This window comes from Tenacibaculum aquimarinum (assembly GCF_022478115.1).
Taxonomy (GTDB): Bacteria; Bacteroidota; Bacteroidia; order Flavobacteriales; family Flavobacteriaceae; genus Polaribacter; species Polaribacter aquimarinum_A.
This window is the reverse complement of record NZ_JAKGSC010000003.1, coordinates 230,686-288,356: the sequence shown is the minus strand read 5'-3', so window position 1 is coordinate 288,356 and position 57,671 is coordinate 230,686. Positions and strand designations below refer to the sequence as shown.

At 30.9% G+C, this 57,671-nt stretch carries 57 protein-coding genes (2 of these 57 only partly in view); 28 read left to right on the top strand and 29 right to left on the bottom strand.

Translation table 11 applies throughout. The features are described 5' to 3' along the window. Positions 1 to 264, bottom strand: the 5' portion of a protein-coding gene (locus L1S33_RS09470) for a rhomboid family intramembrane serine protease (protein WP_240562141.1). 378 nt of this gene lie to the left of the window's left edge; only the first 264 of its 642 coding nucleotides appear in the window; its start codon is at positions 262 to 264; its stop codon lies off the left edge, out of view. Positions 265 to 363: 99 nt separating this feature from the next. Here L1S33_RS09470 and L1S33_RS09465 point away from each other — a divergent pair, with 99 nt between their 5' ends. Continuing rightward, a complete protein-coding gene (locus tag L1S33_RS09465) occupies positions 364 to 1,269 on the top strand; it encodes a lysophospholipid acyltransferase family protein (RefSeq protein ID WP_240562140.1) in 906 nt (301 codons plus the stop codon). Here L1S33_RS09465 and L1S33_RS09460 read toward each other — a convergent pair. From L1S33_RS09460 to L1S33_RS09415, 10 genes are all read right to left on the bottom strand, one after another. After that, entirely contained in the window at positions 1,266 to 2,735 is a 1,470-nt protein-coding gene (locus tag L1S33_RS09460) for an aminotransferase class V-fold PLP-dependent enzyme (protein WP_240562139.1), read from the bottom strand. The two genes, L1S33_RS09465 and L1S33_RS09460, sit on opposite strands and share 4 nt — an antisense overlap. A gap of 39 nt (positions 2,736 to 2,774) precedes the next feature. Then, entirely contained in the window at positions 2,775 to 4,166 is a 1,392-nt protein-coding gene (glmM, locus tag L1S33_RS09455) for a phosphoglucosamine mutase (protein ID WP_240562138.1), read from the bottom strand. A 289-nt stretch (positions 4,167 to 4,455) separates the two neighbouring features. Beyond that, entirely contained in the window at positions 4,456 to 6,261 is a 1,806-nt protein-coding gene (rpsA, locus tag L1S33_RS09450; RefSeq protein WP_240562137.1) for a 30S ribosomal protein S1, read from the bottom strand. A gap of 319 nt (positions 6,262 to 6,580) precedes the next feature. After that, on the bottom strand, positions 6,581 to 7,159 hold the full coding sequence (locus tag L1S33_RS09445; protein WP_240562136.1) for a hypothetical protein: 579 nt from the start codon (positions 7,157 to 7,159) through the stop codon (positions 6,581 to 6,583). Between the two features lie 160 nt (positions 7,160 to 7,319). Continuing rightward, on the bottom strand, positions 7,320 to 7,829 hold the full coding sequence (locus tag L1S33_RS09440) for a DUF3124 domain-containing protein (RefSeq protein ID WP_240562135.1): 510 nt from the start codon (positions 7,827 to 7,829) through the stop codon (positions 7,320 to 7,322). Positions 7,830 to 7,910: 81 nt separating this feature from the next. Continuing rightward, entirely contained in the window at positions 7,911 to 8,522 is a 612-nt protein-coding gene (locus L1S33_RS09435) for an IMPACT family protein (RefSeq protein ID WP_240562134.1), read from the bottom strand. 3 nt (positions 8,523 to 8,525) lie between these two features. Beyond that, positions 8,526 to 9,323: an EamA/RhaT family transporter gene (locus tag L1S33_RS09430; RefSeq protein ID WP_394801768.1), complete on the bottom strand. Its 798-nt coding sequence runs from the start codon at positions 9,321 to 9,323 to the stop codon at positions 8,526 to 8,528. Positions 9,324 to 9,391: 68 nt separating this feature from the next. Further along, positions 9,392 to 9,997 carry an HAD family hydrolase gene (locus tag L1S33_RS09425; RefSeq protein ID WP_240562132.1) on the bottom strand — a complete coding sequence of 202 codons (606 nt, stop codon included), beginning with the start codon at positions 9,995 to 9,997 and terminating at the stop codon, positions 9,392 to 9,394. Further along, positions 9,990 to 11,015: a bifunctional diaminohydroxyphosphoribosylaminopyrimidine deaminase/5-amino-6-(5-phosphoribosylamino)uracil reductase RibD gene (gene ribD, locus L1S33_RS09420; RefSeq protein WP_240562172.1), complete on the bottom strand. Its 1,026-nt coding sequence runs from the start codon at positions 11,013 to 11,015 to the stop codon at positions 9,990 to 9,992. The genes L1S33_RS09425 and ribD overlap by 8 nt, the downstream gene beginning before the upstream one ends. Before the next feature lie 21 nt (positions 11,016 to 11,036). After that, positions 11,037 to 11,501 (bottom strand): NDR1/HIN1-like protein, encoded by a 465-nt coding sequence (locus L1S33_RS09415; protein WP_240562131.1) that lies wholly within the window; start codon positions 11,499 to 11,501, stop codon positions 11,037 to 11,039. A gap of 55 nt (positions 11,502 to 11,556) precedes the next feature. Between L1S33_RS09415 and L1S33_RS09410 the strand changes: the two genes are divergently transcribed. Together L1S33_RS09410 and prmC are read left to right on the top strand one after the other, a co-directional pair. After that, positions 11,557 to 12,048 (top strand): GNAT family N-acetyltransferase, encoded by a 492-nt coding sequence (locus tag L1S33_RS09410; RefSeq protein ID WP_240562130.1) that lies wholly within the window; start codon positions 11,557 to 11,559, stop codon positions 12,046 to 12,048. A gap of 46 nt (positions 12,049 to 12,094) precedes the next feature. Continuing rightward, the gene (gene prmC / locus L1S33_RS09405; RefSeq protein ID WP_240562129.1) at positions 12,095 to 12,970 is read left to right on the top strand and encodes a peptide chain release factor N(5)-glutamine methyltransferase; all 876 of its coding nucleotides are present in this window, start codon (positions 12,095 to 12,097) and stop codon (positions 12,968 to 12,970) included. Here prmC and pdxR read toward each other — a convergent pair. After that, on the bottom strand, positions 12,960 to 14,438 hold the full coding sequence (gene pdxR, locus L1S33_RS09400; protein WP_240562128.1) for a MocR-like pyridoxine biosynthesis transcription factor PdxR: 1,479 nt from the start codon (positions 14,436 to 14,438) through the stop codon (positions 12,960 to 12,962). The two genes, prmC and pdxR, sit on opposite strands and share 11 nt — an antisense overlap. A gap of 84 nt (positions 14,439 to 14,522) precedes the next feature. Between pdxR and L1S33_RS09395 the strand changes: the two genes are divergently transcribed. Genes L1S33_RS09395 through L1S33_RS09355 form a run of 9 tightly spaced genes read left to right on the top strand, consistent with a single transcriptional unit; the run spans position 14,523 to position 23,688 of the window. Next, on the top strand, positions 14,523 to 15,041 hold the full coding sequence (locus L1S33_RS09395; protein WP_240562127.1) for a DinB family protein: 519 nt from the start codon (positions 14,523 to 14,525) through the stop codon (positions 15,039 to 15,041). After that, on the top strand, positions 15,041 to 15,331 hold the full coding sequence (locus L1S33_RS09390) for a DUF1272 domain-containing protein (protein ID WP_240562126.1): 291 nt from the start codon (positions 15,041 to 15,043) through the stop codon (positions 15,329 to 15,331). The genes L1S33_RS09395 and L1S33_RS09390 overlap by 1 nt, the downstream gene beginning before the upstream one ends. A gap of 3 nt (positions 15,332 to 15,334) precedes the next feature. After that, positions 15,335 to 15,850 carry a GNAT family N-acetyltransferase gene (locus L1S33_RS09385; protein ID WP_240562125.1) on the top strand — a complete coding sequence of 172 codons (516 nt, stop codon included), beginning with the start codon at positions 15,335 to 15,337 and terminating at the stop codon, positions 15,848 to 15,850. 2 nt (positions 15,851 to 15,852) lie between these two features. Then, positions 15,853 to 16,512, top strand: a complete 660-nt coding sequence (locus L1S33_RS09380) for a pyridoxamine 5'-phosphate oxidase family protein (protein WP_240562124.1) — start codon at positions 15,853 to 15,855, stop codon at positions 16,510 to 16,512. Between the two features lie 46 nt (positions 16,513 to 16,558). Next, complete coding sequence (locus tag L1S33_RS09375; RefSeq protein WP_240562123.1) at positions 16,559 to 17,848, top strand: hypothetical protein; 1,290 nt, start codon at positions 16,559 to 16,561, stop codon at positions 17,846 to 17,848. Position 17,849: 1 nt separating this feature from the next. Next, the gene (locus L1S33_RS09370) at positions 17,850 to 19,019 is read left to right on the top strand and encodes a THUMP-like domain-containing protein (protein ID WP_240562122.1); all 1,170 of its coding nucleotides are present in this window, start codon (positions 17,850 to 17,852) and stop codon (positions 19,017 to 19,019) included. 53 nt (positions 19,020 to 19,072) lie between these two features. Beyond that, complete coding sequence (gene fdhD / locus L1S33_RS09365) at positions 19,073 to 19,873, top strand: formate dehydrogenase accessory sulfurtransferase FdhD (protein WP_240562121.1); 801 nt, start codon at positions 19,073 to 19,075, stop codon at positions 19,871 to 19,873. After that, positions 19,863 to 22,154 (top strand): FdhF/YdeP family oxidoreductase, encoded by a 2,292-nt coding sequence (locus L1S33_RS09360; protein ID WP_240562120.1) that lies wholly within the window; start codon positions 19,863 to 19,865, stop codon positions 22,152 to 22,154. The genes fdhD and L1S33_RS09360 overlap by 11 nt, the downstream gene beginning before the upstream one ends. Positions 22,155 to 22,161: 7 nt before the next feature. Continuing rightward, the gene (locus L1S33_RS09355; RefSeq protein WP_240562119.1) at positions 22,162 to 23,688 is read left to right on the top strand and encodes a hypothetical protein; all 1,527 of its coding nucleotides are present in this window, start codon (positions 22,162 to 22,164) and stop codon (positions 23,686 to 23,688) included. Positions 23,689 to 23,719: 31 nt separating this feature from the next. Here the strand turns inward: L1S33_RS09355 and L1S33_RS09350 are convergent, their stop codons facing one another. After that, positions 23,720 to 24,892 (bottom strand): GlmU family protein, encoded by a 1,173-nt coding sequence (locus tag L1S33_RS09350; protein WP_240552707.1) that lies wholly within the window; start codon positions 24,890 to 24,892, stop codon positions 23,720 to 23,722. A 114-nt stretch (positions 24,893 to 25,006) separates the two neighbouring features. On the opposite strand from L1S33_RS09350, the gene L1S33_RS09345 reads away from it, so the two are divergent. Together L1S33_RS09345 and L1S33_RS09340 are read left to right on the top strand one after the other, a co-directional pair. Further along, complete coding sequence (locus L1S33_RS09345; RefSeq protein WP_240562118.1) at positions 25,007 to 25,387, top strand: 6-phosphogluconate dehydrogenase; 381 nt, start codon at positions 25,007 to 25,009, stop codon at positions 25,385 to 25,387. Next, positions 25,380 to 25,928 (top strand): acyl-CoA thioesterase, encoded by a 549-nt coding sequence (locus L1S33_RS09340; protein ID WP_240552709.1) that lies wholly within the window; start codon positions 25,380 to 25,382, stop codon positions 25,926 to 25,928. The genes L1S33_RS09345 and L1S33_RS09340 overlap by 8 nt, the downstream gene beginning before the upstream one ends. Positions 25,929 to 26,133: 205 nt before the next feature. On the opposite strand, the gene L1S33_RS09335 is transcribed toward L1S33_RS09340, so the two are convergent. The 3 genes from L1S33_RS09335 to rpmH form a co-directional block, all read right to left on the bottom strand. Beyond that, positions 26,134 to 27,138, bottom strand: a complete 1,005-nt coding sequence (locus L1S33_RS09335) for a sugar kinase (RefSeq protein WP_240562117.1) — start codon at positions 27,136 to 27,138, stop codon at positions 26,134 to 26,136. A gap of 144 nt (positions 27,139 to 27,282) precedes the next feature. Next, positions 27,283 to 30,138, bottom strand: a complete 2,856-nt coding sequence (gene carB / locus L1S33_RS09330) for a carbamoyl-phosphate synthase large subunit (RefSeq protein WP_240552712.1) — start codon at positions 30,136 to 30,138, stop codon at positions 27,283 to 27,285. Between the two features lie 116 nt (positions 30,139 to 30,254). Then, on the bottom strand, positions 30,255 to 30,416 hold the full coding sequence (gene rpmH / locus L1S33_RS09325; protein ID WP_072554477.1) for a 50S ribosomal protein L34: 162 nt from the start codon (positions 30,414 to 30,416) through the stop codon (positions 30,255 to 30,257). Positions 30,417 to 30,625: 209 nt separating this feature from the next. On the opposite strand from rpmH, the gene L1S33_RS09320 reads away from it, so the two are divergent. From L1S33_RS09320 to L1S33_RS09310, 3 genes are all read left to right on the top strand, one after another. Beyond that, on the top strand, positions 30,626 to 32,239 hold the full coding sequence (locus L1S33_RS09320) for a CTP synthase (RefSeq protein ID WP_240562116.1): 1,614 nt from the start codon (positions 30,626 to 30,628) through the stop codon (positions 32,237 to 32,239). A 274-nt stretch (positions 32,240 to 32,513) separates the two neighbouring features. Then, positions 32,514 to 34,397 (top strand): membrane protein insertase YidC, encoded by a 1,884-nt coding sequence (yidC, locus tag L1S33_RS09315; RefSeq protein ID WP_240562115.1) that lies wholly within the window; start codon positions 32,514 to 32,516, stop codon positions 34,395 to 34,397. Between the two features lie 150 nt (positions 34,398 to 34,547). Then, positions 34,548 to 36,986, top strand: a complete 2,439-nt coding sequence (locus L1S33_RS09310) for a TonB-dependent receptor domain-containing protein (RefSeq protein ID WP_240562114.1) — start codon at positions 34,548 to 34,550, stop codon at positions 36,984 to 36,986. 407 nt (positions 36,987 to 37,393) lie between these two features. Here L1S33_RS09310 and L1S33_RS09305 read toward each other — a convergent pair whose 3' ends face one another. Continuing rightward, the gene (locus tag L1S33_RS09305; protein WP_198938429.1) at positions 37,394 to 37,567 is read right to left on the bottom strand and encodes a hypothetical protein; all 174 of its coding nucleotides are present in this window, start codon (positions 37,565 to 37,567) and stop codon (positions 37,394 to 37,396) included. A gap of 146 nt (positions 37,568 to 37,713) precedes the next feature. On the opposite strand from L1S33_RS09305, the gene fumC reads away from it, so the two are divergent. The 6 genes from fumC to L1S33_RS09275 all read left to right on the top strand — a co-directional run bounded on the left by fumC (position 37,714) and on the right by L1S33_RS09275 (position 43,239). Next, on the top strand, positions 37,714 to 39,114 hold the full coding sequence (gene fumC / locus L1S33_RS09300; protein ID WP_240562113.1) for a class II fumarate hydratase: 1,401 nt from the start codon (positions 37,714 to 37,716) through the stop codon (positions 39,112 to 39,114). Positions 39,115 to 39,199: 85 nt separating this feature from the next. Then, positions 39,200 to 39,673, top strand: a complete 474-nt coding sequence (locus tag L1S33_RS09295) for a nucleoside deaminase (RefSeq protein WP_240553080.1) — start codon at positions 39,200 to 39,202, stop codon at positions 39,671 to 39,673. Between the two features lie 144 nt (positions 39,674 to 39,817). After that, entirely contained in the window at positions 39,818 to 40,402 is a 585-nt protein-coding gene (locus L1S33_RS09290) for a leucine-rich repeat domain-containing protein (protein WP_240562112.1), read from the top strand. 189 nt (positions 40,403 to 40,591) lie between these two features. Next, entirely contained in the window at positions 40,592 to 40,981 is a 390-nt protein-coding gene (locus tag L1S33_RS09285) for a hypothetical protein (protein WP_240562111.1), read from the top strand. 30 nt (positions 40,982 to 41,011) lie between these two features. Beyond that, positions 41,012 to 42,244, top strand: coding sequence for an imidazolonepropionase (gene hutI, locus L1S33_RS09280; RefSeq protein ID WP_240562110.1), 1,233 nt, complete (start codon positions 41,012 to 41,014; stop codon positions 42,242 to 42,244). Positions 42,245 to 42,246: 2 nt separating this feature from the next. After that, a complete protein-coding gene (locus L1S33_RS09275) occupies positions 42,247 to 43,239 on the top strand; it encodes a formimidoylglutamase (RefSeq protein ID WP_240562109.1) in 993 nt (330 codons plus the stop codon). Here L1S33_RS09275 and L1S33_RS09270 read toward each other — a convergent pair. The 6 genes from L1S33_RS09270 to L1S33_RS09245 are packed head-to-tail and all read right to left on the bottom strand — an operon-like array spanning position 43,236 to position 46,785. Further along, on the bottom strand, positions 43,236 to 43,991 hold the full coding sequence (locus L1S33_RS09270) for a LytR/AlgR family response regulator transcription factor (RefSeq protein WP_240562108.1): 756 nt from the start codon (positions 43,989 to 43,991) through the stop codon (positions 43,236 to 43,238). The genes L1S33_RS09275 and L1S33_RS09270 overlap by 4 nt on opposite strands. Positions 43,992 to 44,025: 34 nt before the next feature. Beyond that, positions 44,026 to 44,346: a 2TM domain-containing protein gene (locus tag L1S33_RS09265; RefSeq protein ID WP_240562107.1), complete on the bottom strand. Its 321-nt coding sequence runs from the start codon at positions 44,344 to 44,346 to the stop codon at positions 44,026 to 44,028. Position 44,347: 1 nt separating this feature from the next. Further along, positions 44,348 to 44,692 carry a 2TM domain-containing protein gene (locus L1S33_RS09260; RefSeq protein ID WP_240552724.1) on the bottom strand — a complete coding sequence of 115 codons (345 nt, stop codon included), beginning with the start codon at positions 44,690 to 44,692 and terminating at the stop codon, positions 44,348 to 44,350. 4 nt (positions 44,693 to 44,696) lie between these two features. Next, a complete protein-coding gene (locus L1S33_RS09255) occupies positions 44,697 to 44,990 on the bottom strand; it encodes a 2TM domain-containing protein (RefSeq protein ID WP_240552725.1) in 294 nt (97 codons plus the stop codon). Position 44,991: 1 nt separating this feature from the next. Next, on the bottom strand, positions 44,992 to 46,347 hold the full coding sequence (locus L1S33_RS09250; protein WP_240562106.1) for a histidine kinase: 1,356 nt from the start codon (positions 46,345 to 46,347) through the stop codon (positions 44,992 to 44,994). 24 nt (positions 46,348 to 46,371) lie between these two features. After that, entirely contained in the window at positions 46,372 to 46,785 is a 414-nt protein-coding gene (locus tag L1S33_RS09245) for a DUF2141 domain-containing protein (protein WP_240552727.1), read from the bottom strand. A 182-nt stretch (positions 46,786 to 46,967) separates the two neighbouring features. Between L1S33_RS09245 and L1S33_RS09240 the strand changes: the two genes are divergently transcribed. From L1S33_RS09240 to L1S33_RS09230, 3 genes are read left to right on the top strand one after another with little or no spacing between them, the layout of a single operon-like run. Then, positions 46,968 to 47,462, top strand: coding sequence for an RNA polymerase sigma factor (locus tag L1S33_RS09240; RefSeq protein ID WP_240552728.1), 495 nt, complete (start codon positions 46,968 to 46,970; stop codon positions 47,460 to 47,462). 2 nt (positions 47,463 to 47,464) lie between these two features. Beyond that, entirely contained in the window at positions 47,465 to 48,079 is a 615-nt protein-coding gene (locus tag L1S33_RS09235; protein WP_240562105.1) for a hypothetical protein, read from the top strand. Between the two features lie 9 nt (positions 48,080 to 48,088). Further along, positions 48,089 to 48,577, top strand: coding sequence for a hypothetical protein (locus L1S33_RS09230; RefSeq protein WP_240562104.1), 489 nt, complete (start codon positions 48,089 to 48,091; stop codon positions 48,575 to 48,577). Here the strand turns inward: L1S33_RS09230 and L1S33_RS09225 are convergent. Beyond that, positions 48,574 to 49,593 (bottom strand): threonine aldolase family protein, encoded by a 1,020-nt coding sequence (locus L1S33_RS09225; RefSeq protein WP_240562103.1) that lies wholly within the window; start codon positions 49,591 to 49,593, stop codon positions 48,574 to 48,576. The genes L1S33_RS09230 and L1S33_RS09225 overlap by 4 nt on opposite strands. A gap of 14 nt (positions 49,594 to 49,607) precedes the next feature. Continuing rightward, positions 49,608 to 51,995: a zinc-dependent metalloprotease gene (locus tag L1S33_RS09220; protein WP_240562102.1), complete on the bottom strand. Its 2,388-nt coding sequence runs from the start codon at positions 51,993 to 51,995 to the stop codon at positions 49,608 to 49,610. A gap of 86 nt (positions 51,996 to 52,081) precedes the next feature. On the opposite strand from L1S33_RS09220, the gene prfB reads away from it, so the two are divergent. Beyond that, positions 52,082 to 53,176 (top strand): peptide chain release factor 2, encoded by a 1,095-nt coding sequence (gene prfB, locus L1S33_RS09215; RefSeq protein WP_240552733.1) that lies wholly within the window; start codon positions 52,082 to 52,084, stop codon positions 53,174 to 53,176. A gap of 102 nt (positions 53,177 to 53,278) precedes the next feature. Further along, positions 53,279 to 53,620 (top strand): arsenate reductase (glutaredoxin), encoded by a 342-nt coding sequence (gene arsC / locus L1S33_RS09210; protein WP_240562101.1) that lies wholly within the window; start codon positions 53,279 to 53,281, stop codon positions 53,618 to 53,620. A gap of 26 nt (positions 53,621 to 53,646) precedes the next feature. Here the strand turns inward: arsC and L1S33_RS09205 are convergent, their stop codons facing one another. The 4 genes from L1S33_RS09205 to porD form a co-directional block, all read right to left on the bottom strand. After that, entirely contained in the window at positions 53,647 to 54,609 is a 963-nt protein-coding gene (locus L1S33_RS09205; protein WP_240562100.1) for a glycosyltransferase, read from the bottom strand. A 132-nt stretch (positions 54,610 to 54,741) separates the two neighbouring features. Then, positions 54,742 to 55,257, bottom strand: a complete 516-nt coding sequence (locus L1S33_RS09200; protein WP_240552736.1) for a hypothetical protein — start codon at positions 55,255 to 55,257, stop codon at positions 54,742 to 54,744. Between the two features lie 4 nt (positions 55,258 to 55,261). After that, positions 55,262 to 56,914, bottom strand: a complete 1,653-nt coding sequence (gene recN / locus L1S33_RS09195; protein WP_240562099.1) for a DNA repair protein RecN — start codon at positions 56,912 to 56,914, stop codon at positions 55,262 to 55,264. A 58-nt stretch (positions 56,915 to 56,972) separates the two neighbouring features. After that, positions 56,973 to 57,671, bottom strand: partial view of a type IX secretion system protein PorD gene (gene porD, locus L1S33_RS09190; protein WP_240552738.1) — the 3' portion only. It continues 192 nt past the right edge of the window; 699 of the gene's 891 nt are visible here — the last part of the coding sequence; its start codon lies off the right edge, out of view; the stop codon is at positions 56,973 to 56,975.

Genomic DNA, 57,671 nt, shown 5'->3' with positions numbered 1-57,671 from the left:
TAAACTACCAAAATAGATAATTAAGAAACTTGTATTTCCTAAATTATTAATTACAATACCTCCAAATAAATATAAAGCATACATATTGAAACCTAAATGCATCCAATCTGCATGTAAAAATCCAGATGTTAACATTCTTATTTTATCTCCTCCTAGTATTTTACCTACTTGAAATTTATATTTATCAAAAAAAGAAAAATCGTTAAATCCTTTGTAGGAGAATAAAACTGTTGCAATAATTATTAATAAAACTACTTGATTCATTCGTTAAAAATTCGGGTAAATTTACGCAAAATTATTAATTTGTATTAGAATATGTTAATTTATAGAAATGTTAGATATTTGTAGTAAGCAAACAACTCTATGAAACTTTTAATTTTCGCAATTGTATATCCTATAATATGGATTACCTCAAGGTTACCAATGCCAATTTTGTATCTAAAATCTAACATCTCTTTCTTTATTCTATATTACATAGTAGGCTATAGAAAAAAAGTAGTTTATAGCAACATACAAGCTGCCTTTCCTGATAAAAGTGAAAAAGAACTTAAAAGCATTTCTAAAAAATTCTTCCAACATTTTACAGATTTAATATTTGAAAGCATAAAATCCTTTTCAATTTCTGAAAAAGAAATAAAGAAAAGATATCAGTATACCAATATCGAAATTATTGATAAATTAACTAAAGAAGGTAAAAATATTGCTTTAGTAGGTTCACACCAAGCAAATTGGGAATGGGCTTTTGGTCTGCCTTTATTTGTGGACATTAGCTGCTTAGGAGCTTACACAAAAATTCAGAATAAATATTTTGAGAAAGTAATTTATAATTCTAGAATTAGGTTTGGTTATAATGGTTGCCCTACAGGATTATTCAATAGCAAGCTTCAGGAGCGATTTAAAACCAAACAACAAAGTTTATATATGTTGCTTAGCGACCAATCTCCTATGCCAATTAAAACAAGACATTGGGCTACATTTTTAAATAATTTTGTTCCTGTACATACTGGCGCAGAAACTATAGCCAAAAAATTTAATCTTGCTGTTGTAAATATTAATACAACTAAAATTAAAAGAGGGCATTACACTTCTGATTTACAATTAATAACAGCATCTCCAAACGATTTTAAAGATTATGATTTAACTGAAAAATACCTTAAAATAACGGAAGATCATATTGTAAAACAGCCCGAGTTTTATCTTTGGTCTCATAAGAGATTCAAGCATAAAGGCAAATATGATGAATGGTTAAAACTTAGAAAGAAAGCTTAAACTGAAAACCAGTTTTCTACTAATTTCTTTTCTATTGGTTTTGCTGAAATGTGAACATAGTCATTTTTCTGCATGTCGTATTTATAATCCTTAGACCAATCTGCTATATTTTCATTAAGAATTCTTAAGGAATCACAGATAAAGTTAATTTCTTCATTTGTAATTGTTGGATGAATTGAAAGGCGAATCCAACCTGGTTTTTCAGTATTACAACCTTCTAAAATTTCTCCTTTAATTCTATTAGATGTTTCTTGATTTACATTTAATAAGAAATGCCCATAAGTTCCTGCACAAGAACAACCACCACGTGTTTGTATTCCAAACCTATCATTTAACAATTTAACAACTAAATTGAAATGATATTTTTCGAAATAAAAAGAAAAAATACTCAATCTATCTTTATTATTGGGCGCTAAAATATGTACACCTTCCAAACTTTCTAAAACAGCAAATAATTGCTCGTTTATTTCATCTTCTCGCTTTTTAATGTTTTCAGTTCCCATTTTATCTTTCAACTGAATACTTAATGCAATTTTTATGGTTTGTAAAAAAGCAGGAGTTCCACCATCTTCTCTAGTTTCTACATCATCAAAATAATCATGTTGTCCCCAAGGATTTGTATAACTAACAGTTCCTCCTCCTGGGTTATCAGGAATCATGTTTTTGTATAGTTTCTTATTAAAAATTAAAACCCCCGAACTTCCAGGTCCTCCTAAAAATTTATGAGGAGAAAATAGAACTGCATCTAAATATTCATCTTCATTTTCTGGATGCATATCTATATCGATATATGGTGCTGAACACGCAAAATCTACAAAACACAATCCGCCATATTTATGAATTAAGGCTGCAACTTTATGGTGATTTGTTTTAATTCCTGTTACATTAGAACCTCCACTTATTGAAGCAATTTTTATTGGTCTATCTTTATATTTAATTATTGTTTCTTCAAACATTTGCAAACAAACTAAACCTGCTTTATTACAAGGAACAACTACAACATCTGCTATAGTTTCTAACCATGAAGTCTGATTAGAATGGTGTTCCATGTGGCTAACAAAAACTACTGGTTTTTTCTTTTCAGGAACAATAGTATTTTCTTTTAAATTTTCAGAAATTTTTAATCCTAAAATTCGTTGAAACTTATTTACAACACCTGTCATTCCACTTCCTTCAGTAATAAGAATATCATTTTTAGAAGCATTTACATGACGTTTAATAATATTTCTAGCTTCATGGTACGCCAATGTCATTGCTGCACCTGTAGTAGAAGTTTCTGTATGAGTATTTGCTACAAAAGGACCTAAATCATTTATTAACTTTTCTTCTATTGGTCTGTACAATCTTCCACTTGCAGTCCAATCACAATATATAATTTTTTGTTCACCATAAGGAGACATAAATGTTTGGTCTTTACCAATAATATGCTTTCTAAATTGCTGAAAATACTGTTCTAAATTACTCATAATAAACAACGAATTATACTACTTTACTAAGAAGTACTTTTACTTAATAATTTCTTCTATTTCTTTGATAAAACGCACCGCTAAATCGTCTGCTTTTTGCTGACTTTTAGCTTCTGTATAAATTCTAATAATTGGCTCTGTATTCGATTTTCTTAAATGAATCCATTCTTCTGCAAAATCAATTTTTACACCATCTATAGTGTTTACATCTTCATTTTTATATGTTGAAGCCATTGTTTCTAAGATTTCATCAACATTTATTTGTGGTGTTAATTGAATCTTATTTTTACTCATAAAGTAACTTGGATACGAATCTCTTAATTCTTTACAAGACATTTTCTTGTGTGCTAAATGCGATAAAAACAACGCTACACCAACTAAAGAATCTCTTCCGTAGTGAGAAGCTGGATAAATAATTCCTCCATTTCCTTCTCCACCAATTACGGTGTTTGTTTCTTTCATTTTAATTACCACGTTTACTTCTCCAACTGCTGAAGCTGTATAGGTTCCTCCGTGCTTTTCTGTAACATCTCTAAGCGCTCTTGAAGATGAAAGGTTAGAAACTGTGTTTCCGCCTCCTAAACGTCCTAAAACGTAATCTGCACAAGCAACTAGTGTGTATTCTTCTCCAAACATAGAACCATCTTCTGAGATTAACGCTAATCTATCTACGTCTGGATCTACAACAATTCCTAAATCAGCTTTTTCTTTAACTACCAATTCAGCAATATCGGTTAAGTTTTCTTTTAATGGTTCTGGGTTGTGAGGAAACTGTCCGTTTGGCTCACAATATAACTCAACACATTCTACGTTTAACTTTTTTAATAAAGCTGGAATAAAGATTCCTCCAGTAGAGTTTACACCATCAACTACAACTTTAAAGTTTGCTTTTTTAATTGCTTTTACATCAACTAAATCTAACTTTAAAACTTCTTTTATATGTTTTTTTAAGTACTTCTTATTCTTCTTATACGTTCCTAAATCGTCTACTTCTGCAAATGTTAGGTTATCGCTTTCTGCAATTTCTAAAATCTTTGCTCCGTCTTCTCCATTTAAAAACTCTCCTTTTTCATTTAATAACTTTAACGCATTCCATTGTTTTGGGTTGTGCGATGCTGTTAAAATGATTCCTCCATCGGCTTTTTCTAACGGTACAGCAACTTCTACTGTTGGTGTTGTTGATAATCCTAAATCTACAACATCAATTCCCAAACCTACCAATGTATTTGCTACTAAAGAACTTATCATTTTACCAGAAATACGTGCATCTCTACCAATAATAATTTTTATTTTATCTTTCTTAGGATTGTTATTTTTGATAAAGGTTCCGTAAGCGGATGCAAATTTTACGGCATCTATTGGTGTTAAATTATCTCCAATATTTCCTCCAATTGTTCCTCTTATTCCTGATATAGATTTTATTAATGTCATTTCTTTAATTTACTTTTTACAATTTGTTTGAGTGTAAAAATACGAATTAGATAAAAGATTAAAGAGAAAAGACAAAAGAAAAATTACTTTTTGTTAGCAAGTAGTTGCGTTAGGGATTGTAGCGGCATCCTTTTATGAAGAATGAATAAAAGATACAGCGAAAAGCGCGACCTGAAAGGGAACGCCCAAGTAAAAAAAATATAAAATCATAAGATTATGAAACAAGTTCAGAACAAAAAAAAGCCGCTACTTACGTAACGGCTTTCTGTAATTTATGGTAGTAAGAATATTAGTTCTTAGAATCCATTTTCTTCTTTAACTCAGCCAATCCACCGATGTCTCCAAGAGTTGTTTTTTCAACGTCTGCAGCTTTCTTAGCAGCAGCTTTGATGTTTCTCTTTTCTTCTTCTTTGAATAAAGCTGTATGAGAAGCAACTATTCTACGGTATTCTTTACTGAATTCAATAATTTTGAAATCTGCAGAATCTCCTTTTCCTAATTTACTTCCGTCTTCTTTTTCTAATAAACGTCCTGGAACGAATGCTTCTACACCATCTGCAAATGTTACAGTTGCGCCTTTATCATTCTTATCTTTAATTGTTCCTGCGTGTACAGAATCTAAAGCATAAGTAGCTTCATGACCATCCCAAGGATTGTCTTGTGTTTGCTTATGACCTAAGTTTAATTTTCTGTTTTCTACGTCTAATTCTAATACTTGAACTTCTAATTTGTCTCCTACAGATACGAAATCTGATGGATGCTTAATTTTCTTAGTCCAAGATAAATCAGAAATATAAACTAAACCGTCTATACCTTCTTCCATTTCTACGAATACACCAAAGTTTGTATAGTTACGTACAATACCTGTGTGTGTAGAACCTACTGGATATTTAGATGTAATATCTGTCCATGGATCTGGGTGTAATTGTTTCATACCTAAAGACATTTTACGGTCTTCACGGTCTAAAGTTAAAACTTGCGCTTCTACTTTATCTCCAACTTTTACGAAATCTTGAGCTGAACGTAAGTGCGTAGACCAAGACATTTCTGATACGTGAATTAATCCTTCAACACCTTCTTCTATTTCTACGAATGCACCGTAATCTGCAATTACAACTACTTCTCCGTTTACTTTATCTCCAACTTTTAAGTCAGTATTTAAAGCTTCCCAAGGATGTGCTGATAATTGTTTTAATCCTAATTGGATTCTAGATTTGTTGTCATCGAAATCTAAGATTACAACGTTTAATTTTTGATCTAACTCAACAACCTCGTTCGGGTGGTTAATTCTTGACCAAGATAAATCTGTAATGTGAACTAAACCATCTACACCACCTAAATCTACGAACACACCATAAGAAGTAATGTTTTTTACAACACCTTCTAATACTTGTCCTTTTTCTAATTGGCCAATGATTTCTTTCTTTTGATCTTCTAAATCTGCTTCAATAAGAGCTTTATGAGATACTACTACGTTTTTAAATTCGTGGTTGATTTTTACAACTTTGAATTCCATAGTTTTTTCTACATACTGATCGTAATCTCTAATTGGCTTAACATCAATTTGAGATCCTGGTAAGAATGCTTCGATACCGAATACATCTACAATCATACCTCCTCTTGTACGACACTTAACAAAACCGTTAACAATTTCTCCTGTTTCGTGTGCGTTGTTTACTCTATCCCATGCTTTAATTACACGAGCTTTTTTGTGAGATAATACTAATTGACCAGTTGCATCTTCTCTTTTGTCAACTAATACTTCTACTTTATCTCCAACAGCTAAACCTTGGTTGTAACGGAATTCGTTTAAAGAAATAACTCCTTCTGACTTAGAGTTGATGTCAATAATTGCATCACGCTCAGTAATTCTTGTTACAGTTCCTTCGATTACATCACGTTCGTTTACGAAACCTACAGTTCCTTCTAACGCTTTTTCGAATTCTGCTAATTTAGATTCATCAACCTCATCAATACCTTCTTCGTATTTATGCCAGTTAAATGTTGCTAAAAATTGTGCTGGGTTTACAGTTTCTTGAACTGCTTCTGGTGTAGTTACTACTTCTTCAGTAGTGTTTTTTGTTTCTTCAGACATCCTGAAATTAACTTTGTATCTTGTTGTTAATCAGATTTTTAACGATATTAACTCTAAGAGATATTAAACTTGTTCTTGTTTTATAAATTCCTTTTACAAATCTGCTCTCGTAAAAAGGAGTGCAAATGTACGAAATTTTATTAAATAAACAATTGATTTTTAAGGAGTTTGTTAATGTCTAAAAATGAAGGCTTGTTGAAGGGTTTGTGTATGCTCTGTTGCTTGGTTACGCAACTTATTTAGTAAATAAAAACCGAATAGAAAATCCACGAGGATTTTCGTAAGTAGACTAGAACCAAGCAATAAATTATATACAGTGTTACCTGCTGGCTTTTACATAAAATGTATCTTGATAAAATCTTTGCTCAACATCGTGGTCTAGTGCTAAAATCATATAGTCGTCTCTATATTTCACAGCTTCATATTCCTTTCCATTTACAGTAATATTTTCAATTCCAGATTCCGCTCTTTTCTTTTTAAAATCGAAGCGACCATATTTATTTATATATTTAACAGAATATATGTACTCTTTATCTCCATTCCATTTGTAAACGTCTTTGTCAATTACCTTTGCTTTGATTTCTTTTCTTTCTTCTTTATCATTCATTTCGAAGTCAGAGTAAGCTGTTAATTCAGCTCCATTTTCTGTTATAATCTCGTCAAACATGTTATAAATATTAAAGTCAGAATCGTAAGAAACTGTTTTCAATTCATTTGTTTTCGGATTTGATGTCACTTTCCAATACTCAATTTTTGTCGAGTCGTTTTTATCCACGTATTTATAAACTTTGGTTTCTGTTTTATTTGAAAATGGATAATAAAAGTCTTTTAAATTTTCTTGCGCAGAGCAACTTGAGATAATGAAAATTAAAATCAGAAGTGTAATGTTTTTTGTCATTCTCAATGTTTTTTTTCAGCTTGCAGGTAATGTAAAAGAATATCCATTGTTTTAATTGTGGATATTCAACGTTAGCGAAGTTACCCAAAAATATGTTTAGAGTCAAACTAAGTTTCACTACAACTCCTTAACTTCCACTTAAGATAAATTCTCAAAAAAACTACTTAATTCGTTTAGCATGTGTAGTAAAAGAAAGTCCTTGTTGCCCCATTGTTGAGTTCATTATTCCTTCAAACAAAGGTTCTGAAGCACCTTTTGGAATTTTCCATTCAAAAATAAAGTTAGAACCTGTTCCTCCTTCAACATCAGATTCGTCTATTATTATTTCGGTAGTTTCCATTGGCGCTAAATAAATAGGAAAATCAAAATACGTTCTAAGAACTGCGCCGTGTGTATCGTAATATTTTGCTTTTAAAAGATAAATTGTATCTGTATCGCTAGTATTTCTTAAACTAGCTGTTGCTGTTAAATTGTGTCTTTTATGTTCTGAAATACTATAAATTTGAGAGTAAATAGACAAATAAGACTTCCCGTATTCTAACGAGTCATTTTTACTGATATCAATTTTTCTTTTTAACCAGTTCTCCGGATTAATAGAACTAATTTCTTTTTTATCAGTACAACTAACAGCTAAAAATAACACTAAAATTAACAGGATATAGTTTTTCATTTTTCTCTTTAAAGTATTGTTGAACAAAATTTTACAATTGTAGCGAAGTTCGAGAAATTTTCTCTTAGAAACAACTAAATATTAGTCTAATTCTTTAATTTCAACTTTAAATAAATTGTTGAAAATATCAAAAATTGTTTGTGCGTCTTTTTTTCTTACTGAAATTGTATACTCACAATTCATTTCTAATTTTTGAGCTGTAATATTTAAGTTTCTTTCCTTTACAACACGTTGTACTTTGTTCATCATATCGTATTCAAAAGTAAGTTTGTATTGAATATCTATGGTTTTTTCAATAATATTAGAAGCTTCTAAAGTTATTTGTGCAGAAGTTCTGTAGGCATTTATCAGTCCGCCAACGCCTAATTTTGTCCCGCCAAAATAACGCACAGAAACTACTAAAACATTGGTTACATCAAAAGACTGAATTTGCCCATAAATTGGCATTCCTGCAGAATTACTTGGTTCTCCATCGTCATTTGCTCTAAAACGGATTTTCTCAACTCCAAATTGCCAAGCATAACAAAAATGACGTGCAGAATGATGCTTCTTTTTTAAGATTTCTAAAGATTCTTTAACATCATCTTCATTAAAAACAGGAAACGCATAGCCAAAAAACTTACTGTTTCTATCTTTAAACAGTGTTTCTTCTGAAGCTGAAGTAATTGTTTTATACGTATCTTTTTCTTCCATAATTTATGAACCAAAAGTTACTAAAATTATGCTAATTACAGCTAATGAAATACCAACCCAATTCTTTTTTATTAGTTTTTCCTGAAAGAATAACAATGCAAAAACGGTTGTTAAAATTACAATTCCCACGTTATTTATGGTGAATAACGTTGAGCTTTCTATATCTGTTTTAAAGGCTTTTAACAAGAATTCCATTGAATAGTAATTCGGAATTCCAAGTGCAATTCCGCCTAAAACGTTTTTCCATTGGAATTTTAATTTTCCACGTACAACTTGAATAACAATTAAGAGACTTCCTAATACAAATGCACAGCCAAAAATGGTTGCTAAAAATAACGGAACATTATTTTCTGAAACTGAATTAGTTTCTACATATTTTAAAGCGGTGTCTAAAACTCCAGAACCTACAAAAAGTAATAAAGGGAAAAGTAAATTCTTAAATTTCACTGGAGAATTATCGTTTTTTGCAGATGATAAATACACCGCAATTAATGCCAATAAAATTCCAACAACTTTTACAACTCCAACACTTTCATTGTACACTATAATTCCGAATATAATTGGAATTATCACAGACATTTTACCTGCTACTGATGCAACTGACAATCCGTTTTTTTGCGCTGTAATTCCCATTACATTAAAGATGGAAATAAATAAAAATCCCAAACAAAACGCGCCTATAAACCAAGGTTGTTTTGGCACTTCTGCAACAGACATTGAAATATCTGATGTAAAAATTCCAAAAGAAAATGCAATTATATAATTTACAACAATTGCTTGTAACGTGTTGACTTTAAACACATCAAACAATTTAAAAATTACAAATAGTAAACTAGAAATTAGTATACTTAAAACAAGATAAATCAAATCTAAAATTCTTTTTTTGTGAATAATTCTGTTACATCTTCTTCGCCAGGAATTAAATTCCAAACTTGTAAACCTACTTCTTTTGCTGCTTCAGTATTTTCCTTTAAATCGTCAACAAAAAGAGTTTCACTTGCAACCAAATTATTTTGATCCAATACAAATTGATAAATCTCAGAATCTGGTTTTCTAAAATTGATTTCGTGCGACAAATAAAACTGCTCAAAACAGTTTTTAAACTCGTTGTACAATTCCATTCCCCAATCTTCTTGAATCCAAGAAATATGCAACTCGTTTGTATTGCTTAATAAGAATAATCTATATTTTTCACTTGCTGCAAGTTCTTTTAAAAACGCTAATCTTTCCTTCGGAAAATCTAACAAAATAGCATTCCAACTTCTAATTAAATCGTCTTTATTTATATTGAATTCTTTGTGATAAAAACCAACAAATTCATCCGTAGAAATCAACCCTTTTTCATATTGATGATATACAGCAATCATCTTTTCAGAAATCTGTGTAACACCTAATTTTGCTAACTCTTTGTAAGTTCCTTGTTTGTCTAAATTGATAAATATATCACCAAAATCGAAAACTATATTTTTAATCATTTCTATATATTCTTAATGAGTCGTTTTTTATTTTTTCTTCAGAAAAAACGTTGGCTGAAAATTGCGGTGCAACTACTCCACTTTCAAAAGAAACTTCACTTGTAAAAACACGCGCTTCATCCCAGATATTTTCATCAATAAAGGTTTGTAAAGTTTGAGAACCTCCTTCAATAATTACTGACTGAATTTTGTGTTTTTGTAAAACTTCGCAAATTTGATTTGCTATATTTTCAGAAAAGTCAATTTGCTCAAAAATCAAGTTTTGTCTTATTTCTTGTTTCTTGTTTCTGGAATCAACAAGAACTAAAGTTTCAACACTTCCGTCAAAAACATTAACATTTTTATCTAAACGACAATTTGCATCTAACACAACTCTTACAGGATTATTTCCTGACCAACTTCTTACATTCAATTTAGGATTATCTGCAACAACCGTATTTGTTCCTACTAAAATTGCGTGTTCTTCACTTCTCCATTTATGCACTAATTGTTGTGAATATTGGTTAGAAATCCAAACTGGTTTTTGTTCATCTTTAGAAATCGGAGCAATAAAACCATCTTTTGTTTGCGCCCATTTTAAAATAATATACGGTCGTTTTGTATTCTGAACTGTAAAAAATCGTTTGTGATGTTCTAAACATTCCGTTTCTAAAACACCTACTGTAACGTTAATTCTGGCATTTTCTAGTCGTTCAATTCCTTTTCCAGCAACCAAACTATTTGTGTCCACACAACCAATTACAACATTGGGTATTTTATGTTTTACAATTAAATCGGCACAAGGCGGCGTTTTACCAAAATGTGAGCAAGGCTCTAGCGTAACATAAATTGTAGAATCCTTTAATAACTCTTTATTTTCAACAGAATTTAAAGCATTTACTTCCGCGTGATTTCCGCCGTAGGCTGAAGTAAAACCTTCTCCAATAATTTTATTATCGTGAACAATTACAGCACCAACTGACGGATTTGGACGTGTATTTCCAATTCCGTTTTTAGCAAGTTGTAAACAACGTTTTATGTATAATTCGTTAGTAATAGCTTATAATTTAATTTTAACTTCTTCCGTTTTATCAATTGTATAAACTCTTGAAAAACCAAAAACTTTATACTTTAAATCGCCTTTAAATTGCACTTTTAAATTCTGATTTAATATTGAATTCAATAAACCTCCTAAAATACCATTTTTGTTATTTTCAAAAACTCTTTTTGATGGTATTACAACATTCAACGGAATTGCAAAATCTTCTCTTGCTGGCACTTTAAATTCCTCTGAAGAAACTTGTGCTAATTCTGTTCCGTTTATAAAAACTTTAATTTCATCTGTAGAAATTTTTCCACCAACATCATTAGGGTTTTTAAAGTACGCTTTTGCCGCTAAACGTATTGTATCTGACTTAAAAGACACTAATTTAACATCATCTACCTTTACAAAAACAGGTTTTTTACTTACAGAACAACTCGTAATTAATACAGTAAGTAAACACAAAATTAGTATGCGTTTCATATATTGATATTTTAAAATTTAATGTAACTTGTTCCTGCAAAAATAGTATATTGGAATGACAACCGAAGATTTTATTATTAGAGAAATTCAACAGAAAGATAACCCAGAAATTGCAAATGTAATTCGTAGTGTTTTGGTTGAATTTGGCGCACCAAAAATTGGTACAGCGTATGAAGACAAAGCAACCGACAAAATGTTTGAAAACTACCAAAAACCACGTTCAAGTTATTTTGTAATTGAACATAAAAACAAAATTGTTGGCGGTGTAGGAATTGCACTTTTAGATAATTTTGAAGGTGAAACTTGTGAGCTTCAAAAAATGTATTTCTTACCCATAACAAGAGGAAAAGGTTTGGGAAGTAAGTTAATTACTAAATGTTTGGAAAAAGCAAAAGTGCTAAATTATACGCATTGCTACTTAGAAACCATGCCTTATATGGATGCTGCGAGGGCTTTATATAAAAAAAATGGTTTTATCAATTTAGACAAACCAATGGGAAACACCGGACACTATTCTTGTAATGTTTGGATGATAAAAGAATTGTAGTTTTTATTGAAACAAGAGTAAAGAGGCAAGAAACAAGACCTAGTTTATGACTTTAAAAGATTTTAAAAGTAACTTTTCAGAACAATTATCTTCAACCTATCCACAAACAGAAATAGATTCTTTTTTCTTTTTATTGATTGAAGAATACTTAGATTTTCAACGAATTGACTCGGTTTTAAAAGCTGATTTTATAATTTCTTCGGAAGTTTTAACTGACTTTAATGCTGCTATTGAAAGGTTAAAAAACGAAGAACCAATTCAGTATATTTTAGGAAACACAGAATTTTACGGATTGCCTTTTTTGGTGAATAAAAACACGTTAATTCCAAGGCCAGAAACAGAAGAATTGGTGGAATGGATTATTGATGAAGCTACAAAGTTAAAATCAGATGTCACTTCGAGCGCAGACGAGAAGTCTAGCTCAATTCTTGACATCGGAACTGGAACAGGCTGTATTCCTATTTCTCTAAAAAAGAATTTACCTAATGCTACAGTTTCTGCAATTGATGTTTCTAAAGAAGCCTTAAAAACTGCAAAAGAAAATGCTAAATTAAATTCAGTTAATATTAATTTTATGGAAATTGATATTTTAAAAACTGATGATTTACCTAATAATTACGATATTATTGTTTCCAATCCGCCATACGTTAGAGAACTAGAAAAGGTAGAAATTAAAAACAATGTTTTAGAAAACGAACCACATTTGGCATTGTTTGTAGATGATAATAATCCGCTTATTTTTTATGATAAAATTGCCGATTTAGCAAAATTACATCTTTCTAAAAATGGATTGTTATTTTTTGAAATCAATCAATATTTAGGAAAAGAAACGGTTGATATGTTAGCAAAAAAAGGTTTTAAAAACATAGAACTCAAAAAAGATTTTTCAGGAAACAACAGAATGATTAAAGCTACTCTTTAATTGCAAACATTGTTTTTTTAAATCGAAATATTAACTCGTAAATTTCCTCTTCAGTATAACTTGCAAAACCAATTCTAATCGCATTATGATTAATTTTATGTACATCGTATCTTTTATAATTCCCTATTTCTAATTGGTGCTTTTTTGCTTCTTCAGCTACTTGTTTCCAAGAATATTTTTTGTTTAAAATTGCCCAAACCGCCATTCCTCCTTTAGGTTTTTCAAACTGAAAAAAACTACTTAATTCTTTAGAAAGTAAATCGCAAAATAAATCTCTACGTTGCTTGTAAGTCTTCATCACTTTTCTAATATGTCTGTCTAAATCGCCCGATTTTATAAAATCTGCAAAAGTTAATTCTAATAATTCATCACCTTGCCTATCAACAATTTTTCTTCGACTTGCAGCTTCATCCACAAACTCTTTAGAAGCAATTAAATAACCAACTCTAAAAACTGGTGCTACTGTTTTACAAACCGAACCAATATAAATTACGTTTCCGTTTGTATCATGACTTTTTAAAGGTAAAATTGGCGCGTGATTGTAATTAAAATCGTAATCGTAATCATCTTCAATAATTGCAAAATTATATTGTTTAGATAAGTTTAATAAATGAATTCTTCTTTCCGCAGATAAAGTTACCGTTGTTGGATGATGGTGATGAGAAGTTACATAAACAGCCTTAATTTGTTGCTGCTTGCAAATACTTTCAATATTCTCAGTAACAATTCCGTTTTCATCAACCATAACAGTTTTTAAAATTGCTTGTTGATTTTTAAATGTTGTTGTTGCAGACGCATAATTTGTTTCTCCTGTAACAATTACATCTTCTTTTTTCAATAATAATTGAGACGATAACCAAATTCCCATTTGGCTTCCACGTGTTATTAAAACATTTTCTTTTGCAGTTTGTAAACCTCTGGTTTCATTTAAATAATTAACTAAAACCTCTCTTAATTTATCGCTACCGTAAACAGAATTATATCCTAAATGATTAAAAATATTTTTCTTGGTTGTAATTCTTCTATACGTTCTTGCAATTTCTTCAATTGGGGTAAGTCTTTGATCCGAAACCCCATCATTTAAATATATTACATCTTCTTTTTGTAAAGAATTTACAGAGTTAAACACGTTACTTTTGTAAAAAGAGAATCCTGTTTTTTGCTTTTCTGAAGTAAAATTCGATTTTGAAAATTCTGTTTGATGCAATAAAGGTAAATTACTATGTACAAAAGTTCCTTTTTTAGCAATACTTTCTACCCAACCTTGTAAAAGTAATTCATCATAACAAGCAACAACTGTTTTTCTATGGATATTTAACAGTTCTGCCAAAGTTCTACTTCCTGGAAGTTTGGTTTTTGGTGGTAATTTTTGTTCTTTTATCAATTGAATAAATTGATTGGATAATTGCAAGTACAAGGGTTGCGATATTTTTCTATCTAACGTAAAACTAGTTTTAAAAGGAAACATAAACTGGACTATTAATTATATTTATTCTGGATGATTACAACAATCCATAAATATATTATTTTTGAACTATATAACAACAACAAAATGACAAAACAAGATTTACAGCCTACTGAATATAACGAATATTACGCAAGATACATTGATTCAGTTTCTGATGAAACAATATTAATTCCAGCTCTTGAAGAGGATAAAAAAATGGTTATAGATTTCTTTTCTTCTGTACCAAAAGAGAAATTAGAATTCCGTTATCAACCAGAAAAATGGAGCATAAAAGAAGTATTGCAACATATTATTGATACAGAACGTATTTTTATGCATCGCTTATTAAGAATTGCCAGAAAAGACAAAACTCCTTTACCTGGTTACGATCAAGATGTATATATTGAGCCTTCTGGAGCAGACAACAAATCTATTGAAGCGTTAACGCACGAATTTACAATTACACGTTTGTATACAATAAACTTAATCAATAGTATTTCTGAAGAAAACTTAAAAAATATGGGAACGGCAAGTGGTTCACCAATGTCTGCAAGAGCTTGTGCTTTCTTATTATTAGGACACAGCATTTGGCATATTAACGTTATTAAAGAACGCTATTTATAATGCTAGAAATTAGGCCTAATTGCGAACATTGTAATAAAGATTTACCAAACACTTCAACCGAAGCAATGATTTGCTCTTTTGAATGTACCTATTGTAAAACTTGCGCAACAGATCTTTTTGATAATGTTTGCCCAAGTTGTTCCGGTAATTTTATTGAAAGACCAATTAGACCTTCAAAAATGATTGAAAAATATCCAGCTTCAGAAACCAGAATTTTTAAACCAAAAGATTTAAAAAAAGCGAAACTAAATTCCGAAGAATACAAAAATATACTACCAAAAAACAGGTGATTTATGATAACAATAAGAAGAGCCACAGAAAATGATGCAACACACATTGCTTTATTAGGTAGAATTACCTACACAGAATCTCATGGAGATTATATAGAGGACAAACAAAACTTATTAGATTTCTACAAAAAACATTATTCGGTTTCTCAAATTAGAAAAGAATTAAATGATGAAGAAAATTTATTTTGGATTATTTTTTCGGATGAATTACCAATTGGTTTTGCTAAACTTTGTTTAGATGTAAACCACCATGATTTAAAAGATAAAAAAACTTGCAAATTACAGCGTTTATATATTTTGAATGATTTTTTAGCATTAAAAATAGGTTCTCAAATGCAAGATATCATATTAAAAACCGCAACGGACTTAAACTATAAAAATATCTGGCTAACGGCATATTACAAAAATACAAAAGGAATTAAATTTTATAAAAGGTACGGTTTTAATCAAATTGGAAGTATCGATTTTTATGTTGGTGAAACTAATTATGAAAACTTAATATTTGCTAAAGAATTATAAAGATGAAAGAATACGAAAAGTCTAAATTGAACAGAGTAAAACGCGGTCAAAACAGAGCAACCTATGATGTTGAGAAAATAAACACCATTTTAGATGCTGGTTTTTTATGTTATGTTGGTTACATCTACGACGGAAAACCAATTACCATTCCAATGGCGTACACAAGAAGAGACGACAAAATTTACATTCACGGTTCCACTGCAAACAGAATGTTACTCTCAATTCTAGAAAGCGAAGAAACTTCAATAACTGTAATGCATTTAGACGGATTGGTTTTAGCGCGTTCTGGCTTACATCATTCAGTAAATTATCGTTCAGTTACACTTTTTGGTAGTTTAAATAAGATTGAAAAAGACGAAGAAAAAACAGCAACTCTAAAATGGATTGTCAATCAAATGATGCCAAATCATTGGGATTCTCTTCGACCAATGTATCAAAAAGAATTAGACAGAACTTTAGTAGTTGAGTTTACTATTGAAACTGCTTCTGCAAAAGTTAGAGATACTGGCGTTGCAGACGAACCTGAAGATTACGCTTTGCCAATTTGGGCAGGAATTGTGCCAATTAAACAAGTAGCAGAATATCCTATTTCAGACAAAGGAAAGCCAGAAGAAATGGGAATTCCACAACATGTTTTAGATTATTACGAAAAAAACAAGTAACAATATCTTCAAATTATTGATATTTTTGCAATCTAAATAATCAATCATGAAGAATTTTTTCAAATTTATTTTATTACTATTAGTTTTATTAATTGCCTTTGTTGGTATTTATTATGTTGTTAATAATGAAAAACTTCCTGAAGGAAAACAAGGAGTTGAAGCAGATGCTTTAGCTACCAAAATGTTAAGCGCAATTAATAACGAAGCTTTTAAAAACACTGAAGTTATTGAATGGTCTTTTAGAGGTGTACATAATTACAAATGGTACAAACAACAAGAAAGGGTTAGCGTTTCTTGGGATAATAATTGGGTAGAATTATTTTTTAAAAACCCAGATAAAAACAAAGTTTTTATTGATGGAAAAGAAGTAAATAATCCAGCACTTATAAAAACAGCTACTGACTTTTTTAACAACGATTCTTTTTGGCTAGTTGCGCCACACAAAGTTTTTGACAACGGAGTTGAACGCAGTTTAGTAAAACACAACGATAAAGATGCCTTAATGGTTACCTATACTTCTGGAGGAACAACTCCAGGAGATTCATATTTATGGATTTTAGACGAAAATGGTTTTCCTACAGATTATAAAATGTGGACAAAAATTATTCCGATTGGTGGCGTTTCTGCCACTTGGTCTGATTGGAAAACAACAGAAGCTGGTTTTAAATTACCTACAAAACATACACTTTCTTTATTTGGAATGGAGTTAAATATGGGAGAAGTTAAAGCTTCTAACCCAAATGCAGATAATTTAGCGAATGAAATATTAAAAGCGATAAACCACGAAGCCTACAAAAAAACAAATACTATTGAGTGGAGTTTTGCTGGTCGTAGAAATTATAAATGGGACAAGAAAAATCATATTGTTGAAGTTTCTTGGGATACAACTAAAGTTATTTTACATCCAAATAATTTAGAAAAAAGCGCCGTGTTTTTTAATGATAAAAATTCTTCTTCAAAAAATACAGAAACTATTAAAAAAGCTGAAAGCCTTTTTAACAACGATTCTTTTTGGTTAGTAGCTCCACATAAATTATTCGAAGACGGAATAATTAGAACAACAGAAAACATAGATAACAAACAAGCTTTAAGAGTAACATACACAACTGGAGGTTCTACACCTGGAGATTCTTATGTTTGGTTGTTAGATGAAAATAACGTCCCTAAAAGCTATTTAATGTATCTAAAAAGCCGAGTTCAAAAAGGAAATACTGAAGGTATGCCAGCAACTTGGGAAGATTGGATTACAACCGAAAGCGGAGCATTATTACCAACAAATCATTCTTTTGGAAATGGCGGTAAATTAAGCATGGGAACTGTTAAAGGTTACAACTAATTTGGACATACATATTTTACATACTGATGTTCAAAATTTTATAAATGACAACTTAAACTCAGACATTACAAAGCTGATTTTAAAAGGGAGTCCATTTAAAGGTATTTCAATTCAAAAATTGTCTAATCAAATAGTTAGTAAACAAAAATCTAAAAACAAACTACCTAATTGGTTTACAACAGAAAACATTTTTTATCCACCAAAAATTAGTATTGAACAAACGTCTTCCGAAGAAACTGCGCGTTATAAATCGAGCTTAGTTTCTGGCGAAAATTTAATTGATATTACTGGCGGTTTTGGTGTAGATTGTTACTACTTTTCTAAAACTTTTAAGAATGTAATTCATGCTGAAATCAATGTCGAATTATCAGAAATTGTTACACACAATTACAAGCAACTTCAAATAAAAAACATACAAACAATTGCTTCTGACGGATTCGAGTTTCTGGAACAATCAACTCAAAAATTCGACTGTATTTACATTGATCCTTCTCGTAGAAACGATGTAAAAGGAAAAGTTTTTTTACTGAATGATTGCTTACCAAATGTTCCTAAAAACATAGATTTTCTATTTACAAAAACAGATACCATTTTACTCAAAAATTCGCCAATGTTAGACATAACAAGCGGAATTAATGAATTAAAATTTGTAAAAGAAATTCATGTTGTTGCTTTAAAAAATGAAGTAAAAGAAGTATTATTCTTATTAGAAAAAGGCTACACAGATTCAATAAGTATTAAAACAATCAATCTTCAGAAAAACAGCAATCAATTATTTAATTTTGAATTATATCAAAATAATGATCCCGAATATTCAGAGCCACTCACCTATTTATACGAACCCAATTCAGCAATATTAAAATCGGGCGGATTTAATCAAATTACAAGTAAACTAAACGTAAAAAAACTTCATCAACATTCACATTTATATACTTCTGGAAAATTAGAAGAGTTTCCTGGAAGAGTTTTTAAGATTCTTACTATTTCATCATATGATAAAAAGCAATTAAAAAAACTTCAAAAAGCGAATATTACTGTAAGAAACTTCCCAAAAACAGTAGCAGAAATTAGAAAAGAAACCAAGATTAAAGATGGCGGTGAAAAGTATCTTTTCTTTACAAAAGATTTAAATAACAAATTAATAGTTATCGAAACTACTAAAAACAAGTAGCTTTTTCTTTTCTGAGAAGTAGTATTGCAAATACTTTCTTACCTTTGAAAAAGATGCAAACAACCACTTATCAAGCTATAAAAATTAATGCTCAAGAAGCATCAAAAATCGATGATACTCTTGTTATTGAAGCTCCGTTACAAATTAACATCAACAACGAAGCTTATACAGTTGTTATGCGAACTCCCAATAACGATATTGAATTAATTAGAGGCTTGCTTTTTGCTGAAGATATTTATAAAAACAAAGAATCGTTTTCAACTGAAATTATAGAAGAAAAGGAAGATTTTTCAACCATAATTAATGTTAGTATTCCGAAGGAAAAATTAGGAAAAGGATATCTAAACAAAAGAACTTTATTATCAGTTTCTTCTTGTGGAATCTGTGGAAAAAAAGAGCTTTCAGACATTGAAGTTTCTGGAAATAAATTAGCGAATACAACTTCATTCTTTCAAACAGAAATTAAGCAAATGTTTCTAAAAATGAAAGAATTACAAGAAGCATTTCATTTCTCTGGAGGAAGTCATGCAGCAGCAATATTCAATAAAAACAAAGAACTTCTTTCTATAAAAGAAGATATTGGTCGGCATAACGCAGTAGACAAATCAATTGGAGATTTATTATTGAATAACAAATTAAACGAAGCTAAAATACTATTAGTAAGCGGTAGAGTTTCGTATGAAATTGTTTCCAAAGCATTTTTTGCAAAAATACCGATTATTGTTGCAGTTTCGGCTTGTTCAAGTTTAGCGGTTGATTTTGCAAAAGAGTTCGGAATTTGCCTAATTGGCTTTAGTAGAAACGATAAAATGACAATCTATTCAAATCCTCAATATATACAATATGAGCGATAAAAAAATACACGCACAACCGCCAGAAAAACTAACTGGTATAGCACTTACTGAGATTCCAAAATCAGCAGTTGGTGTAAAAGCTATAAAATCTGCAATTACTCATGTAACCAAAGAAGTTGGTTTTGCAAAAGGAATTGAGTTGTTATCAAAAATTAACCAAATTGATGGTTTTGATTGCCCAGGTTGCGCTTGGCCAGATCCAGATGAAAAACGTGCTTTCTTAGCTGAATATTGTGAGAATGGTGCAAAAGCAATAGCAGAAGAAGCTACAAAAAACAGAGTTTCTCCACTATTTTTCGCAACACATTCTGTACAAGAAATGTCTACTTGGTCTGATTATGAAATTGGTAAAAGTGGAAGAATTACACATCCGATGTACTTAAAAGAAGGTTCTGATAATTATGAGGAAATTTCGTGGAATGATGCATTTAGTCTTATCGGAAAAGAACTAAATTCTTTAACTTCTCCAGACGAAGCAATTTTTTATACTTCAGGAAGAACCAGTAATGAAGCCGCATTTTTATATCAACTTTTTGTGCGTCAATTTGGAACAAATAATTTACCTGATTGCTCTAACATGTGCCACGAAAGTAGTGGTGTTGCACTTTCTGAAACTTTAGGAATTGGAAAAGGCTCGGTTACTTTAGATGATTTTAATCATGCTGATTTGGTAATTGTTATGGGACAAAACCCTGGAACAAATCATCCAAGAATGCTAACTGCATTAAGTGAAACAAAAAAACATGGTGGAAAAATAATGACGATAAATCCGCTTCCAGAAGTTGGTTTAATGCGTTATAATGATCCGCAAAATCCATTAAAATGGATTGGTAAAGGGCAACAATTAACCGATTTATTTTTACAAGTAAAAATTAACGGAGATGTTGCACTTTTAAAAATAATTTTAAAGTTGATAAAAACTCGCGAAGAAGAAAAAGGCGGTGTTTTCAATCATCAATTTATAAAAGAAAAAACACAAGGTTTAGAAGAATTTCTTTCTGAATTAGACACGTATTCTATTGAAGAATTAGTACCGCAAACTGGCCTTTCATTAACTCAAATTGAAGAAGCAACCGAACTCATCATCAATAATGACAAAATTATTATTTGTTGGGCAATGGGTTTAACGCAACACAAAAATGCTGTCGATAATATTCGTGAAGTTGTAAATCTTCTATTGTTAAAAGGAAGTATTGGTAAAAAAGGAGCAGGAACTTGTCCGGTACGCGGGCATTCTAATGTTCAAGGAGATAGAACTATGGGTATTTGGGAGAAACCAAAACCTGCTTTTTTAGATAGTTTAGAGAAAGAATTTTCATTTAAAGCACCCAGAAAAAATGGTTTTGATGTAGTTTCTGCAATTGAAGCAATGCACAAAAAAGAAGGGAAAGTTTTTGTAGGAATGGGCGGGAATTTTATCTCAGCAACTCCAGATACAGAATTTACTGCGGAAGCATTACAAAACTGTAATTTAACGGTTCAAGTTTCAACAAAACTAAATCGAAGTCATTTAATTCATGGTAAACAAGCATTGATTTTACCTTGCTTAGGGCGATCAGAAAAAGACAACCAAGAAACTGGAGAACAGTTTGTAACTGTTGAGAACTCCATGGGCGTTGTACATCAATCTAACGGACATTTAAATCCACTTTCTGAGCATTTATTAAGTGAACCTGCTATTGTTGCAGGTATTGCTGAAGCTACGCTTAAAAACTCTAAAGTTGAATGGAGTAAATTAATTGCTAATTACGATTTAATTCGTGATAAAATTGAAGCTACAATTCCTGGATTTGATAATTACAATAAAAGAGTTCGAATTAAAGGTGGATTCTATTTACCTAACAACGCAAGGGAAAACAACTTCTCTCCTACTTTAACAGGAAAAGCTAATTTCACCGTTAATAAACCGTCTGATATTGATTTGAAAGAAAATCAGTTTATGATGATGACTATTAGAACTCACGATCAATACAACACCACAATTTATGGTTTAGATGATAGATATCGTGGTGTTTTAAACGAACGAAGAATTATCTTTATGAATAAAGATGATATGAAAAATCAGCAATTAAAAAAATTAGATAAAGTTGATTTAGTGAGTCATTTTCAAGATGAAAAACGTGTAGCCAAAGGTTTTTTAGTAATTCCTTATGACATACCAAAACAATGTACAGCTACTTATTTTCCTGAAGCAAACGTATTAGTTCCAATAAAAAGTAAGGCTAAATTAAGTCATACTCCAGCATCAAAAACAGTAATTATTACTGTACAAAAAGCATAAATTAAAAATGAAAAAACTATTAGCTTTAATTTTATTGATTAGTTTTCAGCAAATAAACTCTCAAAAAACTCCTGAAAAGAAAACTCAAAAAGGATATTTTCAATTAGATTATTTATCAGTAAACATGACAGATAATCTTGGACAACCTGAAAAAAACATGGGTTTCACTGGAATTCATTATAATTTAGATTTCAATAATTTTTATACAGGAATTGGTCTTTACGGAAGTGTAAGCGGTAGACGCGGCGGTTTATTTACCTTAGGTGTAAATGCTGGTTACAAACACAATTTTAATGAAAACATTTTTACAGATATTGGAGTTCATTTAGGCGGTGGCGGTGGCGCAAGTGCTGCAGATGGTGGCGGCGCTTTTGTTTTACCGCATGCAAACATTGGCTATAATTTCAATGATTTTTCTATTACTGGAGGATGGAGTTACATCAACTTTTTTGATGGCGGAAGTATAAAAGAACATCAATTAAATGTTGGTGTACAAGTACCAATTAATTTCGACTATGCTTCATTTAAAAACCGAGAAAACAGTTTTTCTGTTGATGATTTAAAACCAACTGAATGGAATCAAAAAGCAAGTAAAATATCAATATTAGTTCATGCTAATAATTTAAAAGCAAAAGGAGATTCACAATTTACTGGAGGAACCTCTATTAAGGGAAGAACAATTAGATTGGCCGGTTTTGAGCTGAATTCTTACATTACCAATAATATGTTTGTTTTTGTAAGAGCAGATGGTGCTTACAGTGGTATTCCTGCTGGTTATATGGATGTATTTATTGGTGGTGGTTATCAATTTTGGATGAATAGAAATAGAACAAATATATTAGCAAAACTCGGTTTTGGTGCAAGCGGCGGCGGCGGTGTAGACACACATGGTGGTTTTTTAGTATATCCTGATGTTTCTATTGAACAAAAGATTTATGACAACTTTTTTATTGCAGCTAACGTTGGTTACACTGTAAAGCCAAGTGGTACTTTTAGCGCTTTAACTTATGGAGCAGGATTGAAATATTATGTTAGAAAAGACGGTATTAATTCAAATGGAAAAAAACTTACAAAAGGTAAATTTAAAGGAATAGAAACGATAGTAAAAGAAGACTTTTATATAAATGCTAAAAGAAATGGTGGTTTTGAACAAAACATGTATCAAATTTCTTTTCAAGCTAACTTTTTCTTAAATAAATACCTTTATGGAGCCGGACAAACTTCATTTGCTAACTTTGGTGATGCTGGCGCATATGCTGAAGGTTTAGTTGGTTTAGGAGCACAATCTAACACCTTTTTAAACGATAAAATTACTGCTTTTGGACAAATACTTGCTGGTGCAGCTGGTGGTGGCGGAATTAGTACAGGAGAAGGTTTAATAATAAAACCAAGTGTTGGTCTTAACTTTGAAATTAGTGACAACTTAAATCTTCGTGGAGCAGCTGGTTATGTAAAGGCTAAAGGAAATGGCTTAAGCAGTGCTTTTTTAAATTTTGGAGTAAGTTATAATTTCTCTTTTTTAAGTGCTAAATAAAAAAAGCCAGCAGTTTGCTGGCTTTTTTTATTTAATAATTTCTATACTGTTTCGTTTCCTCAAAGACATGTTCTAAAATAGCTTGTTCTTTTTCATCAAAAACTATATTTCTTCTACTCATTACAACTTTTGCAACCTCAAAAACTTTATTGGTTTTGTATTCTGTAAAACCAGAAGCTCCACCCCAACTATAAGAAGGAACAAAATTTCTTGGAAATCCACTACCAAAAATGTTAGCTGAAACCCCAATTACTGTTCCTGTATTAAACATGGTATTGATTCCGCATTTAGAGTGATCTCCCATCATTAATCCACAAAACTGTAAACCAGTTTTTGCAAAACCTCCTTTTTCATAACTCCATAATTTTACCTCAGCATAATTATTTTTTAAGTTAGAATTGTTTGTGTCTGCGCCTAAATTACACCATTCTCCAATTACTGAGTTTCCTAAAAAACCATCGTGTCCTTTATTAGAAAAGCCCATTAAAACAGAATTATTTACTTCTCCACCAACTTTACAAAATGGTCCTAAAGTTGTTGCTCCATAAACTTTTGCTCCTAATTTTAAAACTGAATCGTTACACATTGCTAATGCTCCACGTACAACTACACCTTCCATTACTTCAGCATTTTCTCCAATATAAATTGGTCCATTTGTAGCGTTTAAAGTTGCAAAAGTTAGTTTTGCTCCTTCTTCAATAAAAATGTCTTCTTTATTAATACAATTTACTCCATTTGGTATTGGCTCTGATTTTCTTCCTTCGGTAATAAAATCAAAATCGGCACGAATTGCTTTATCATTCAGCGAAAAAATATCCCAAGTATTTTTTATTTGCAATAAATCTTCTTCAAACTCTATATGTTTAAAATCTTCAAAATTTACTTCTTGGTTTTCTTCAGAATAAAAAGCAATTACATCTTCACCTTTAAAAATCGCCTCATTTTTAGACAGGTTTTTAACCATTATTACCAATTCTTTAGTTGGTAAAAAAGATGCATTTAACAATATATTTTCTTCCATTTCAACCATCGGATATTTAGCTTCTAAATATTCCTCCGTAATTGTAGTTGTGGTTAAACCCAAGTGCTTTTCCCACTTTTCTCTAATTGTTAAAATACCAACACGTATATCGGCAACTGGTTTTGTGTATGTAAATGGTAATAGTGAGTTTCTAACATCACCATCAAATAAAATATAATTCATTTTTATGCTTTTTTGAAGATATACAAACTTAACACTTTCCATTTACTTTACAAGTCTAAATATTAATGTTACTTTTGTTGTTATTCACTAATAGCAACGGAAATTTAAAATTCAATGAAAAAAATATTAGCAATCATTATTACTACCATCATTATAATGGCTGGTTTATATTATGCATTTATCTATTACATTCCTTATAGCGAAGGTGTTAGATCTGGCGAATTGATAAAAATTAGTAACAGAGGTGTTGCTGTAAAAACGTGGGAAGGAGAAATAAGTCAGGGAATTTCTGGCGCACAAATTTTTTCTTTTTCGGTTGAAGATAATAAAGTTGAAGTAATTGATAATTTACAAAAATATCAAGGCGGTTACGTTAAAGTAACATATATAGAGCGTTTTGGCACTTTCTTTTGGTTGGGAGACACAAAGTATTTTGTAACCAAAGTAGAACAAGAAGAATCACCACATTTTAGAGGCATTAAAAATGATGAATAGAAAATTTAAAAACATAGCAGAGTCGCAATTAAGTATTTCTGAATTGATGTTACCATCACATTCTAATTTTAGTGGTAAAATTCATGGAGGACATATTTTAAACCTAATGGATCAAATTGCATTTGCTTGTGCTTCTAAGCATTCTGGAAACTATTGTGTTACTGCTTCTGTAAATAAGGTCGATTTTTTAAATCCGATTGAAGTTGGCGAGTTAGTAACCATGAAAGCTTCCATCAATTTTACAGGAAGAACCTCTATGGTTGTTGGTTTACGTGTAGAGTCTGAAAACATACAAACTGGAATAAAAAAGCATTGTAATTCTTCTTATTTTACAATGGTTGCTAAAGATGAAAACGGAAAAAGCGCCCCAGTTCCTGGAATTATTTTAACCAATAAAAATGAAGTAAGACGTTTTGCCAGAAGTATTAGAAGGCAAGAACAGGCTAAAAAGAGAACTTCTCGTTTTAGCAGCGATACTTTTAAAATTGATGAATATTTACCTTTATTAGAAAGTAGTAATTCTAAATTAGAACTTAATTAAAGTATCTATGCTTAATTGTTGATTATAAACAATGTTTTACCTCTTTACTTTTTAATAAAAAAACACGAACTTCGCTAACGACTGATATAAGTCATTAAAACGACACATATCAGCGTAAGTTAGCGAAACATCAAAAAAAAGCATCCAATTTCAAAATAAATTGGATGCTTTTTTTATTATATAAAGTTTAAAACTCTTTTATATGCTAACGATTAACACGCGCAGAAGTATTACCTCCTAGCAAGCCCATTACTTCATCAACTGTTGCATAATTTACATCTCCTTCATACGTGTGCTTTAATGCACAAGCTGCATTACCAAACTGTAAAGATTTAAAATCGTCATAATGTTGTAACGCATAAATTAATCCTCCAGCAAAAGCATCTCCAGTACCAATTCTATCTACAATATGTGTTATTTCTAGGTCTTCAGTCTCTTTAAACTCAACACCGTTCCACATTCTTGCTCTTATTTTATGCCAAGAAGCATTTATAGCTGTCCTTACTTTATCAAAAACTTTTTCAATTGAAGGAAATTTTTCAATTAGCATTTTACTTGCTTCAATAAAATCTTCATTTGTATATGTAAAGTTTGTACCCAAAACTTCATTCATCTCATAAACTCCTCCAATAAAAATGGTAGAATAATTTAGTAATTCTGTTAAAACTTCTTTTGGGTCTTCACCATATTTCCATAAACCACTTCTATACGTAGGATCTGCAGATATTGTTATTCCTTTCTTTTTAGCTAAAATTAAACCTTCTTTTAGCGTTTCATAACTTCCTCTACATAAAGCAGGTGTAATACCTGTCCAATGAAACCACTTTCCTTTTTTTAAAGCCTTTTCCCAGTCTATCATTTCAGGGGTAATTTCTGAAAAAGAAGAATGCGATCTATTATAAGAAATAGAACTTGGTCTCATTACAGCACCAACTTCTAAAAAATAAACACCTAAAGGTCTTTTAGAATACACTATAGAAGAAGTACTAACTCCAAATTTATTGATATAAGAAACTGCTGTATCTCCAATAAAATCATCAGAAACACAACTAACATGTCTTACTTTTTCTCCAAAATTAGCAATAGAAACTCCAACATTTAGCTCTGTTCCACCAAAATAAAATTCTAATAAATTAGATTGTATAAACTTTTTATTTCCTCTAGGAGACAAACGCATTAATACTTCGCCAAAAGTGATTATTTTATTCATTTTAAAATTTTATGTTAGTTGTATTGCTTTAAGATTACTAAATATAGGAAAAAATCATTTATAAACTTAAATGTCTCTATATTATTATATTAAAAATAAAAAAGCACCCAAAAATGGGTGCTTTAGATATAAAATTTTAAGTATTTACTTACTCAAATACATTTTTCTACGTGAGTATAAATCGTAAAACTGATCGTCTTTTAAACTATCGATAAACAAAATGCTTTCTCCAGTCGATTTCATTTCTGGTCCAAGTTTCTTGTTTACATTCGGAAACTTGTTAAATGAGAATACTGGTTGCTTAATTGCAAAACCTTCTAATTGTGGATTAAAATCGAAGTCGGTTACCTTCTTCTCTCCTAACATTACTTTGGTTGCGTAATTAACATATGGCTCTTTATAAGCTTTTGCTATAAAAGGTACTGTTCTAGATGCTCTTGGGTTTGCTTCAATAATATAAACGATATCGTCTTTTATTGCAAACTGAATGTTTATTAAACCAACAGTTTTTAATTCTCTTGCAATTGTATGTGTATGATCTTTTATCTGTTGTAAAACAAATTCTCCTAAATTAAATGCTGGTAATGTTGCATTAGAATCTCCAGAATGTATTCCACAAGGCTCAATATGTTCCATTATACCAATAATGTATACATTTCCATCAGCATCACAAATTGCATCTGCTTCTGCTTCTATTGCGCCATCTAAATAATGATCTAACAATAGTTTATTACCAGGCATTCTGCCTAATAAATCTACTACATGCTTAATTAATTCTTCTTTATTGATAACAATTTTCATTCCTTGACCTCCTAAAACATAAGAAGGACGAACCAAAATAGGGAAATCTAATTGATCAGCTAAAACCAAGGCTTCATCTGCTGTTTCTGCAATTCCGAATTCTGGATAAGGAATTTTATTTTCTTGTAACATTGCAGAGAATCTTCCTCTATCTTCAGCAATATCTAAAGCTTCAAAAGAAGTTCCAATAATTTTAATTCCGTAACTAGTTAATTTTTCAGCTAATTTTAAGGCTGTTTGTCCACCTAATTGTACAATTACACCTTCTGGTTTTTCATGACGAATAATGTCATAAATATGTTCCCAAAAAACAGGTTCGAAGTATAATTTATCTGCTGTATCAAAATCTGTAGAAACCGTTTCTGGATTACAGTTAATCATAATTGTTTCGTAACCACATTCTGCAGCAGCTAAAACTCCATGCACACAACAATAATCGAACTCAATTCCTTGTCCAATTCTATTAGGTCCAGAACCTAAAACGATAATTTTCTTTTTATCTGTTACAACACTTTCGTTTGCAATGGTAATTTGTCCGTCTTCGGTTTCAATTTCGTTTTCGAAAGTTGAATAATAATAAGGTGTTTTTGCTTTAAATTCTGCCGCACAAGTATCAACTAATTTAAATACACGTTGAACTTTTAATTCTTCTCTTTTTGTATAAACTTCGCTTTCTAAACATTTTAGCATGTGTGCTATTTGCCTATCTCCATAACCTTTTTGCTTAGCCTCTAACAATAAATCTCTATCAAGAGTATCAATTGTATACGTAGAAATTTCTTTTTCTAGTTGAAATAACTCTTCATATTGTTTTAAATACCACATGTCAATTTTTGTGATATCATAAATCTTGCTTAATGGAATTCCCATTGCAATTGCATCATAAATTGCAAAAACACGATCCCAACTTGCATTGGTTAATTTATCTATAATTTGGTTGTAATCTGTGTAGCCTTTTCCGTCTGCACCTAAACCATTTCTTTTAATTTCTAAAGATTGTGTTGCTTTGTGAAGCGCTTCTTGGAACGAACGTCCAATTCCCATAACCTCTCCAACGGCTTTCATTTGTAAACCTAAAGTTCTGTCTGAACCTTCAAATTTATCAAAATTCCAACGTGGTATTTTTACAATTACATAATCTAATGTTGGCTCAAATAAAGCTGAAGTAGATTTTGTAATTCCGTTTTCTAATTCATCTAAAGTATAACCAATTGCTAATTTTGTAGCCACTTTTGCAATAGGATAACCTGTTGCTTTACTCGCTAAAGCGGAAGAACGAGATACACGTGGATTAATTTCAATAGCAATAATATCTTCCTTTTCATCTGGCGAAACTGCAAACTGTACGTTACATCCACCTTCAAAATCTCCAATAGAACGCATCATATGAATTGCCATATCACGCATTTTCTGATAGGTTTTATCAGAAAGTGTCATTGCTGGCGCAACTGTAATAGAATCTCCAGTATGAATTCCCATTGGATCCATATTTTCGATAGAACAAATAATTACTACGTTATCATTTTTATCACGTAGTAATTCTAATTCGTATTCTTTCCAGCCCATCATCGCTTTATCAATCATCACTTCGTGGATTGGCGATGCTTCTAAACCTCTGCTTAATAATTCGTCAAAATCTTTTGGATCATACACTATTGAAGCTCCCGCTCCACCTAACGTATAAGAAGACCTAATTACTAATGGAAACCCAAATTCTTGTGCAATTTCTTTACCTTTTAAGAATGATGTTGCTGTTGCTTGAGGCGCCATTGGCACTCCAATTTTAATCATCAATTCTCTAAACTGTTCTCTATCTTCGGTAACATTAATTGCATCAATATCAACACCAATTAATTTTACATCAAAATCTTTCCAAATTCCTTTATCATCAGCCTCAATACATAAATTTAATGCTGTTTGACCACCCATTGTTGGTAAAACTGCATCAATTTGTGGGTGTTCTTTTAAAATTTGAATGATTGATTTTGTTGTTAACGGTAACAAATAAATATGATCAGCCATTGAAGGGTCTGTCATAATAGTTGCAGGGTTAGAATTGATAAGAATAGTTTCAATTCCATCTTCACGTAAAGAACGTAAAGATTGTGATCCAGAATAATCAAATTCACATGCTTGACCAATTACTATTGGTCCAGATCCAATGATTAAAACTGATTTAAGGTCTTGTTGTTTAGGCATTTTAAAATTCTTGTTGTGTTGTTGTTGTTATTGGTGATAAAAATAAAAAAAAAGTTAAAAAAAAAGGCGATACTATTAAATAGTAACGCCTTTAAATTATTAACAATTGTTAATCATTATCTTTTTGGTCTTGCTTCTGAAGAAACAGAAATTTTCTTTCTTCCTTTTGCTCTTCTACGAGCTAATACTTTTCTACCATTAGCAGAAGCCATTCTTTCGCGGAAACCGTGTTTGTTTCTTCTCTTTCTTTTCGATGGCTGGTAAGTTCTTTTTGGCATTATCTATGTTTTTAATATCTTCTTTAAACTTTGTTTTTGCTTTTTAGAAATTCCGTCTGCTAAAAGCGTTTGCAAATATACAACTGTTTTTTTTTCTGACAAATGCTAATTTATATTTTTTTTAAATATTTTTTATTGATGAATTTTTGACACTTTTTTGTTTGAAGCCACAGACATTGTTACTACTTTTGCCCAAACCTAACATTACCATGAACAACACAAAATATGTTTTTGTTACAGGAGGTGTAACTTCTTCCTTAGGAAAAGGAATTGTAGGCGCTTCTCTTGCTAAACTTTTACAAGAACGAGGCTACTCTGTTACCATACAAAAACTTGACCCTTATATTAACATTGACCCAGGAACTCTAAACCCTTATGAACATGGCGAATGCTACGTTACAGATGATGGTGCAGAAACCGACTTAGATTTAGGACATTACGAACGTTTTTTAAACATTCCAACCTCACAAGCCAATAACGTTACAACTGGTAGAATTTATCAATCTGTAATTAATAAAGAGCGTAAAGGAGAATTTTTAGGAAAAACTGTTCAGGTAATTCCACATATTACAGACGAAATTAAACACAGAATTCAACTTTTAGGAAATACTGGTAAGTTTGATATTGTAATAACTGAAATTGGAGGAACGGTTGGTGATATTGAATCTTTACCGTACGTTGAAGCTGTAAGACAGTTACAATGGGAAATGGGCGATGACAATGCTATCGTTATTCATTTAACCTTAGTACCATATTTAGCCGCAGCAGGTGAGTTAAAAACAAAGCCAACACAGCACTCGGTAAAAATGTTAATGCAAAGTGGTGTTAGCCCAAATATATTGGTGTGTAGATCAGAACACGAAATTAATGACGACATTAAACGTAAGTTGGCATTATTTTGCAACGTAAAGAAAGAAAATGTTATTCAATCTTTAGATGCAGAAACAATTTACGATGTTCCTAATTTAATGTTTGATGAAGGTTTGGATAAAGTTGTGTTAGATAAATTGAATTTATCTTCAGACAAACAACCTGAATTAAAACAATGGAACGAGTTTGTACACAGGCATAAAAACCCAAAACATACCGTAGAAATTGGTTTGGTTGGTAAATATGTTGAATTACACGATTCTTATAAATCAATTACAGAAGCATTTATACACGCTGGTGCAGCAAATGAAACTAAAGTAAAAGTACGTTGGATACATTCTGAATCTTTAGAAACTAAGGGTGTTGAAAAACAACTTGCAGGATTAAACGGACTTTTAGTTGCTCCAGGTTTTGGTGATAGAGGAATTGAAGGAAAAATTAAAGCTGTACAATATGCACGTGAAAATAACATTCCATTTTTAGGAATTTGTTTAGGAATGCAAATGGCTGTTATTGAATTCTCAAGAAACGTTTTAGGTTTAAAAGATGCTATTTCTACAGAAATGGATGAAAACGCTGCAAACCCTGTTATTAATTTAATGAAGGAACAAAAAGACGTTACCGAAAAAGGTGGAACAATGCGTTTAGGTGCTTGGGATTGTGAGCTAGATAAAAACTCTAAAGTTTACAATGCTTACCAAAACACATTAATTAGCGAACGACACAGACATAGATACGAGTTTAACAACAATTATAAAGCTCAAATTGAAGCTGCAGGAATGAAAGCTACAGGTGTAAACCCAAAAACAGGATTGGTGGAAATTGTAGAGATAGATACACATCCTTGGTTTGTTGGTGTACAATATCATCCTGAATATAAGAGTACGGTTTTAAATCCGCATCCTTTGTTTGTAGATTTTGTAAAGGCTTCTTTGGAGAATTCTAAAAGTTAATAAATAAACCCGCGTTAGCGATTGCAGCGGCATCCTTTTTGCTTTTCGCAAAAAGATATAGCGGAAACCGCGACGAACAAAAAAAGCAATGTTTTTAAAAACATTGCTTTTTTTGTTGGTAACGCCCAAATTAAAATTCGGTATAGCTTTTGACCTATATAAGTATCATTAATTAATAGTAGTAAAAAGACTAAAAACAAACATAGTTTTGCTACATTTGTCGCGTTTTTCTAGAAGTAGTTTTTAGAAAATGACAAGTTGACACACATTTAAGATGGAACAAAAAAAATTTGATTACACTTCCTTTATAGGAATGCTTTTATTAGGTGGAATAATGTATTGGTGGATGAGTACCAATAAACCAGAAGTTACACCAGAAACCACAACTAACACAGAAATTGTTGCAGATTCTATTGCAACTACAACTCAAAATTCACTTACTGAAAGTACAGTTGTTTTAAGTGATTCTTTACAACAAGTTGCTGCTCAAAATAAATTAGGTGCTTTTGCAAAAAGTGCAATTTCTGGAAAAAACGGAACTAGCGTTTTAGAAAATGAGTTAGTAAAACTTACGATTGATAATAAAGGTGGACAAATTACCGAAGCACTTATTAAAAACTATAAAACTTATGATTCTTTACCATTATATATGGTTAAAGATAAAAATGCTTCGTTTAACATTAACTTTGGTACAACTGATAACAGAATTTTAAATACTGCTGGTTTATTTTTTGAACCAACTTTAACTAAAAACGGAGATAATCAAGTGCTTTCTATGAAACTAAAGGTTTCAGATAGCAAGTATTTAGAGTATAGATATGAAATGAAACCAAACGAATATATGGTAGATTTCTCTATCCGTTCTATTGGTTTAAGCGATGTTATAAACGCTTCTAATACTATTAATTTAGATTGGTCTTTAAATGGTTATCGTCATGAAAAAAGTATGAAAACAGAGAATACAATGTATTCTTGGTTCTACTATAAAACGGATGATGAAGTAGAATATTTAAGTCCTGGTAATTCAGAAATTGCAAACGATGTTGATTGGGTTGCTTTTAAACAACACTTTTTTACGTCTAATTTACTAACAGACAAACCATTTAACAACGCTACTGTTACGTCTACAGATTTAGTTTTAAATGCAGAAATTGATACTGTTTTTACTAAAAAATACGAATTAAAAACGCCATTAGCTTTAAGTGGTGGAGAGTTAAATTATAACATGAAATGGTTTTACGGACCAAGTGGTTATAATTTATTAAAAAAATATGAAGGAACTAATTTAGATGAAACAGCAGATTTAGGTTGGGGAATTTTCGGATTCTTAAACAGAACTGTTTTCTATCCTGTATTTAACTTCTTAAAAGGTTTTATTGGAAGCTACGGATTGCTTATTATTTTAATGACTGTTGTTGTTAGAATACTAATGTCTCCATTAGTTTACAAATCGTATTTATCAAGTGCTAAAATGAAGGTTATTAGGCCAGAATTACAGGCATTAAACGAAAAATATCCTGGTAAAGAAAACACAATGAAACGTCAGCAAGAAACAATGGCGGTTCAACGTAAAGCTGGTGTAAGTATGATGTCTGGTTGTATACCTGCATTGTTACAAATGCCAATATTCTTTGCTTTATTTAAGTTCTTCCCAACAAATATAGATTTACGTCAAAAGAACTTTTTATGGGCAAATGACTTATCTTCTTATGATACTGTTTTTAAACTTCCTTTTGAGATTCCTTTTTATGGAGATCACGTAAGTTTATTTCCAATTTTAGCTTCTGTTGCAATCTTCTTTTACATGAAGATGAACCAAAGCCAGCAAGCAAACATGCAAGCGCCAACACAAGAAGGAATGCCAGATATGAGCAAGATGATGAAGTATATGATTTACTTCTCTCCTATTATGATGTTATTCTTCTTTAACAACTACGCAAGTTCTTTAAGTTTGTATTACTTTATTTCTAACTTATTAACTATAATTATAATGTTAGTTATTAAAAACTTTGTAATTGATGAAGATAAAATTCATGCACAAATTGAAGAAAACAAAAAGAAGCCTGCAAAAGCAAAAAGCAAATTTAGACAACGTTTAGATGATGCAATGAAGCAAGCTCAAGAACAACAAGCTGCACAAAAAGGAAAGAAAAAATAAGTAATAAACACTTATTAATTAACTATTTAAAAGCCCTCATTTTTGAGGGCTTTTTCTTTTAACAAGCCTTTAACACAGCTTTAACACTTAACCTTTAAACTATCGTATTTTTGCAAAGTCTAAATTAGATACTATATCAACTATTTTACAATGAAAAAAATAACACTATTTATTGCTTGCTTGTTTAGCTTAACAATGTTAGCTCAAAAACCTAAATCTTCTACTGCTTCAATTTCAGGAAAAGTAATAGAAACAGTTACAAAACAACCTTTAGAATACGCAACCATTGTTTTAACCAATCTAAAAACAAAAAGAGTTAGCGGAGGAATTACAGATATGCAAGGTAATTTTAGCATTACTGTTCCTCAAGGAAACTATGCCGTAAAAGCAGAGTTTATTGGTTTTAAAACAAAAAAATTAGGAACTCAAGATTTAACTTCAAATAAAAATATAGGAACAATTTCTCTTTCTGAAGACGCAGAAACTTTAGATGAAGTAGAAATTATTGCAGAAAAATCTACTGTTGAAATAAGATTAGACAAAAAGATTTACAACGTTGGTAAAGATATGACGGTAAAAGGTGGAAGCGCTTCAGACGTTTTAGACAATGTACCCTCGGTAAATGTAGATACAGAAGGTGCTGTAAGCCTTAGAGGCAACGAAAATGTACGTATTTTAATTGATGGAAAACCATCTGCTTTAGCAGGACTAAATGGTACAGATGCTTTGCGTAATTTACCTGCAGATGCAATTGAAAAAGTAGAAGTTATTACCTCTCCTTCTGCGCGTTATGACGCCGAAGGAACTGCAGGGATTTTAAACATTATCCTTAGAAAAGGAAAAGTAACAGGTTTTAATGGCTCGGTAAACGTAACAGTAGGAAATCCAGATATGTTAAGAATTTCACCAAGCTTAAATTATAGAACTAAAAAAATAAATTTATTTACTAATTTAGGATATTCTTACAGAAAAGGACCTGGAAACTCACAAAGTTATTTTACCAATTATGAAAACGATGTAATTACTGATTATCGTGATGAAAACAGAACTTTTGACAGAAAGAACAAAAACTACAACGGTTCTTTAGGTTTAGAATATTATCTAAACAAAAATAGCTCAATCACAGGAATGTTTGTATATAAAAATTCTAATGGTGATGATTTAGCAACAAACGTTACAACAGAGTTTGATGCCAACAAAGTAATTACTGATAGTAATACGCGTATAGAAAACGAAATTGAAAAAGATAACAGCTATCAATATTCTATAAACTACACCAATAACATAAGTGATAGTGGTGAAAAATTAACCATTGACCTACAATATCAAGATAGTGAAGAAGATGAATTAGCAGATATTTATACAGATGATATTATTACCTCTAACACTACACAGGTTACAAAACAAGAAGAAAAACTAATACAAATAGATTATATATTACCAGTTGGTAAAGAAAGTCAGTTTGAGTTTGGACACAAATCAACATTAGAAAACACAACCTCAAATTTTGTAGTAGAACCAGATAATAGCAACCAATCTAACGAATTGGATTTTACACAAAACATCTATGCGTTTTACGGACAATATGGTAGCAAAATAGATAAACTCTCTTACTTATTAGGATTGAGAGCAGAAATTACAGACATCGACATCAATCTATTAACAAATAATGAAACCTCTGAGAAAAACTATACAGAATGGTTTCCAACTTTTAATTTAGGCTACGAATTAAGCGATAATGATAACTTAACGCTAGGATATAGTCGTAGATTAAGAAGACCTCGAAGCCGTCATTTAAGTCCGTTTGAAAGTCAAAGTTCTGCAACTAATATTTATAAAGGAAATCCAGATTTAGATCCAACATTTACTAACTCTTACGATTTAGGTTATACCACAAGAATTAGAAAATTCAATTTAGGTGCGTCTATCTATTATCAACATTCTACAGATATTATGCAGTTCGTTTCTACTATTGAAGAAAGAAATGGTACCAATGTATTTATCCGTCAACCTGTTAATTTAACGGATCAAAACCGTTACGGAATGGAATTTACCGCCAATTTTAATCCGTCTAAAACAGTAAAATTATCGGGTAGTTTTAACTACTTTAAGTTTAACACAGATGCTTTTAACTATACTTACACTGCTGCAGACGGTACACAAATTTCCACTAATTTGAATGAAGTAGATAATAGCAGTTGGTTTGCTCGTTTTAATGCTACTGTAAACTTGCCTGCGGAAATACAATGGCAAACACGTGTAATGTATCGTGGACCACAAGCAGATGCTCAAGGAGAAAGAGAAGGAATGTTATCTGCAAATTTAGCCTTTAGCAAAGATATTTTTAATGAAAAAGCATCGTTAGTTTTAAACGTAAGCGACTTATTTAATTCAAGAAAAAGAATAAGCAATTCTTATAATGAAAACTTAGAAAACAATACAGCCACTTTTACAGACCAAACTTTTCAATGGAGAGTTCGTCAAATATCCTTAAGTTTTACGTATAGATTCAACCAAAAGAAAAAGAAAGAACGTCCACAAGGAGGTGGTGGCGACCAAGATGGTGGCGGAGATGAATTTAATGGATAATATTTAGGGCGTTCGAGCGGGCTTTACGCACTCGCTTTTTTTCTAAAAAAGAAAAAAGAGCTCAAACAAATGCTTCAATCCCTAACGCACTTACTCGAACTCATAAAAAAACTCGTTCAATTTCTTGAACGAGTTTTTTCTTTTACGCCACTGTCATTCCTGCGAAAGCAGGAATCCATAAAGAAATAGTTAAAAAGCCTAAATTCGATCGAAAAACAAAATCCAAAATAAATACGCCCGCGTTAGCGATTGCAGTTTTGTTTGAGCTCTTTTATGAAGTATGAATAAAAAGCGAGTACGGAAAGCGCGACTTGGTCCTGAACGCCTTCAGGATAAAGTAACGCCCAAAAGCAAAAAAAGCCCATTCTAACGAACGAGCTTTTTTTAATTAAATATGTTTTAAAAGACTACTTACCTTCTGCAGCTTTTTTTGCTTCTTTTTTAAGTTTCCAGTTTTCCCAAATTGTACCACCAATCCAGTAAGGAACTACAAATGTTAATAAGAATATTAACAACCAAAAACCAGCTGTAAAAATAAACATGAATAAAACTAAACCTGAAAATTCTGAAAAATCTAACATTTCTTTCTTATTAATAATTGTTATAACGCGAAATTAAAACTATTTTTCCTTTCAACCAATAAAATCTAGTAAAAATCGCTACTCAAAACTTTCAAAATTTGTAATTTTGGTATTCGTTAATAATTAGCCTTTTTAAATCATATAACATGACTAAATTTAGAATTGAAAAAGACACTATGGGAAATGTTGAAGTTCCTGCAGATAAATATTGGGGAGCGCAAACAGAACGTTCTCGTAACAACTTTAAAATTGGACCTGCGGGTTCTATGCCTTTAGAGGTAGTTTATGGTTTTGCTTATCTTAAAAAAGCTGCGGCTTATACAAATGCAGAATTAGGTGTTTTAGCAACTGAAAAGCGCGATTTAATTGCACAGGTTTGTGATGAGATTTTAGCAGGTAAACATGATAATCAGTTTCCTTTAGTAATTTGGCAAACTGGTTCTGGAACGCAATCTAACATGAATGTAAACGAAGTTATTGCAAACAGAGCACATGAAATTGCAGGAAAAGTAATTGGTGAAGGAGATAAAACCATTCAACCAAATGACGACGTAAACAAATCGCAATCATCTAACGATACATTTCCTACAGGAATGCACATTGCTGCCTATAAAAAAATTATAGAAACTACAATTCCTGGAGTTGAGCAATTACGCAATACTTTAAAAGCAAAATCTGAAGCCTTTAAAGACGTTGTAAAAATTGGTAGAACGCATTTAATGGATGCTACTCCACTTACCCTTGGTCAAGAATTTTCTGGTTACGTAGCGCAATTAAACTTCGGATTAAAATCTTTAAATAATTCACTTGAACATTTATCTCAATTAGCTTTAGGTGGAACCGCTGTTGGTACAGGTTTAAATACACCAGCTGGTTACGATGTTTTAGTAGCAAAATATATTGCTGAGTTTACAGGCTTACCTTTTATTACAGCAGAAAACAAATTTGAAGCATTAGCAGCACACGATGCGTTAGTAGAAACTCATGGAGCTTTAAAACAACTTGCAGTTTCTTTAAATAAAATTGCAAACGATATTAGAATGATGGCTTCTGGTCCAAGATCTGGAATTGGAGAATTAATTATTCCTGCAAACGAGCCAGGTTCTTCTATTATGCCAGGAAAAGTAAATCCTACGCAAGCAGAAGCAATAACAATGGTTTGCGCACAAGTTATGGGTAACGATGTTGCTGTAACTGTTGGTGGAACGCAAGGTCATTACGAATTAAACGTTTTTAAACCAATGATGGCGGCAAACGTGTTACAATCTGCTCAATTAATTGGAGATGCTTGTAAATCTTTTGATGAAAATTGTGCTGCTGGTATTGAACCAAATCATGGTAGAATTACAGAATTGGTAAACAATTCTTTAATGTTAGTTACGGCTTTAAATACTAAAATTGGTTATTATAAAGCGGCTGAAATTGCAAATACAGCACATGCAAACGGAACAACTTTAAAAACAGAAGCGGTTCGTTTAGGGTACGTTACTGAAGCTGAATATGACGAATGGGTAAAACCTGCCGACATGACAAGTGGCTTGAAATAAAAAAACAATAAATAAATTTAAAAAGCTGTAATTTATTTTGCAGCTTTTTTTTAGCTTAAATAATAACTATAATAAGACAATGAAGATGAATACACATGAAGAATTTATGAGTGAAGCTGTAAAAGCAGCTTTAAAAGGAATGAGCAACAATGAAGGAGGACCTTTTGGTTGCATCGTAGTAAAAGATGGAGAAATTGTGGGTAGAGGAAATAATAAAGTAACCTCTACAAACGACCCAACTGCACATGCAGAAGTTACAGCAATTAGAGATGCCTGTACAAACTTAGGCTCTTTTCAATTAGATGGTTGTATTGTATATACTTCTTGCGAGCCTTGCCCAATGTGTTTGGGTGCAATTTACTGGGCAAGACCAGACAAAGTTTTTTACGGAAGTAACCAACAAGACGCTGCAGATATTGGATTTGATGACGAGTTTATTTACAAAGAAATTCCGTTACCTTACGAAAAACGTAGCATTCCGTTTGAGCAAATTGGACGAGATATTGCTTTAGAACCTTTCCAGAAATGGAGTGAAAAAAATGATAAAATTGAATATTAAATCATAAAAAATCCCAAACTTTCGTTTGGGATTTTTTATGATTTAAATTTGGTTTGATTCTAAACTTATTTTTGGGTAACTTCGCTAACTCCTGATATATAGAATTAAAACTCGACATATCATTTAAGTTAGCAAACATTTGAAATGAATCGACTAATTATAATTCTTTTAATAATTCCAACTTTGAGTTTTTCTCAAACCAACCAGCAATGGAAAAAAGGAGACTTGAAAGATTTGAAAGTATTCACAGAACTGGAAGTTGCTCTTGAAAATCCAAACGAAGTTGAAATACTTGATTTAGGTGGCCAAAATCTTAAAGAAATACCAAAAGAGATTTCGGAATTTAAAAATCTTCGTGTCTTATTATTTGGTTGGAGACCAAAAAAAGATTTGGATAGTACAACTCATAAGTTAGCAAAGAACGTTGGAGGTGGATATCTGCATCTTGACCGAAAAAAAGGAACAGTATTGGACTATAATTACATCGACAATATAACGGCTGAACTTTTGACTCTTGAGAAATTAGAGTACCTTGAATTGGATTATAATCTAATAAAATCCTTACCTAAAGAACTCGCGAATCTTAAAAATCTTAAGCAAATCTCTCTTTATGGGAACTGGACAATCTTTAAGAATCATAAAATCGTTGAGGAATTGGAACCGGAAATGCCGAACTGTGAATTTCTTACTGCGAACAATTATATTAAAAAGAGAAAAAAGAAAGAATAAAAAACGTTGGCTAACACCGTGTATAATTAATTGCTAGTTCACTGCCGACTTACGAACATTCCTGCGGAATATTCTATCTGTGATTTATTTGCTAAATTAGTTGCTTAACCACGCAACTAACCATACACAATCACGTTAGCGAACCTAGATAAAAATTATCCGCTTCAAAAACATAAAGCATAGTTAAAAATGAAGAATACGCTTCTAAAAAAATTCTTTTTAATAGATGGTTTTGGAGCAATTATTTCTGCTGTATTATTAGGACTCGTTTTAACTAAATTGGAAACCTATTTCGGAATTCCAAAACCTACACTATATTTTCTTGCAACATTACCTTGCATTTTTGCTATCTATGATTTTTATTGTTATTTCAAAATTAATAGTAGTTTAGATAAATTCTTAAAAGCAATTGCTATTATTAATTTACTGTATTGTTGTTTATCTATTGCTTTGGCAATTTATCATTCCAATTTAATTACCAAATTAGGTTGGCTATATATTATATTAGAAATTATAATAGTTACAACCATTGCTTTTGTTGAATTAAGAGTTGTAAAAAACTATCGTCAAAAAAAATAGTTGCTGTTTTTAATGTAAATTTGTTTCTATATGAAAATACTTTTTACCAATATAAAAGAACTCATTCAAGTAAGAGAGACTTCAGTTTTAAAAGTTTCTGGTAAAGAAATGCGCATTTTACCAACTATAAAAAATGCTTTTTTACTCATTGAAAATGATAAAATTATTGATTTTGGCGCTATGGAAAACATTCCAAATTCAGCAGATAAAACTATAGATTGTACAGGTAAAATGATTTTACCAACTTGGTGCGATTCTCATACGCATATTGTTTACGCAGGAAACCGAGAACAAGAATTTGTAGATAGAATTAATGGTTTAACTTATGAGCAAATTGCCAATAATGGTGGCGGAATTGTAAACTCCGCTAAGAAACTACAGCAAACTTCCTTTGAAGATTTATACCAACAATCTGCAAAACGTTTGGAAGAAATAATGCATTTAGGAACCGGCGCTGTTGAGATAAAATCAGGTTACGGATTAACAGTTGAAGCAGAACTTAAAATGTTACGTGTAATTAAGAAACTAAAAGATAATTACAATTTACCAATTAAAGCAACTTTTTTAGGCGCACACGCTTTTCCAACGGAATATAAAAACAACAAAGAAGGTTATATCAATTTAATAATTGATGAAATGCTACCTAAAATTGCCGAAGAAAATTTAGCTGAATTTATTGATGCTTTTTGTGAAACGGGTTACTTTTCAGTTGAAGATACAGACAAGATTTTATCCGCAGGAAAAAAATACGGATTAACACCAAAAGTACACGTTAATCAGTTTACAACTATTGGCGGAGTTCAAGTTTCTGTAAAACACAATGCATTGTCTGTAGATCATTTAGAAATAATGAATTCTGATGATATTAATGCTTTAAAAGGAACAGCAACAATGCCAGTTGCATTGCCATCTTGCTCCTACTTTTTAAGTATTCCTTACGCGCCTGCAAGAAATATTATTGATAACGGTTTACCAATTGCTTTGGCAACAGATTATAATCCAGGTTCTACACCTTCTGGAAACATGAGCTTTGTGGTAGCAACTGCTTGTATAAAAATGAAAATGACGCCAGAAGAAGCAATAAATGCTGCTACAATTAATGGCGCTTATGCGATGAATGTTTCCAACGAAGTGGGAAGTATTACAAAAGGCAAAAAAGCGAATTTCATAATTACTAAAGAGATTCCTTCTTACGGTTTTATCCCTTACTCTTTTGGAAGTAACTTAATTGATTCAGTTTTTATTAACGGAAAACAAATTTAAAAATGTTAGACTTATTTTCTCAAAAAGACATTGATAATTTTGTGAATCCAAGAAATGGAGAAACTAAACTAGGTGAAGTTGTACAAACAATTTCTTCTGTTGAAAACCTTAAAAATTCTTCAGCAAAATTTGTAATTATTGGAGTTCCTGAAGATATTGGCGTAAAAATGAATTACGGAAATGGTGGCGCACAATCTGCTTTTATTCCTGCTTTAAAATCCTTTTTAAATATTCAACAAAATCAATTTATTAAAGGTGATGATATTCTTGTTTTAGGGTATTTAAATTATAGCGACGCTGTTACTAATTTTGATAAAAATGAGAGAAAAAAAGGAGATCTATTAGTCAAGAAAATAGATGAACAACTATCTGATATTGTGAAAAAAATTGTTCGTTCAGGTAAAATTCCTATTATAATTGGCGGTGGACACAACAATGCTTTTGGAAACTTAAAAGGATTATCTGAAGCTAAAAACCAACCTATAAATGCAATTAATTTTGATGCACATTCTGACTTACGTCTTTTAGAAGAACGCCATAGCGGTAATGGTTTTTCGTATGCAATTGATCAAAAATTTGTACACAAATATTTTATGTTTGGACTGCACGAAAACTATACTCCTCAATATATTTTTGATGCTATTCATAAAAACACATTAATTGATTATAATTTATACGAAGCGCTAGAAATCTATAAATCTACTTCATTTGAAAGTGAATTAGAACGCGCTGAAAATTTTATAAATGATAAATATTTTGGAATTGAAATAGATTTAGACTGTATTCAAAATTTTCCGAGTAGCGCAATGTCTCCAAGTGGTTTTTCACCTCAACAAACTCGTAGATTTGTTCATTTTTTAAGCAAAAACAGTAATGCAAGTTATTTACATATTTGTGAAGGAGCGCCTGCAATTATGGAAAACAGCACTGCTAGCGGTCAAGTTGGTAAGTTTATTAGTTATTTAATTTCTGATTTTATAAAGGCAAAAAACTAATCAATCCAATTTTTAAAGTCTTTTACACGTTCTCTACTTACAATAATTTCAGATTCATTATAAGAATTTAACTTTATTTGTAAACGTGAGTTTGTATAAGAAACAATATCTTTTATCGCATTTATATTCACAATAAAAGTTCTATTTACTCTAAAAAACTGACCTGGATTTAGTTCTTCTTGCCAATGTTCTAAAGAGTTATCAATCAAATAATTTCTGTTAGTTGAAGTATGAATATAGGTTGCTTTATTTTCTGAATAAAAACTTTCAATTTCATCAGTTGGAATAATTTTAAGATGTTGACCAACTTTTATAGTAAATCGTTTTTTGAATTTTCTATCAACCGGATTTACTAACAATTTTCTAATATCATCTATATTAACTTGTAAATTGGTTTGTTTTGGCTGGTTTTCTTTAAACTTATCAACTGCAATTTTTAATTCATCTTCATCAATAGGTTTTAATAAATAATCAATTGAATTAAGTTTAAAAGCCTTTAATGCATATTCATCATAGGCTGTTGTAAATATTATTGCCGACTTCACTTCTACTTCTTCAAAAATCTCAAATGACAATCCGTCTGAAAGCTGAATGTCTAAAAATATTAAATCTGGATGTTCGTTATTTTGAAACCAATTGATAGATTCTTCAACAGAATGTAACATTTGTTGTGCTTCTAAGTTAAGTTCCGCTAACATTCTTCCAAGTCTTCTTGCAGCAGGTTTTTCGTCTTCAATAATAATTATTTTCATCTTTTAAAATACTATAAAAATTTACTGTTCAAATTTAACGATTGTTGTTCATATATTCTTTAATTTTTCGCTCTTCCCACTCTTTGCTAAATAAATTTGGAATTCCGAAGGTTCCAACGGCATGAAAAATTAAGACAATTCCCCACCAAAAAAAGAATCGATAATTGTCTAAATCGGTTAGCGCTTCAAAAACAGAATCGCCATATTGTATGTCTTTATAAATTCTTCTAATTATAAAAAACAGGTTTATTATTAAATAAAAAGAAAGGTGTTTATAAAAGCTTTTAATGTCTTCTATTCGTTTTTTAGCACGAATATACTTTTGACTATCGTTTCTATTATCTATTTCCCTCATCTTATTTCTTTAAGTATTTATTCGATTTTTCTTCGTCTTCTCCCATTAATTCTTTGATTTTTCTTTCTTCCCAATCTTTAGAGATTACTGAAGGAAATCCAAAAACTCCTAACCAATGAAAAAACACTCCAATTCCCCAACCTAACCAAGTCATATAAGCTCCAGGATGCGTTATTGCTTCGGTAAAAGTTAAATCTTCATCATGCGTTAATCCGAAAATGATTACACCTGTTATAAATATATTTACCAATACATAAACTAATAAATGAATGTAAAATCCTTTAATATTATCTACACGTTTCTTTGCTTTTATATAGCGTTGTTCTTCTAAATAATTTGATTCCATCTTATTATTTTTTTAAATCGTTATTCATTAATTCTTTTATTTTTTTCTCCTCCCAATTTTTATCAAAACCATAATTTGGGAATCCAAATACAACTACAGCATGTATTAATTGGGCAATTGTTATTCCAAACACAGCATACCAAAACCAATGATAACCAGGAGAAAACAATAAATTAACGGTTACAATTATTGCAATTGAAACTATATTGACTGTTAAATGAATATAAAATCCTTTTATGTCTTTTACCTTCTTTTTAGCTTTTAAGTAGCTTTCTTCTTTTTTTAAATTAGCGCTCATCTTAATAGTTATTTTTATCGTTGTCCATTAGTTCTTTTATCTTTTTACTTTCCCAATCTTTACCCATAAAAACGCTATAGTTGTGAGCTTCTAATCCGTGGAATAAAACTCCTATTCCCCATCCAAAAATTGGAAACCAAAACCAATGAAATTGTGGTACAAAACGTAAGTTAATGTATATAAAAACTGGTACCATTACTAAATACGTTACCAAATTTTGATAAAATTCTTTCATTTTTTCTACACGTTCTACGGCGCGTACATATTTACTATTTTCGTAATCTTCTGAGGTTCTCATAATGCTATTTATTTGTGTTAGTAAGGGTAAACTTACCGTAAATATTCTTTTATTATTTGTTATTTCTACCGATCTATCAGTTATTAATCCATAGCGATCTGCAATATTTTGCAAACCTACTTTTGTGCTTTTACCAATTGCTTCCTTCGGATTAACATTATTGGTAACCTTTAAAAATCCATTTTCTTCTGTTATTGAAATCTTTAAAGGTTTTACAGAAGAAACTACATTATGCTTCACTGCATTTTCTAATAACAATTGTAATGATAATGGCACAATTTTTAAACTATCACTACTAACTTCTGAAGGAATATTAAACTCTACTGCATCTTCAAATCGCATTGATAATAGTTCCATATAAGCTTTTGCAAACTTTAATTCTTCCGCCAAAGGCGTTAAATCTTTATTTCTCTGCTCTAAAACATACCTGTAAACTTTAGATAGTTTTGTGGTAAATTTTTCTGCTTGCGCAGGATTTTCACCAATTAAAGAAGTTAAAACATTTAAACTGTTGAATAAAAAATGTGGATCTAATTGATTTTTTAATGTTTCAAATTTTGCTGTTTCTGTTTTAGCTACAAATTGTTGTTGTGTATTTTCTTGTGTCATGGCAGCTTTCCAGTTTACCATAAAACCTTTTGCATGAAAAAAAGCAGCGATTCCTAATGAAATAATAATTGCAAAAAGATGTACCCAAATTAAATATCCTTTAAAAAAGTTAGCAGGATCGTACCCAAACATTAATATATATTGCACATAATGTATTAACAAAACAGCTACAACTGTATAAATTACGGTTGCTATAACTCCAGACCAAACTCTTTGATTTGTTTCTGTAACCCAATTCCATTTTGTATTTAAGTAATCGTTAACTATTCCGTTACCTAAGCCTAAAGTAAAAGAATACATTGCAGAAATTAAAAACGTATAACCTGCTCCTTTTAAAGTAAACTTTTGATTTATTATTATGAAAAGGATTCCAAATGCGATTGTAAGTTTTAAACAAACCCAAACGTCACTTTTTAAACTTTTAAATGAATTTGAAACAGTTGATTTCATTCGTTTTTTTATTTACAGAAATTATTAAAATTTGATTTCTAAAGATACATTTTTATCAGAAACAGCAAACTTTGCATCTTCAAATTGTGGTGGTCCAAAAGACATATTGTTATTTGATGCTCCAAAATCTTCTAAAGGCATTCTGTTTGCTGCAAAATCTAATTTATTATTGTTGTTTTTATCATGGTAACAAATAATTGCATATTCTCCTGGAGTAACATTTTCAAAAACTACAGACGTTTTACCATCTTTAATTTTCCCTTCAGTACCTTGAACAGGTTTCCCCATAAAATTATCTTTAGTATATAAAGCAAAACCTACTTTACCTTCATCAGAAGTTACATTTTCTATAGACACTGTTATTGTTTTGTTTTGAGCTTCTAAAGTATTAAATACAAATAATAAAGCTAATGTTGCGATAGTTACAATTGTTTTCATAATTTTTGTTTTAATGGTTAATTATGGTACAAATATGCAATAGAACTCAGCTTTTTTAAATTTAAAACTACCGAACTGTACATATTTTATGCTGAATTGTATTTATTTTAAAATAAACTTCAATTTAAGTGTAACAATTTCTACTTTTGAGCATCTTATCTATAATCAACTAAACTAACTAAGTGCAAAGCGAACAAGAGCAAAAATTTTTAGCCGACTTTGAACAAAATCAGAATATTGTGCATAAGGTTTGTAGAATTTACACGACAAACCAACACGCGCATAACGATTTGTTTCAAGAGATAACCATTCAACTTTGGAAAAACTACTCCAAGTTTCGTGGCGAAGCGAAGTTTAGCACTTGGATGTATAGAGTTGCTTTAAATACAGCTATTTCGTTGTATCGAAAATCAACAAGAAGAATAAAAACGCAAGACATTGAAGATTTTGCGTATAAAATAAAAGGTGAGGATTACGATGACACACAAGAATTACAATTAAAGTCTTTATATGCAGCCATTAGAAAAATGGGAGATATAGATAAAGCATTAATTTTCTTGTATTTGGAGGACAAACCTTACAAAGAAATAGCTGTAACACTAGGTATTTCTGAGGTAAACGCTCGAGTTAAAATGAACAGAGCAAAAGATAAGTTGAAAAAAATACTAAACCCATAATTATGGATGTATTAGATAATTATAAAAAAGCTTGGGATAATCAACCCGAAGAAACAGAAAAGGTTTCTAAAATTGATATTTACAAAATGGCGCATTCGCGTTCATCATCTATTGTAAAATGGATTTTTATTATTGGTGTCTTAGAATTTATTCTATTAGCGTCCTTTAGTTTACTTTTTGATGATACAAATGTTCTTAAGGAGTATAAAAAAATAGGTATTCCTGGTTTTTATAAGTTAATTAATATTTTTAGCTTTTTAATAATACTTTATTTTCTAGTAAAGTTTTATTTAAATTATAAAGCTATATCTGTTGTAGATTCTACAAAAGTATTAATGCAAAAAATATTAAAAACCAGAAAAACTGTAAGAAACTATGTAATAGTGAACTTAATATTTGCGGCTATTTCTATTATCATTTTAGTATCAGCTGAAATTAATTTTAAAATTGACACTTTAACAACCACGCAAATGTGGGTAACTATCGGAGCATCAATACTTGTTACTGGTTTTTTCTTAGGATTAATGTATGGCCTTTACCAATTACTCTACGGAATTTTATTACGTAAATTAAACCGTAATTATAAAGAATTATCTAAATTAGCTGAATTAAATTAAATTTAATTCATGAAAAAATTACTTACATTCTGTTTATTAACGTTCTCAATTTCAATATTTTCTCAATCAAATGAGGATTCATTTTTAAGTAAAGTGCGCTTTGGAGGTGGATTTGGATTTAGTTTTGGAAGTAACAATACTTCTATTTCTGTTTCTCCAACTGCAGTTTACGACTTTAACGAAGAATTTTCAGTTGGGGCTACACTAGGCTATTTATATAACAAAAGAGGAGACTTTAATGCTAACGTTTATTCTGCAAGTGTACTTACTTTGTATAGACCAATTCGCCAAATTGAATTTTCTGCTGAATTAATGCAATCTTATGTTGATAGAAGTTTTGGAACTGCAAATGATACTTATAGTTACCCATCGTTAAACATTGGAGCAGCTTACATTACCGGTAAAGTTACTTTTGGTATTCAGTATGATCTTTTATATGATGAAACAAAAAGTGTAAATGCTAATGGATTTACACCTTTTATTAGGGTTTTATTTTAAAACTCTTTGATCGATTTCAATAATTTTTCATGCATAAGATTTGTATAATCTAAATGCGTTACAATTCTTATTTTACCTTCACCCATTGGGGTTAATAAAATATTTTTGTCTTTCATTTTTTGAATAAAATTATCTGCACCAATTTTATCATCTACGTAAAAGATAACAATATTAGTCTCTATAGATTCTACTTTTGTTACATAGGAAACAGATTCTAAAACGGCTCCTATTTCTTTTGCTTTTTTATGATCTTCTGCTAAACGTTTTACATTATTATCTAACGCATAAATTGCAGCAGCAGCTAAAAAACCAGCTTGTCGCATTGCACCTCCAAATAGTTTTCTAACTCTAAGTGCTTTAGCTATATGTTCTTTAGTTCCTAATAAGATAGATCCAATTGGAGCGCCAAGACCTTTTGATAAACAAATAGAAATGGTATCAAACAACTTACCATATTGCTCTGGAGTTTCGTCTTTAGCAACCAACGCATTAAATAAACGTGCTCCATCTAAATGAAAAGCTAAGTTGTTTTCTTTAGCTATTTTTTGAATTTTTTCTAATTCAGTAAAATCCCAACAAGCCCCACCACCTTTATTTGTTGTATTTTCTATACAAACTAATTTATTATAAGGAACATGAATATCTGCTCTTCCTGAAACAGCTGAAATTAATTGCTCAGCAGTAAACATTCCTCTATTTCCATCAATTAAATGCGATGTAACACCTGCATTAAACGCTGCTCCACCTCCTTCATAATTATAAACGTGTGCCCATTTATCACAAAACATTCTATCTCCAGGTTGCGTATGTAATTTTATGGCAGTTTGATTTGCCATTGTACCTGAAGGAAAAAACAACGCATCTTCCATTCCAAATAATTTGGCTACTTTATCTTGCAATTCATTTACCGTTGGATCCATTTTAAAGACATCATCACCAACTTTAGCATGCATCATTGCATCTAACATTCCTTTTGAAGGTCTTGTTACTGTATCTGAAATTAAATCTATAATCATTTAAATAGTTCTTTTTAATATTTGTAATCACTTCCAATTGGCGAACCATCTGGAATTTTTGGTGCATTTATTTTCACAAATTTAGACGGATTCTTTTTATAATTAACAATCATTTCTAAATAATGTTTATCATTTCCTTTTAGCATTAATTTAGTGAAGGATTTGTTTAAAACAGACTTTACTTGTGGATATACATTTTTATTTGAAGCCAAAGTAAACATTGCATTTAAGACTTCAACTTGAACAACTTCTTGCAATGCTTGATGATAAGAATCTTTGTATTTTTTATCGAAAGAACTAGTAATTAAATCTTCAATTACTTCAGCAAAACCCAATTGTTTTTCATCTAAACTTTTATGTTGCACTAATCTATTTGCTCTATCTGGATGTAATAAATAACTCAACGTAAATGCGGTTGCTGTTTGCACTGCTCCATATGGGTCAAACGCAACACCAACCTTCGATTTAAAGCTTTCTCGAGTTCTGCCGTAACCATATGCTCTTGGTGGAAATAACGCTAATAACTTCTTCGGAATTGCAATTTCTTCAACATTTATGGTTTTTAATAATGCCCTTAAAGCATCTCTTTGTGTTTTACCATCAACTCTTTTTACTATAAGTTCTTTTTGACCTTTTACGGCATAGGTATAATCCAATCCACCAATAATTTTTGAAGTTGCATCAGTTTGAAATCTGTGGAAAAAATACAACGGAACAAACACATCTTCTAATACAGAATACGGTGTTTTACTTCGAACATTATCCGAAGAAAAATTAGCAATTGCATGTTTTCTAATTGCCAACACATTTTCTAATTCTTTAGAAGCCGATTTTCCGTTATCCCATAAATGAGAATATGCATGCGCACTTCCTTTAGACCTTGAATCAGTATCAGTTATAAATCGAAATCCTTTATCAAAAGCTTCGTCTAATAGTTTTTCTAATTGTTGTTTTTCATCATTTACAAAATCTTGATATGCATAAGCAACTGTAATTTTATCCCAATCTCCTATTTTATCATCATACGCTTCTGAAAAATCTACTTTTCCTTTTTTTAAGGATAATTTCGGATGCGGATAATCCATAACAGAACTTCTATTATTTGAACTTGCAGCAAAGTTATGAGCAAACCCTAAAGTGTGTCCAATTTCATGCGCAGATAATTGTCTAATTCTTGCAATTGCCATTTCTAAGGCAAATTTATCATCAGAATCATTAAATTTATAAGGTGCTTGCAACGCTTGCGCAATTAAAAAATCTTGTCGAATACGTAAGCTTCCTAAACTAACATGCCCTTTAATTATTTCTCCAGTTCTTGGGTCAGAAATATTTCCTCCATAACTCCAACCTCTTGTAGAACGATGCACCCACTGAATCATATTATAACGCACATCTAATGGATCTGCACCTTCAGGTAACATTTTTACTTGGAAAGCATCTTTATAACCTGCAGCTTCAAAAGCTTGGTTCCACCAACGACCACCTTCTAATAAAGCGGAACGAACTGGCTCTGGAGTTCCTCTGTCTAAATAATAAATTATAGGTTCTTTTGCTTCAGATATTGTTGCATTCGGATTTTTCTTTTCCAATCGATGACGGTAAATAAAACGTTTTGTAATTGGTTCATCAACTGGAGTTGCATAATCCATATAGGTCATTTGCCAAGAACCACAACGAGGATCATAAACTCTTGGTTTGTAATTATTATCAGGCAATTCTACAAAAGAATGATGTTGATTAACAGTAACCAAACTTGCATCTGGTGTTACACTTCTTATCTTATAACCTTTAGGAGTTCCTTTAAAGGTAAGTATTATATCAAATTCAACATTTTTAGGAAATGCTTTTGTTCTATCTAAATTAAAAGCCGATTTACTTTTATCTAAACTATAACTTCCCTGCTTATTTCTTGCTAAAGTACTTTTAACTCCATGCGCGTCACGCATAAAAAAATCGGTTGCATCCACTAAAAATTGTCCGTTTTTTTCTTCTTTAACTATAAAACCATGTAAAACAGATTTTGCAAAGGCTTCTTTTACAGATTGTTTTTCTTCTTTATTATCGGTTATTGCTCTAAAATCTTGATTCGGCTGAATTAATAAAATTTTGTTTCCTGCTTTTTTAAAATACACTACAACACCATTTCCTAATTGACCTCTATCCAAGCCAATATCGTTAGAACCAACACCTTCAGAAAGTGAACGAACGTAAAGAAATTCAGTATTTAAATTATTAATTTGAATAAATATCTTATCAGAGGTATCATCATAATAAAACGGAAAATAACCTTCATATTTAGTAATCCCTTTTTTTAAAGATGTTCCAGAATTTTCAGTGAAAAATTGAGAAAATCCTTCAACAGAAAAAGCAATAAAAAACAGAATAAGCAGTAATTTTTTCATGTTTGGTATAATTTCTATAAATCTATAAAATAAGGAGCAGTTTTAAAACAAGAAATCTTAAAAATTCAGTTATTTTTGTTCAACGTATGATTACACAAGACCAACTTAAAGATATTGCCACCAGAATTGAAAAATTAAAATCTTATTTAGAAATAGATAAAAAATTAATTGAAATTTCTAACGAAGAAGAAAAAACGGCAAATCCAGATTTTTGGAACGATCCAAAAGCAGCTGAACTTGTTATGAAAGAACTTCGTTTTAAGAAAAAATGGGTAGAAGATTACAATAAATCCATTACATTAAATGACGATGTTAATGTCTTATACGAGTTTTACAAAGAAGGTGAAGTTGAAGAATCTGAAATTAACGCACAATTTGAAAAACTAAGCACATTTATAGAAGATATTGAATTTAAAAACATGCTTTCTGAAGAAGGTGATTCTTTATCTGCAACTGTTCAAATTACAGCTGGAGCTGGCGGAACAGAAAGTTGCGATTGGGCAGAAATGCTTTACAGAATGTACACAATGTGGGCAGAAAAACAAGGTTACAAACTTAAAACGCTCAACTACCAAGCTGGCGATGCTGCCGGAATAAAAACCGTAACTTTTGAAGTTGATGGAGATTATGCTTTCGGTTGGTTAAAAGGAGAAAATGGTGTACACAGATTGGTGCGTATTTCTCCGTTTGATAGCAACGCAAAAAGACACACTAGCTTTGCTTCGGTTTATGTGTATCCAGTTGCAGACGATTCCATTGAAATAGAAGTAAATCCTGCCGATATAGAAATTACAACAGCACGTTCAAGTGGCGCTGGAGGACAAAATGTAAACAAAGTTGAAACTAAAGTTCAGTTACATCACAAACCAACCGGAATTCAGATTCAGTGTTCTAACTCGCGTTCTCAACACGATAATAGAGCAACAGCTATGAAAATGTTAAAATCTCAACTGTACGAAATTGAGCTACAAAAACAACAAGCTGCACGTGCAGATATTGAAGCTAATAAAATGAAAAACGAATGGGGAAGTCAAATTCGTAATTACGTAATGCATCCTTATAAATTGGTAAAAGACGTAAGAACTGCACATGAAACCGGTAATGTAGACAATGTTATGAATGGAGATATTCAACCATTTTTAAAGGCGTTTTTAATGTTAAACGGACAGAAGAAAGAATAAGTAGTATTCAGTGTTCAAAACCAAAAACATTAACGAATGTTATTCCGAAATGAGCTTTTTTAAGCGATTGAGGAACCTCAATTTAGAAACTAAAACAAAAAAATGATAAAAATATACCACAATAATAGATGCAGTAAATCTCGTTTAGGAGTAGCTCTTTTAGAAGAATCTGGAAAAGAATTTGAAGTTGTAAAATATTTAGAAAACATTCCTTCAGAAAAAGAATTAAAAGAAATTATTAAGCTTTTAAAAATTGCTCCAATTGAGTTGGTTCGCAAAAATGAAAAAGTTTGGAAAGAAGAATTTAAAGGAAAAGAGTTATCAGATGCTGAAATTATTTCTGCAATGATTCAAAATCCAAAACTAATTGAAAGACCAATTATCATAAATGGAAACAAAGCTGTAATTGGACGACCAACTGAAAAAATTTTAGAAATAATTTAATTAAAGCTCTCAAGAAATTGGGAGCTTTATTTTTTAAAAAAATTTGATTCTAAAAAACCAATTCCGTAGCCAATAAACTGCGTAAAGCTAGTTATTACACTTAAAAAAGCAACTGCAATATTTTTATTTTGAAGTAAAGAATCAATAAAAATTAAGATAAAATACAATCCGTAACAGTAAAGTAATTGATTAAAACCAAAGATTGCCATTATAATACTAACATCGAATCCGATTATGAATAAACTTGGAAACCAATAGGTTATTTTAGCTGTTTCTGGATACTTTTTATTTAAAATTGGTCTTGCGGTTCCAAATGAGAAAGTCTGTTTAAAAAACTGCTGAATTGTACTTCTACGTTTATGATATACAAATGCTTTTTCAATCAATTGTGTTTGGAATCCATTTTTCCAAAGTCTAAATGTTAAGTCAATATCTTCACCGGTTTTCATTTTAGAAAATCCGTTTGTTTTTTCGAAAGCTGTTTTAGACAAACCTAAATTGAAACTTCTTGGTTGAAATTTACCAACTGCGTTTTTTTTACCTCTAATTCCGCCAGTTGTTAAAACAGCTGTCATTGAGTAATTTATTGCTTTCTGTAAATTGGTAAAACTTTTATGTGCTGCATCTGGTCCTCCATAAGCATCGGTATAATTGAGTTTTAATGCTTTTTTTACTTCGGATAAATATTGAGGTGGAACAATTACATCGCTATCTAAAATAATAAAGTAATTACCTGAAGCGCGTTGCATTCCATAGTTTCTGCTTGCTCCTGCTCCACTGTTCTCTTTAAAAAAATATTGAATGTTTAATTCATTCGCATATTTATTTACAATTTCTTGTGATGAGTTTTCTGAGCCATCTTCTACAATTACAATTTCAAAAGTGTCTGAGAAATTTTGTTTTATAAGACTTTCTAACAATTCGTCAATTTCCTGCGGTCTGTTATAGACCGGAATTATTATTGAAAATGAAAAATTAGAAAGTGTCAAAAGTTCTTTGTTTTCTATTAATTAGCAAACAATCTTAGCCCTGATTGAGCGGTTTGTTTGAGCTCGTTGAGGAACGAAACAGCGAGTAGCGAAAGCAGGAAATAGCTTCTAAAAAACTGCTGTTTTGATTCTCTATTTATTAATCAGTTTTAGTTTTTGTAAAAGGTTCATTTTTCCTTTTACTCTATTTACAGCAGCATATAATTCGTCTAAAAACTGATTGTTTATAGCGCCTTTTATAGCTAATTTATAAAAATTAAATGCTTCCATTAATTCTCCTTTTAACTCAAATGATTGTGCCATTTTGTTATAGATTGTTGCTGGATCTGCGACGTTTTTAGCTATTGCATTGTTTCCAAAATGTATCATATCGTCATACAAATTCATTTCTACAAGTAAATATGCATAATTTGCATAAACGCCTTGGTAATCTGGTGAAAACTTTATAGCCAATTCTAAATGATATTTTGCTTTTGGATAGTTGTTAAATTTAACGCTATACAACCAACCTAAATGATTGTGCGCTCTTCCGTAATCTGGAAAATCGCTTAATAAATCTATTAAAATTTCTTTAGCTTCAACAATTTTATTGTCGTCAATTAATTGATCTGCTTCAAAAAATAAATTTTCTGCTTTATTATCACTCATAATTTTAGTTCAATAATTCTTTTGCATGTGTAAGTGCGCTGTCTGAAATATCTTTTCCGCTTAGCATTTCAGCTATTTCTACAATACGTTCATCTAAAGATAACTGCTTTAAGTTTGTAGTTGTAACGCCGTTTACTTCTTCTTTATACACTTTATAATGCTGTGTTCCTTTTGCTGCAATTTGCGGTAAATGCGTAATAGTAATTACTTGCATATTTGCGCTCATTTGCTGCATAATCGTTGCTATTTTATTAGAAACTTCTCCTGAGACTCCTGTGTCAATTTCATCAAAAATAATGGTTGGCAATTTGCTGTTTTGCGATAATACTTTTTTTACTGAAAGCATTATACGAGACAATTCTCCACCAGAAGCTACTTTTTTTAATTCGCCAAAACTACCTCCTTTATTTGCTGAAAACAGGAATTCTAATTCGTCTTTTCCGTTTGAAAAATAATTGTCTGTTTCTTTTATTTTGATTGAAAAACGTGCGTTTTCCATACCTAAATCTGCTAATAAAACTTCTAACTCTTTTGTTAATTTTGGTATGCTTTTATTTCTTGAAGTAGAAATCATTGTAGCAACGTCATCTAACTTTTTTGCTACTGTATTAATTTCTTCTTGTTTTTTATTTATGGTTTCTTCTGCACTTTCTACTTGACCAACTTTGTCTGAAAGTGTTGCGTGTATTGCTTGTAATTCTTTAATAGAACTTACAGTATGTTTTTTCTGAAGATTATAAATTAATTGTAATCTATCGTTTATTTTTTCTAATTCATTAGGGTTGAAATCAACATTTTCATTTGCGGTTTCTAATTCGGAAACAATATCGTCAAATTCTATTTTTACAGAAGAAATTCGTTCAGAAAGTTCTTTGTATTCTTTAGAAAAATCAGCTATTTTACTTAAACTGAATTCAATTGAATTTAATAGAGATTGAGTACCAATTTCATCGTTTACAGCAATTTGAAGCGATTCTGATAAATTCAGTTTTATATCTTCAATATTATTGAGTTTATCTAACTTTTCTTCTAACTCTTGCTGTTCATCTATTTGCAACTTAGCTTCTTCGAACTCATTAAACAAATGCAAGTTATAATCGTATTGCTGATTAGCTTCTTGTTGTTTTTGTTGAAGCTCTACCAACTCTTTTTGTAACTTATTATACTGAACTAATCCGCGTTTATAAGATGCAATTTTCGTTTGGTTCTTCGCTAAAGTATCTAATACTGAAAACTGAAAATTAGTGTCTGAAAGTTCTGATGTTTGATGTTGTGAGTGCACATCAATCAATTTAGATTTTAACTCATTTAAAACGGATAAAGTTACTGGCGTATCGTTTACAAATGCACGCGATTTACCAGAAGGCAAAATCTCTCTTCTAATTATTGTATTTGCTTCGTAATCTAAATCAACTTTATCAAAAAAAGTTTGTAAATTATAGTTACTAATTGCCAATTGCGCTTCTACAACACATTTTTTAGCGGTATCTTTTAATGTTGAAGAATCTGCTCGGTTACCTAAAACGAGGCCAAGAGCTCCTAAAAGAATTGATTTACCTGCACCAGTTTCTCCAGTGATTATAGACAATCCTTTTGTAAAATCAATACTTAACTGATTTATTAACGCGTAATTTTGTATGGATAATTGTGTAAGCAAGTTTTATAAAAATAAGAATATAAAAGTACTTAATTTGGATGAATTAGAGTAATAAATATTACTCAATCTTACGCCACTTATTTCCTTGAGTTGGCATTATCTTTTGTAAAACAGTTGCCATTTTTTGTTGGTTTCTCGATTCTTTTCCATCTGTAAAAACAGTAACTATTTCATCTGACTTTGCATCTAAGAAAACACGAATCATATAATTACCAACATCTTTATTAAACAGTTTTTCAAGCTGTGTTACACTTAATTCAATCTGCTGCTTTCCGTTGGTTAAATCTGAAGAAAATTTATCCAATCCGTTTCTATGAAAGTTGTAGTAAATACTTCTTAAAGTTGCATATTTAGGCGATAGAAAGTTGTCTATGAGTTCAAATCGATTTTGAGAACCTACTTGATTTTGCCAACCAGAAATACCACTTTGTTGTGCTTGAAGCATTACTCTTTCGGCTTCTTTTAAATAACTTTGACCTCCTTTTAAAGCAAATGTATCTGCATCTACTCCTAAAATTGTGTACACATAAAATACAATGGTTGAAACTAAATTAGAATCAAACTGAGTTGCGTTGAATAACAATGGATCAAACTCATTATAACGGAAACTAAAGTTACCATCATTTATATTTAAAACAGGCGTTTCATAAGTAGAACCAAATACTGGTCTTGTAGATTGTACTTGAATACTTGCATCAAAATTATTACCCGATTGGTTACTAACGATTATAGTAAAAGCACAATTAATTCTTTCTTG

What these genes read in the sequence shown, in the direction of transcription:
- L1S33_RS09320 (WP_240562116.1), top strand. Translation starts at nt 30,626, where the DNA reads ATGAACAACACAAAATATGTTTTTGTTACAGGAGGTGTAACTTCTTCC.
- L1S33_RS09250 (WP_240562106.1), bottom strand. Translation starts at nt 46,347, where the DNA reads ATGAAATCAACTGTTTCAAATTCATTTAAAAGTTTAAAAAGTGACGTT.
- L1S33_RS09465 (WP_240562140.1), top strand. Translation starts at nt 364, where the DNA reads ATGAAACTTTTAATTTTCGCAATTGTATATCCTATAATATGGATTACC.
- L1S33_RS09390 (WP_240562126.1), top strand. Translation starts at nt 15,041, where the DNA reads ATGCTAGAAATTAGGCCTAATTGCGAACATTGTAATAAAGATTTACCA.
- L1S33_RS09460 (WP_240562139.1), bottom strand. Translation starts at nt 2,735, where the DNA reads ATGAGTAATTTAGAACAGTATTTTCAGCAATTTAGAAAGCATATTATT.
- L1S33_RS09305 (WP_198938429.1), bottom strand. Translation starts at nt 37,567, where the DNA reads ATGTTAGATTTTTCAGAATTTTCAGGTTTAGTTTTATTCATGTTTATT.
- L1S33_RS09355 (WP_240562119.1), top strand. Translation starts at nt 22,162, where the DNA reads ATGAAAAAACTATTAGCTTTAATTTTATTGATTAGTTTTCAGCAAATA.
- L1S33_RS09340 (WP_240552709.1), top strand. Translation starts at nt 25,380, where the DNA reads ATGAATAGAAAATTTAAAAACATAGCAGAGTCGCAATTAAGTATTTCT.
- L1S33_RS09260 (WP_240552724.1), bottom strand. Translation starts at nt 44,692, where the DNA reads ATGGAATCAAATTATTTAGAAGAACAACGCTATATAAAAGCAAAGAAA.
- L1S33_RS09220 (WP_240562102.1), bottom strand. Translation starts at nt 51,995, where the DNA reads ATGAAAAAATTACTGCTTATTCTGTTTTTTATTGCTTTTTCTGTTGAA.
- fdhD (WP_240562121.1), top strand. Translation starts at nt 19,073, where the DNA reads ATGCAAACAACCACTTATCAAGCTATAAAAATTAATGCTCAAGAAGCA.
- prfB (WP_240552733.1), top strand. Translation starts at nt 52,082, where the DNA reads ATGATTACACAAGACCAACTTAAAGATATTGCCACCAGAATTGAAAAA.
- hutI (WP_240562110.1), top strand. Translation starts at nt 41,012, where the DNA reads ATGAAAATACTTTTTACCAATATAAAAGAACTCATTCAAGTAAGAGAG.
- L1S33_RS09380 (WP_240562124.1), top strand. Translation starts at nt 15,853, where the DNA reads ATGAAAGAATACGAAAAGTCTAAATTGAACAGAGTAAAACGCGGTCAA.
- L1S33_RS09225 (WP_240562103.1), bottom strand. Translation starts at nt 49,593, where the DNA reads ATGATTATAGATTTAATTTCAGATACAGTAACAAGACCTTCAAAAGGA.
- L1S33_RS09360 (WP_240562120.1), top strand. Translation starts at nt 19,863, where the DNA reads ATGAGCGATAAAAAAATACACGCACAACCGCCAGAAAAACTAACTGGT.
- L1S33_RS09335 (WP_240562117.1), bottom strand. Translation starts at nt 27,138, where the DNA reads ATGAATAAAATAATCACTTTTGGCGAAGTATTAATGCGTTTGTCTCCT.
- L1S33_RS09200 (WP_240552736.1), bottom strand. Translation starts at nt 55,257, where the DNA reads ATGAGTGATAATAAAGCAGAAAATTTATTTTTTGAAGCAGATCAATTA.
- glmM (WP_240562138.1), bottom strand. Translation starts at nt 4,166, where the DNA reads ATGACATTAATAAAATCTATATCAGGAATAAGAGGAACAATTGGAGGA.
- L1S33_RS09285 (WP_240562111.1), top strand. Translation starts at nt 40,592, where the DNA reads ATGAAGAATACGCTTCTAAAAAAATTCTTTTTAATAGATGGTTTTGGA.
- L1S33_RS09245 (WP_240552727.1), bottom strand. Translation starts at nt 46,785, where the DNA reads ATGAAAACAATTGTAACTATCGCAACATTAGCTTTATTATTTGTATTT.
- L1S33_RS09270 (WP_240562108.1), bottom strand. Translation starts at nt 43,991, where the DNA reads ATGAAAATAATTATTATTGAAGACGAAAAACCTGCTGCAAGAAGACTT.
- L1S33_RS09230 (WP_240562104.1), top strand. Translation starts at nt 48,089, where the DNA reads ATGAAAAAATTACTTACATTCTGTTTATTAACGTTCTCAATTTCAATA.
- L1S33_RS09435 (WP_240562134.1), bottom strand. Translation starts at nt 8,522, where the DNA reads ATGGAAGAAAAAGATACGTATAAAACAATTACTTCAGCTTCAGAAGAA.
- L1S33_RS09440 (WP_240562135.1), bottom strand. Translation starts at nt 7,829, where the DNA reads ATGAAAAACTATATCCTGTTAATTTTAGTGTTATTTTTAGCTGTTAGT.
- L1S33_RS09290 (WP_240562112.1), top strand. Translation starts at nt 39,818, where the DNA reads ATGAATCGACTAATTATAATTCTTTTAATAATTCCAACTTTGAGTTTT.
- L1S33_RS09445 (WP_240562136.1), bottom strand. Translation starts at nt 7,159, where the DNA reads ATGACAAAAAACATTACACTTCTGATTTTAATTTTCATTATCTCAAGT.
- L1S33_RS09395 (WP_240562127.1), top strand. Translation starts at nt 14,523, where the DNA reads ATGACAAAACAAGATTTACAGCCTACTGAATATAACGAATATTACGCA.
- prmC (WP_240562129.1), top strand. Translation starts at nt 12,095, where the DNA reads ATGACTTTAAAAGATTTTAAAAGTAACTTTTCAGAACAATTATCTTCA.
- L1S33_RS09350 (WP_240552707.1), bottom strand. Translation starts at nt 24,892, where the DNA reads ATGAATTATATTTTATTTGATGGTGATGTTAGAAACTCACTATTACCA.
- L1S33_RS09385 (WP_240562125.1), top strand. Translation starts at nt 15,335, where the DNA reads ATGATAACAATAAGAAGAGCCACAGAAAATGATGCAACACACATTGCT.
- L1S33_RS09255 (WP_240552725.1), bottom strand. Translation starts at nt 44,990, where the DNA reads ATGAGCGCTAATTTAAAAAAAGAAGAAAGCTACTTAAAAGCTAAAAAG.
- L1S33_RS09295 (WP_240553080.1), top strand. Translation starts at nt 39,200, where the DNA reads ATGAATACACATGAAGAATTTATGAGTGAAGCTGTAAAAGCAGCTTTA.
- carB (WP_240552712.1), bottom strand. Translation starts at nt 30,138, where the DNA reads ATGCCTAAACAACAAGACCTTAAATCAGTTTTAATCATTGGATCTGGA.
- L1S33_RS09345 (WP_240562118.1), top strand. Translation starts at nt 25,007, where the DNA reads ATGAAAAAAATATTAGCAATCATTATTACTACCATCATTATAATGGCT.
- rpsA (WP_240562137.1), bottom strand. Translation starts at nt 6,261, where the DNA reads ATGTCTGAAGAAACAAAAAACACTACTGAAGAAGTAGTAACTACACCA.
- L1S33_RS09310 (WP_240562114.1), top strand. Translation starts at nt 34,548, where the DNA reads ATGAAAAAAATAACACTATTTATTGCTTGCTTGTTTAGCTTAACAATG.
- L1S33_RS09415 (WP_240562131.1), bottom strand. Translation starts at nt 11,501, where the DNA reads ATGAAACGCATACTAATTTTGTGTTTACTTACTGTATTAATTACGAGT.
- L1S33_RS09275 (WP_240562109.1), top strand. Translation starts at nt 42,247, where the DNA reads ATGTTAGACTTATTTTCTCAAAAAGACATTGATAATTTTGTGAATCCA.
- arsC (WP_240562101.1), top strand. Translation starts at nt 53,279, where the DNA reads ATGATAAAAATATACCACAATAATAGATGCAGTAAATCTCGTTTAGGA.
- fumC (WP_240562113.1), top strand. Translation starts at nt 37,714, where the DNA reads ATGACTAAATTTAGAATTGAAAAAGACACTATGGGAAATGTTGAAGTT.
- L1S33_RS09235 (WP_240562105.1), top strand. Translation starts at nt 47,465, where the DNA reads ATGGATGTATTAGATAATTATAAAAAAGCTTGGGATAATCAACCCGAA.
- L1S33_RS09265 (WP_240562107.1), bottom strand. Translation starts at nt 44,346, where the DNA reads ATGAGGGAAATAGATAATAGAAACGATAGTCAAAAGTATATTCGTGCT.
- yidC (WP_240562115.1), top strand. Translation starts at nt 32,514, where the DNA reads ATGGAACAAAAAAAATTTGATTACACTTCCTTTATAGGAATGCTTTTA.
- pdxR (WP_240562128.1), bottom strand. Translation starts at nt 14,438, where the DNA reads ATGTTTCCTTTTAAAACTAGTTTTACGTTAGATAGAAAAATATCGCAA.
- L1S33_RS09410 (WP_240562130.1), top strand. Translation starts at nt 11,557, where the DNA reads ATGACAACCGAAGATTTTATTATTAGAGAAATTCAACAGAAAGATAAC.
- L1S33_RS09375 (WP_240562123.1), top strand. Translation starts at nt 16,559, where the DNA reads ATGAAGAATTTTTTCAAATTTATTTTATTACTATTAGTTTTATTAATT.
- rpmH (WP_072554477.1), bottom strand. Translation starts at nt 30,416, where the DNA reads ATGCCAAAAAGAACTTACCAGCCATCGAAAAGAAAGAGAAGAAACAAA.
- L1S33_RS09425 (WP_240562132.1), bottom strand. Translation starts at nt 9,997, where the DNA reads ATGATTAAAAATATAGTTTTCGATTTTGGTGATATATTTATCAATTTA.